At 68.7% G+C, this 53,207-nt stretch carries 65 protein-coding genes and 2 pseudogenes (2 of these 67 cut by a window edge); 27 read left to right on the top strand and 40 right to left on the bottom strand.

Annotated features, from left to right (window positions below):
• The 11 genes from GQQ95_RS00445 to GQQ95_RS00500 form a co-directional block, all read right to left on the bottom strand.
• Positions 1-299: the start of a beta-galactosidase gene (locus tag GQQ95_RS00445; protein ID WP_157425672.1), read on the bottom strand. The gene continues 1,795 nt to the left of window position 1, outside the view; 299 of the gene's 2,094 nt are visible here — the first part of the coding sequence; it begins with the start codon at positions 297-299; its stop codon lies beyond the left edge, outside the window.
• Between the two features lie 399 nt (positions 300-698).
• A complete protein-coding gene (locus GQQ95_RS00450; RefSeq protein ID WP_157425673.1) occupies positions 699-1,940 on the bottom strand; it encodes an alpha-L-fucosidase in 1,242 nt (413 codons plus the stop codon).
• Entirely contained in the window at positions 1,937-2,632 is a 696-nt protein-coding gene (locus GQQ95_RS00455) for a hypothetical protein (protein ID WP_157425674.1), read from the bottom strand. The genes GQQ95_RS00450 and GQQ95_RS00455 overlap by 4 nt, the downstream gene beginning before the upstream one ends.
• Positions 2,633-2,639: 7 nt before the next feature.
• Entirely contained in the window at positions 2,640-3,557 is a 918-nt protein-coding gene (locus tag GQQ95_RS00460) for a carbohydrate ABC transporter permease (protein ID WP_157425675.1), read from the bottom strand.
• On the bottom strand, positions 3,554-4,462 hold the full coding sequence (locus tag GQQ95_RS00465; protein ID WP_246205154.1) for a carbohydrate ABC transporter permease: 909 nt from the start codon (positions 4,460-4,462) through the stop codon (positions 3,554-3,556). The genes GQQ95_RS00460 and GQQ95_RS00465 overlap by 4 nt, the downstream gene beginning before the upstream one ends.
• Before the next feature lie 169 nt (positions 4,463-4,631).
• On the bottom strand, positions 4,632-5,945 hold the full coding sequence (locus tag GQQ95_RS00470) for an ABC transporter substrate-binding protein (protein ID WP_157425676.1): 1,314 nt from the start codon (positions 5,943-5,945) through the stop codon (positions 4,632-4,634).
• Positions 5,946-6,179: 234 nt separating this feature from the next.
• Positions 6,180-7,175: a family 43 glycosylhydrolase gene (locus GQQ95_RS00475; protein ID WP_157425677.1), complete on the bottom strand. Its 996-nt coding sequence runs from the start codon at positions 7,173-7,175 to the stop codon at positions 6,180-6,182.
• 7 nt (positions 7,176-7,182) lie between these two features.
• Positions 7,183-8,316 carry a Gfo/Idh/MocA family protein gene (locus tag GQQ95_RS00480; RefSeq protein ID WP_157425678.1) on the bottom strand — a complete coding sequence of 378 codons (1,134 nt, stop codon included), beginning with the start codon at positions 8,314-8,316 and terminating at the stop codon, positions 7,183-7,185.
• Positions 8,313-9,071, bottom strand: coding sequence for a cupin domain-containing protein (locus tag GQQ95_RS00485; RefSeq protein ID WP_157425679.1), 759 nt, complete (start codon positions 9,069-9,071; stop codon positions 8,313-8,315). The genes GQQ95_RS00480 and GQQ95_RS00485 overlap by 4 nt, the downstream gene beginning before the upstream one ends.
• A complete protein-coding gene (locus tag GQQ95_RS00490) occupies positions 9,068-10,057 on the bottom strand; it encodes a DUF6807 domain-containing protein (RefSeq protein WP_157425680.1) in 990 nt (329 codons plus the stop codon). The genes GQQ95_RS00485 and GQQ95_RS00490 overlap by 4 nt, the downstream gene beginning before the upstream one ends.
• A 229-nt stretch (positions 10,058-10,286) precedes the next feature.
• Complete coding sequence (locus GQQ95_RS00500; RefSeq protein WP_157425682.1) at positions 10,287-10,586, bottom strand: hypothetical protein; 300 nt, start codon at positions 10,584-10,586, stop codon at positions 10,287-10,289.
• Between the two features lie 139 nt (positions 10,587-10,725).
• On the opposite strand from GQQ95_RS00500, the gene GQQ95_RS19265 reads away from it, so the two are divergent.
• From GQQ95_RS19265 to GQQ95_RS00515, 4 genes are all read left to right on the top strand, one after another.
• Positions 10,726-10,950, top strand: a complete 225-nt coding sequence (locus GQQ95_RS19265; RefSeq protein ID WP_170296915.1) for a hypothetical protein — start codon at positions 10,726-10,728, stop codon at positions 10,948-10,950.
• The gene (locus GQQ95_RS00505) at positions 10,947-11,591 is read left to right on the top strand and encodes a Pr6Pr family membrane protein (RefSeq protein ID WP_246205116.1); all 645 of its coding nucleotides are present in this window, start codon (positions 10,947-10,949) and stop codon (positions 11,589-11,591) included. Before GQQ95_RS19265 ends, GQQ95_RS00505 begins: the two co-directional genes overlap by 4 nt.
• Positions 11,592-11,712: 121 nt before the next feature.
• The gene (locus GQQ95_RS00510; protein ID WP_157425683.1) at positions 11,713-11,919 is read left to right on the top strand and encodes a hypothetical protein; all 207 of its coding nucleotides are present in this window, start codon (positions 11,713-11,715) and stop codon (positions 11,917-11,919) included.
• 65 nt (positions 11,920-11,984) lie between these two features.
• Positions 11,985-12,896: an alpha/beta fold hydrolase gene (locus tag GQQ95_RS00515; protein ID WP_212275198.1), complete on the top strand. Its 912-nt coding sequence runs from the start codon at positions 11,985-11,987 to the stop codon at positions 12,894-12,896.
• 202 nt (positions 12,897-13,098) lie between these two features.
• On the opposite strand, the gene GQQ95_RS00520 is transcribed toward GQQ95_RS00515, so the two are convergent.
• Both GQQ95_RS00520 and GQQ95_RS00525 read right to left on the bottom strand, forming a co-directional pair.
• Positions 13,099-13,626, bottom strand: coding sequence for a GNAT family N-acetyltransferase (locus tag GQQ95_RS00520; protein WP_246205117.1), 528 nt, complete (start codon positions 13,624-13,626; stop codon positions 13,099-13,101).
• A gap of 497 nt (positions 13,627-14,123) precedes the next feature.
• Positions 14,124-14,573, bottom strand: a pseudogene (locus GQQ95_RS00525) (serine hydrolase); the annotation flags it as partial.
• Positions 14,574-14,935: 362 nt separating this feature from the next.
• Here GQQ95_RS00525 and GQQ95_RS00530 point away from each other — a divergent pair.
• From GQQ95_RS00530 to GQQ95_RS00540, 3 genes are read left to right on the top strand one after another with little or no spacing between them, the layout of a single operon-like run.
• Positions 14,936-15,301: a DUF1048 domain-containing protein gene (locus GQQ95_RS00530; protein WP_157425684.1), complete on the top strand. Its 366-nt coding sequence runs from the start codon at positions 14,936-14,938 to the stop codon at positions 15,299-15,301.
• 29 nt (positions 15,302-15,330) lie between these two features.
• Positions 15,331-16,149, top strand: coding sequence for an ABC transporter ATP-binding protein (locus GQQ95_RS00535; protein WP_157425685.1), 819 nt, complete (start codon positions 15,331-15,333; stop codon positions 16,147-16,149).
• The gene (locus GQQ95_RS00540) at positions 16,146-16,910 is read left to right on the top strand and encodes an ABC transporter permease (protein WP_157425686.1); all 765 of its coding nucleotides are present in this window, start codon (positions 16,146-16,148) and stop codon (positions 16,908-16,910) included. Before GQQ95_RS00535 ends, GQQ95_RS00540 begins: the two co-directional genes overlap by 4 nt.
• Positions 16,911-17,010: 100 nt before the next feature.
• On the opposite strand, the gene GQQ95_RS00545 is transcribed toward GQQ95_RS00540, so the two are convergent.
• A complete protein-coding gene (locus GQQ95_RS00545) occupies positions 17,011-17,559 on the bottom strand; it encodes a tetratricopeptide repeat protein (protein WP_157425687.1) in 549 nt (182 codons plus the stop codon).
• Between the two features lie 184 nt (positions 17,560-17,743).
• On the opposite strand from GQQ95_RS00545, the gene GQQ95_RS00550 reads away from it, so the two are divergent.
• Positions 17,744-18,385 (top strand): HNH endonuclease, encoded by a 642-nt coding sequence (locus GQQ95_RS00550; protein ID WP_157425688.1) that lies wholly within the window; start codon positions 17,744-17,746, stop codon positions 18,383-18,385.
• A 41-nt stretch (positions 18,386-18,426) separates the two neighbouring features.
• On the opposite strand, the gene GQQ95_RS00555 is transcribed toward GQQ95_RS00550, so the two are convergent.
• The 3 genes from GQQ95_RS00555 to GQQ95_RS00565 form a co-directional block, all read right to left on the bottom strand.
• Entirely contained in the window at positions 18,427-19,167 is a 741-nt protein-coding gene (locus GQQ95_RS00555; RefSeq protein ID WP_157425689.1) for an endonuclease/exonuclease/phosphatase family protein, read from the bottom strand.
• A gap of 652 nt (positions 19,168-19,819) precedes the next feature.
• Positions 19,820-20,005, bottom strand: a complete 186-nt coding sequence (locus GQQ95_RS00560) for a hypothetical protein (protein ID WP_157425690.1) — start codon at positions 20,003-20,005, stop codon at positions 19,820-19,822.
• Positions 20,006-20,726: 721 nt separating this feature from the next.
• Positions 20,727-21,083: a nuclear transport factor 2 family protein gene (locus tag GQQ95_RS00565; RefSeq protein WP_157425691.1), complete on the bottom strand. Its 357-nt coding sequence runs from the start codon at positions 21,081-21,083 to the stop codon at positions 20,727-20,729.
• A gap of 86 nt (positions 21,084-21,169) precedes the next feature.
• On the opposite strand from GQQ95_RS00565, the gene GQQ95_RS00570 reads away from it, so the two are divergent.
• The gene (locus GQQ95_RS00570; RefSeq protein WP_157425692.1) at positions 21,170-21,478 is read left to right on the top strand and encodes a hypothetical protein; all 309 of its coding nucleotides are present in this window, start codon (positions 21,170-21,172) and stop codon (positions 21,476-21,478) included.
• A gap of 448 nt (positions 21,479-21,926) precedes the next feature.
• Here GQQ95_RS00570 and GQQ95_RS00575 read toward each other — a convergent pair whose 3' ends face one another.
• From GQQ95_RS00575 to GQQ95_RS00610, 8 genes are all read right to left on the bottom strand, one after another.
• Entirely contained in the window at positions 21,927-22,403 is a 477-nt protein-coding gene (locus GQQ95_RS00575; RefSeq protein WP_246205118.1) for a P-loop nucleotide/nucleoside kinase family protein, read from the bottom strand.
• A 185-nt stretch (positions 22,404-22,588) separates the two neighbouring features.
• Positions 22,589-23,521, bottom strand: coding sequence for an EamA family transporter (locus GQQ95_RS00580; RefSeq protein ID WP_157425693.1), 933 nt, complete (start codon positions 23,519-23,521; stop codon positions 22,589-22,591).
• A gap of 540 nt (positions 23,522-24,061) precedes the next feature.
• Positions 24,062-25,360, bottom strand: a complete 1,299-nt coding sequence (locus GQQ95_RS00585; protein WP_157425694.1) for an LCP family protein — start codon at positions 25,358-25,360, stop codon at positions 24,062-24,064.
• A 140-nt stretch (positions 25,361-25,500) separates the two neighbouring features.
• Positions 25,501-25,950: an SRPBCC family protein gene (locus GQQ95_RS00590; RefSeq protein ID WP_157425695.1), complete on the bottom strand. Its 450-nt coding sequence runs from the start codon at positions 25,948-25,950 to the stop codon at positions 25,501-25,503.
• Complete coding sequence (locus GQQ95_RS00595; RefSeq protein WP_157425696.1) at positions 25,950-26,105, bottom strand: DUF6196 family protein; 156 nt, start codon at positions 26,103-26,105, stop codon at positions 25,950-25,952. The genes GQQ95_RS00590 and GQQ95_RS00595 overlap by 1 nt, the downstream gene beginning before the upstream one ends.
• 147 nt (positions 26,106-26,252) lie before the next feature.
• The gene (locus GQQ95_RS00600) at positions 26,253-26,735 is read right to left on the bottom strand and encodes a cupin domain-containing protein (RefSeq protein ID WP_157425697.1); all 483 of its coding nucleotides are present in this window, start codon (positions 26,733-26,735) and stop codon (positions 26,253-26,255) included.
• A gap of 96 nt (positions 26,736-26,831) precedes the next feature.
• Entirely contained in the window at positions 26,832-27,785 is a 954-nt protein-coding gene (locus tag GQQ95_RS00605) for a GNAT family N-acetyltransferase (protein WP_157425698.1), read from the bottom strand.
• Positions 27,782-28,399 carry a dihydrofolate reductase family protein gene (locus GQQ95_RS00610; protein ID WP_157425699.1) on the bottom strand — a complete coding sequence of 206 codons (618 nt, stop codon included), beginning with the start codon at positions 28,397-28,399 and terminating at the stop codon, positions 27,782-27,784. Before GQQ95_RS00610 ends, GQQ95_RS00605 begins: the two co-directional genes overlap by 4 nt.
• 378 nt (positions 28,400-28,777) lie before the next feature.
• Between GQQ95_RS00610 and GQQ95_RS00615 the strand changes: the two genes are divergently transcribed.
• Entirely contained in the window at positions 28,778-29,716 is a 939-nt protein-coding gene (locus GQQ95_RS00615; protein ID WP_157425700.1) for an aldo/keto reductase, read from the top strand.
• A 34-nt stretch (positions 29,717-29,750) separates the two neighbouring features.
• On the opposite strand, the gene GQQ95_RS00620 is transcribed toward GQQ95_RS00615, so the two are convergent.
• Entirely contained in the window at positions 29,751-30,131 is a 381-nt protein-coding gene (locus GQQ95_RS00620; protein WP_157425701.1) for a MerR family transcriptional regulator, read from the bottom strand.
• A gap of 130 nt (positions 30,132-30,261) precedes the next feature.
• Complete coding sequence (locus GQQ95_RS00625) at positions 30,262-30,615, bottom strand: nuclear transport factor 2 family protein (protein ID WP_157425702.1); 354 nt, start codon at positions 30,613-30,615, stop codon at positions 30,262-30,264.
• Between the two features lie 134 nt (positions 30,616-30,749).
• On the opposite strand from GQQ95_RS00625, the gene GQQ95_RS00630 reads away from it, so the two are divergent.
• Together GQQ95_RS00630 and GQQ95_RS00635 are read left to right on the top strand one after the other, a co-directional pair.
• Entirely contained in the window at positions 30,750-31,541 is a 792-nt protein-coding gene (locus tag GQQ95_RS00630) for a helix-turn-helix domain-containing protein (RefSeq protein ID WP_157425703.1), read from the top strand.
• A gap of 331 nt (positions 31,542-31,872) precedes the next feature.
• Positions 31,873-32,520: a LysE family translocator gene (locus GQQ95_RS00635; RefSeq protein WP_157425704.1), complete on the top strand. Its 648-nt coding sequence runs from the start codon at positions 31,873-31,875 to the stop codon at positions 32,518-32,520.
• Positions 32,521-32,577: 57 nt separating this feature from the next.
• Here the strand turns inward: GQQ95_RS00635 and GQQ95_RS00640 are convergent, their stop codons facing one another.
• The 6 genes from GQQ95_RS00640 to GQQ95_RS00665 form a co-directional block, all read right to left on the bottom strand.
• On the bottom strand, positions 32,578-32,838 hold the full coding sequence (locus GQQ95_RS00640) for a GNAT family N-acetyltransferase (RefSeq protein ID WP_157426110.1): 261 nt from the start codon (positions 32,836-32,838) through the stop codon (positions 32,578-32,580).
• A 28-nt stretch (positions 32,839-32,866) separates the two neighbouring features.
• Positions 32,867-33,424, bottom strand: coding sequence for a DUF7010 family protein (locus tag GQQ95_RS00645; protein ID WP_157425705.1), 558 nt, complete (start codon positions 33,422-33,424; stop codon positions 32,867-32,869).
• A 210-nt stretch (positions 33,425-33,634) separates the two neighbouring features.
• Positions 33,635-34,213: a DUF998 domain-containing protein gene (locus tag GQQ95_RS00650; protein ID WP_170296916.1), complete on the bottom strand. Its 579-nt coding sequence runs from the start codon at positions 34,211-34,213 to the stop codon at positions 33,635-33,637.
• Between the two features lie 421 nt (positions 34,214-34,634).
• A complete protein-coding gene (locus tag GQQ95_RS00655; protein WP_157425707.1) occupies positions 34,635-35,027 on the bottom strand; it encodes a DUF1801 domain-containing protein in 393 nt (130 codons plus the stop codon).
• A gap of 20 nt (positions 35,028-35,047) precedes the next feature.
• Positions 35,048-35,299, bottom strand: coding sequence for a hypothetical protein (locus GQQ95_RS00660; RefSeq protein WP_157425708.1), 252 nt, complete (start codon positions 35,297-35,299; stop codon positions 35,048-35,050).
• The gene (locus GQQ95_RS00665; protein ID WP_157425709.1) at positions 35,296-35,784 is read right to left on the bottom strand and encodes a DUF6463 family protein; all 489 of its coding nucleotides are present in this window, start codon (positions 35,782-35,784) and stop codon (positions 35,296-35,298) included. The genes GQQ95_RS00660 and GQQ95_RS00665 overlap by 4 nt, the downstream gene beginning before the upstream one ends.
• Positions 35,785-35,960: 176 nt before the next feature.
• Between GQQ95_RS00665 and GQQ95_RS00670 the strand changes: the two genes are divergently transcribed.
• The 3 genes from GQQ95_RS00670 to GQQ95_RS00680 are packed head-to-tail and all read left to right on the top strand — an operon-like array spanning position 35,961 to position 37,416.
• The gene (locus GQQ95_RS00670; protein WP_157425710.1) at positions 35,961-36,296 is read left to right on the top strand and encodes an ArsR/SmtB family transcription factor; all 336 of its coding nucleotides are present in this window, start codon (positions 35,961-35,963) and stop codon (positions 36,294-36,296) included.
• Position 36,297: 1 nt separating this feature from the next.
• Positions 36,298-36,945: a dihydrofolate reductase family protein gene (locus tag GQQ95_RS00675; protein ID WP_157425711.1), complete on the top strand. Its 648-nt coding sequence runs from the start codon at positions 36,298-36,300 to the stop codon at positions 36,943-36,945.
• A gap of 9 nt (positions 36,946-36,954) precedes the next feature.
• On the top strand, positions 36,955-37,416 hold the full coding sequence (locus GQQ95_RS00680; RefSeq protein WP_157425712.1) for an SRPBCC domain-containing protein: 462 nt from the start codon (positions 36,955-36,957) through the stop codon (positions 37,414-37,416).
• 71 nt (positions 37,417-37,487) lie between these two features.
• Here GQQ95_RS00680 and GQQ95_RS00685 read toward each other — a convergent pair whose 3' ends face one another.
• Positions 37,488-37,961, bottom strand: coding sequence for a winged helix-turn-helix transcriptional regulator (locus tag GQQ95_RS00685; protein WP_157425713.1), 474 nt, complete (start codon positions 37,959-37,961; stop codon positions 37,488-37,490).
• A 102-nt stretch (positions 37,962-38,063) separates the two neighbouring features.
• On the opposite strand from GQQ95_RS00685, the gene GQQ95_RS00690 reads away from it, so the two are divergent.
• From GQQ95_RS00690 to GQQ95_RS00710, 5 genes are all read left to right on the top strand, one after another.
• Positions 38,064-38,558, top strand: a complete 495-nt coding sequence (locus GQQ95_RS00690) for an SRPBCC family protein (RefSeq protein WP_157425714.1) — start codon at positions 38,064-38,066, stop codon at positions 38,556-38,558.
• 72 nt (positions 38,559-38,630) lie between these two features.
• A complete protein-coding gene (locus GQQ95_RS00695) occupies positions 38,631-39,143 on the top strand; it encodes a hypothetical protein (protein WP_212275200.1) in 513 nt (170 codons plus the stop codon).
• 104 nt (positions 39,144-39,247) lie between these two features.
• Positions 39,248-40,087, top strand: coding sequence for a helix-turn-helix domain-containing protein (locus tag GQQ95_RS00700; protein ID WP_212275202.1), 840 nt, complete (start codon positions 39,248-39,250; stop codon positions 40,085-40,087).
• A 63-nt stretch (positions 40,088-40,150) separates the two neighbouring features.
• Positions 40,151-40,732 (top strand): dihydrofolate reductase family protein, encoded by a 582-nt coding sequence (locus GQQ95_RS00705; protein ID WP_157425715.1) that lies wholly within the window; start codon positions 40,151-40,153, stop codon positions 40,730-40,732.
• Between the two features lie 175 nt (positions 40,733-40,907).
• A complete protein-coding gene (locus GQQ95_RS00710) occupies positions 40,908-41,387 on the top strand; it encodes a hypothetical protein (RefSeq protein WP_157425716.1) in 480 nt (159 codons plus the stop codon).
• A gap of 106 nt (positions 41,388-41,493) precedes the next feature.
• On the opposite strand, the gene GQQ95_RS00715 is transcribed toward GQQ95_RS00710, so the two are convergent.
• The gene (locus tag GQQ95_RS00715) at positions 41,494-42,642 is read right to left on the bottom strand and encodes a class I SAM-dependent methyltransferase (protein WP_157425717.1); all 1,149 of its coding nucleotides are present in this window, start codon (positions 42,640-42,642) and stop codon (positions 41,494-41,496) included.
• A gap of 260 nt (positions 42,643-42,902) precedes the next feature.
• Here GQQ95_RS00715 and GQQ95_RS19740 point away from each other — a divergent pair, with 260 nt between their 5' ends.
• A complete protein-coding gene (locus GQQ95_RS19740) occupies positions 42,903-43,631 on the top strand; it encodes a TetR/AcrR family transcriptional regulator (protein WP_157425718.1) in 729 nt (242 codons plus the stop codon).
• Positions 43,607-44,335, top strand: a pseudogene (locus GQQ95_RS00725) (NADPH-dependent F420 reductase); the annotation flags it as partial. The gene GQQ95_RS19740 and the pseudogene GQQ95_RS00725, both read left to right, overlap by 25 nt.
• 111 nt (positions 44,336-44,446) lie before the next feature.
• Here GQQ95_RS00725 and GQQ95_RS00730 read toward each other — a convergent pair.
• The gene (locus tag GQQ95_RS00730; RefSeq protein WP_170296917.1) at positions 44,447-44,782 is read right to left on the bottom strand and encodes a hypothetical protein; all 336 of its coding nucleotides are present in this window, start codon (positions 44,780-44,782) and stop codon (positions 44,447-44,449) included.
• Positions 44,783-45,072: 290 nt separating this feature from the next.
• Between GQQ95_RS00730 and GQQ95_RS00735 the strand changes: the two genes are divergently transcribed.
• Positions 45,073-45,663, top strand: a complete 591-nt coding sequence (locus GQQ95_RS00735; RefSeq protein WP_157425721.1) for a thymidine kinase — start codon at positions 45,073-45,075, stop codon at positions 45,661-45,663.
• 30 nt (positions 45,664-45,693) lie between these two features.
• On the opposite strand, the gene GQQ95_RS00740 is transcribed toward GQQ95_RS00735, so the two are convergent.
• From GQQ95_RS00740 to GQQ95_RS00755, 4 genes are all read right to left on the bottom strand, one after another.
• Positions 45,694-46,170 carry a DUF1990 domain-containing protein gene (locus GQQ95_RS00740; protein ID WP_157425722.1) on the bottom strand — a complete coding sequence of 159 codons (477 nt, stop codon included), beginning with the start codon at positions 46,168-46,170 and terminating at the stop codon, positions 45,694-45,696.
• A complete protein-coding gene (locus tag GQQ95_RS00745; RefSeq protein WP_157425723.1) occupies positions 46,167-46,628 on the bottom strand; it encodes an SRPBCC family protein in 462 nt (153 codons plus the stop codon). The genes GQQ95_RS00740 and GQQ95_RS00745 overlap by 4 nt, the downstream gene beginning before the upstream one ends.
• A gap of 76 nt (positions 46,629-46,704) precedes the next feature.
• Positions 46,705-47,868: a M24 family metallopeptidase gene (locus tag GQQ95_RS00750; protein WP_212275204.1), complete on the bottom strand. Its 1,164-nt coding sequence runs from the start codon at positions 47,866-47,868 to the stop codon at positions 46,705-46,707.
• Positions 47,865-48,887, bottom strand: a complete 1,023-nt coding sequence (locus GQQ95_RS00755) for a LacI family DNA-binding transcriptional regulator (protein WP_157425724.1) — start codon at positions 48,885-48,887, stop codon at positions 47,865-47,867. Before GQQ95_RS00755 ends, GQQ95_RS00750 begins: the two co-directional genes overlap by 4 nt.
• A 182-nt stretch (positions 48,888-49,069) precedes the next feature.
• On the opposite strand from GQQ95_RS00755, the gene GQQ95_RS00760 reads away from it, so the two are divergent.
• The 4 genes in view from GQQ95_RS00760 to GQQ95_RS00775 are tightly spaced (at most 25 nt apart) and all read left to right on the top strand, a layout consistent with a single transcriptional unit that may run on beyond the window.
• Positions 49,070-50,107, top strand: a complete 1,038-nt coding sequence (locus GQQ95_RS00760) for an NAD-dependent epimerase/dehydratase family protein (protein ID WP_157425725.1) — start codon at positions 49,070-49,072, stop codon at positions 50,105-50,107.
• Positions 50,104-51,135, top strand: coding sequence for a 5-dehydro-4-deoxyglucarate dehydratase (locus tag GQQ95_RS00765; RefSeq protein WP_212275206.1), 1,032 nt, complete (start codon positions 50,104-50,106; stop codon positions 51,133-51,135). The genes GQQ95_RS00760 and GQQ95_RS00765 overlap by 4 nt, the downstream gene beginning before the upstream one ends.
• Positions 51,132-52,196, top strand: a complete 1,065-nt coding sequence (locus tag GQQ95_RS00770; RefSeq protein ID WP_157425726.1) for a mandelate racemase/muconate lactonizing enzyme family protein — start codon at positions 51,132-51,134, stop codon at positions 52,194-52,196. The genes GQQ95_RS00765 and GQQ95_RS00770 overlap by 4 nt, the downstream gene beginning before the upstream one ends.
• A 25-nt stretch (positions 52,197-52,221) precedes the next feature.
• Positions 52,222-53,207 carry the 5' portion of an aldehyde dehydrogenase (NADP(+)) gene (locus GQQ95_RS00775; protein ID WP_281352020.1) on the top strand. It continues 550 nt past the right edge of the window, so only the first 986 of its 1,536 coding nucleotides appear in the window; it begins with the start codon at positions 52,222-52,224; its stop codon lies beyond the right edge, outside the window.

Genomic DNA, 53,207 nt, shown 5'->3' on the forward strand with positions numbered 1-53,207 from the left:
GGCCAGTACGTGGCCCCGTTCTCGTCCTGCGGCAGCAGTTCGGGGTACGCGGCGCTCGCCCACGGCGGCGGCGAGGCGGTCGCCGTGGCCAGGTCGACGGCGATGCCGCCCTCGTGCAGCAGGTCGATCACGCGGTCGAGCCAGCCGAAGTCGAACTCGCCCTCGCGCGGCTGGAGGCGCGCCCACGAGAAGATGCCGAGGCTGACCGTCGTGACCCCGGCCTCGCGCATGCGCGCCACGTCATCGGGCCAGATCTCCTCGGGCCACTGCTCGGGGTTGTAGTCGGCGCCGTAGTGCACGTGGTTCCTCCGTCACTGGTGGGAAAGCGTATTCCAAGTCTACGGGACGACCGCCCCGGTGCCGCGATGTCGCTCTCGGCGGTCGGGCCCAGGCGACGAGCCGGCACGCGTCCAGCGCCCGGATGCCACCCACCCTGCCACGCCGACCGGCGCGATGTCGCACGGGGCGAGCTGATGCGGGGCCGACGCGCCGCGTGGCGCGATGTCGCACGGTGCGAGCTCATGCGGGGCCGACGCGCCGGGTGGCGCGATGTCGCACGGCGCGAGTTGATGCGGGCGCGACACGGCGGGTGGCGCGCGCGAGTGGTCGCGAATGGTCGCCATCCGCGCGGAATGCCGACCGATTGCGACCTCTCGCCGGCGTGTCGCGCGAGCAGCCCCACCACCCCCTGCCACCCGCTACTCGGGCAGCGCCACCACGGTCACCGGCCGCCCGTCCGCGCTGCGAGCGGATGCCGCGGGCCCGTCGACGACGACCACGATGCGCTCCCCGGCCGCCCACGCGCGCCACCACGCGGCATCCGTCACCTCGAGCGCCTCGAGCTCGTCGGGGCCGAGCATGCGACGCCCGATCGTGTGCGGCTTGACCGACGTCATCCAGCCGGCGACGCCCTCGAGCGTGCGGCGCTGCACGGGCGGGATCTCGCCGGATGCGGTCGGCCCGACGTTCAGCAGCAGGCGCCCGCCGCGCGAGACCACGTCGGCGTAGAGGCGTGCGAGCTCGCGAGGCGACAGGGTCAGCGACTCGTCTTCAGCGCGGTTGTAGCCGAACGAGAAGCCGAGGCCGCGGCAGTGCTCCCATCCGGCGCCGGACTCGTGGTCGGCGTCGTGTGCGTACTCGCTCGTGGCGTAGTCGCCGACGGGCGCGCCCCAGCGATCGTTGACGACGCCGTCGGGCACCGCTGCGCGGTACGCGTCGAGCAGCGCCTCGATCGAGTGCGGGCCGGGTGACTTGCCGGCGTCGGGCCAGTCGATGTCGTTCCAGATCAGGTCGGGCGCGTACCGGTCGACGAGGTCGGCGACCTGCGCGAACGCGTAGGCGTTGTACGCGGCATCCTTGGGTCGCTGCCGCTCGATGTCCTCGCTCGAGCGGTGCGGCGGATGCCCCGCGAAGGCCCAGTCGAGCCCGCCGGAGTAGTACACGCCGAAGCGCAGGCCCTCGGCGCGCACGGCGTCGGCGAGCGGGCCGATGAGGTCGCGGCGCGGGCCGCGCGCCACGGTCGTGAGGTCGCCGGCTGCGGGGGCGTCCCAGAGCGCGATGCCGTCGTGGTGCTTCGTCGTGGGCACGACGTAGTCGGCGCCCACGTCACGGAACAACCGCGCCCAGTCGGCCGGGTCGTAGGCCTCGGCACGCCACTCGTCGAGGAACGCCTCGTACGGCCTTCCGCCGTGCTCGCGGGCATGGTGCAGCGCGGCGGGCGAGCCCTCGATGCGGGTGGTGTTCGCGTACCATTCCGCGTAGGCGTTGTGCGCGAACCACTCGTCGTCGGGCACCGTGCCGAGCGCGCCCGTCGGCTCGGCCCAGGCCGGTACCGAATAGGCGCCCCAGTGCACGAAGATGCCGAGGCTCGCCTCCCGCGCCCATTCAGGAAGCGGGCGGGTGGGCGACGATGCCTCGACCAGCGCGCGCTCGCTGCTCACGCGCGTGGATCCCCGCGCTCGATCTCCACGTCGGCTTCGCCGTGACCGCGCCGAGGGCGCTCGGGCACCGCGACGATCGCGAGCGCGATGCAGCCGAGCGCCGGGATCACGAGCGGGAACAGCTGCCACGTCACGACGCCCGCGAAGCCCGCGGTCGCCAGCAGGTACGCGGCACCGGCCGGGTCGGCGCGCAGCGCACCCGGCACGGCCTTCAGCGCCGCGAGCCACCCCGACTCGGGGCTCCACAGGCCGGATGCCGTGAACAGCGCGAGCGCGAGGGCGGCGAGCCCGGCCCAGCCGACGACCGCGATGAGCGGTCCGCCGGGCAGGGCGCCGGAGCCGGCGAGGTCGATGTCGAGCACGAGCACGAGGGCGACGACGACGGATGCCGCGCCGATCGCCGTCCCGCCGAGGAGCGCCGAGCGCACGTCGCGCCAGAACCACCCGAGCGACGAGTCGTCGGCGGTGAGGAACCGCCGCAGGTGCCGCACTCCGGCGGCGAGCGCCGCCGGGAGCGTGATGATCGGCACCGACACGACCGCGATCAGCACGCCGATGACGAGCACCTCGCCGAGCAGGCCGAACGCGCTCTTCGCCCCGGGGAACCGGGCCCGCCCGGCCGCGTCGTCGCGCGTGGGACCGCTGCCCGTCGCCGCGGCGTGACGGGCGGCCCGGTCGGTTGCTCGCGACATCCGGGACCTAGCCCTTCAGGCCCTGGGTCGCGACGCCGTCGACCAGGAACCGCTGGAAGACGATGAAGAAGATCAGGATCGGCAGCAGCGCCAGGAACGACACGGCCATGGTCGCCCCGTAGTCGGACGTCGAGGTCTGGTCGTTGTAGAGCTTCAGCGCGATCGGGAGCGGGTACTCCTCTGGCGTGTTGATGTAGAGCAGTGGCCCGAGGAAGTCGTTCCACGTCCAGATGAACGTGAAGATCGCCGAGGTGATCAGGGCCGGCTTGATGAGCGGGAGGATGATCGAGAAGAAGATGCGGAGGTGTCCGGCACCGTCGATGCGCGCCGCCTCGTCCATGTCGCGCGGGATGTTGCGGATGAACTGCACGATCAGGAACACGAAGAACGCCTCGGTCGCGAGGAACTTCGGCAGGATCAGCGGCCAGTACGTGTCGACCAGCTCGAGCTTGTTGAACATGATGTACTGCGGAATGATGATGACGTGGAACGGCAGGAGCAGCGTTCCGATCATCGCCGCGAACAGCAGCCCGACGCCGCGGAACTTGATGCGGGCGAACGCGTACGCCGCGAGGGCCGATGAGAACAGCGTGCCGATCACGGCCATCACCGCGATGAACAGCGAGTTCGCGAAGAACCGCCAGAGCGGGGTTCCGGCGATGCCCTCGACGACCTTGACGTAGTTGTCGACCGTCGGGTTCTCGGGCATCAGGCCGGGGTTCTGGCCGAACTCGCTCGACGGCTTGAAGGTCGCGAACAGCATCCACACGAGCGGGTAGAGCACGATCGCGGTGAGCGCGAGCAGCGCGACCATCCAGATGACGGTGTTGACGGTCTTGCGCTTGATGCGGCGCCGACGCGGCTGGGCGGGCTGATCGGTGGAGATCTCGAGGAACTCGGCCCTGGGGACTTCGATCGTGCTCATCGGTTCTCTCCTGCGTAGTGCACCCAGCGCGTGGACGTCTTGAAGAGGATGAAGGCGATGATCGCGACCACGATCACCAGCACCCAGGCCATCGCCGACGCGTACCCCATCTGCAGGTCGGCGAAGCCGCGCTTGTAGAGGTAGACGGTGTAGAAGTTGGTCATGCCGGCGGGGCCGCCGGAGCCGTTCGAGATGATGTACGCCGAGGCGAAGATCTGGAACGCGTTGATCAGCTCGAGCAGCAGGTTGAAGAAGATGACGCTCGAGAGCATCGGGATGGTGACCGAGCGGAACTTGCGCACCGGGCCGGCACCGTCCATCTCGGCGGCCTCGTAGAGTTCCTGCGGGATCTGCTTGAGCCCGGCCAGGAAGATCACCATCGGGGCGCCGAACTGCCAGACGGCGAGCAGGATCATCATCGGCACGACGAGGGCGACGTTGCCGACCCATCCGCCGAGGTCGATGCCGAAGAAGCTCAGGCTGTTGTCGACGGGGCCGTCGGTGGAGAACATGGCCCGCCACACGATCGCGACGGAGACCGAGGCGCCGATGAGCGACGGGGCGTAGAACGAGGAGCGGAAGAAGCCCGACCCCTTGTTGCGGTAGTTCAGCAGCATCGCGATGCCGAGCGCCGCGGCGAGCTTGATCGGCGTGCCGACGAGCACGTAGACCAGGGTGATCTGCACCGACTGCATGAACTGCGGGTCGTCGGTGAACATGCGCACGAAGTTGTCGAACCCGACCCACTCGGGGTCCTTGAACAGGTTGTACTTCGTGAACGCCAGGTAGAGGGAGTACAGCATCGGGCCGAGCGTGAGGCCGAGGAACCCGATGAGCCACGGCACGAGGAACCCGTACCCGGCGACCGACTCGCGCCTCGCGGCGCGGCGTCTGCCCGGACTCATCGAGGGCCCGCCGCGTTCGGCGCGGCGCAGCTCTCGGCGCATGGCCTTCGCGTCGGCTCCCGCCGTCACGATGGACTGGGTGGTGGTCACGTGGAACTCCGATCTTCCCGAGATGGGAACTCCGGGCGGGGTCTGCCTTCCCCGCCCGGAGTCGCGGCGCGAGCGCCGACTACTGGTTCAGGACGACGTCCATCTCGCTGAAGAACTGCGAGACCGCGTCATCGACCGTGAGCGTGCCGTAGCCGAGCTCCTGGCCGATCAGGCGGAACTTCTCCTCGAGGGTGCCGTAGCCGACGATCGGCACGGGCGGGGCGTCGCCGAGACGGTCGGCGATGGAGGCCTCGTAGTCGGCGATCTGCTGGCTCAGCGGGTCGAGGTCCGCGCCCTCGAGCGCGGTCGTCGACGCCGGGAGGCCGCGGTTGGTGCCGAACGCGGCACCCGACTCGGGGCTGTTGACGAGGAAGTTCACGAGCGTCGCCGCAGCCTCGGGGTGCTCGGTCTTCGCCGAGATCGAGTGCAGCATGGAGGGCTTGAGGTAGAGGTCCTTGGCGCCCTCCTCCGTCACGGGGGGCTCGAACAGGCCGAGCTCGGTGAAGTCGGTGCCCAGGTTGCCGAGGTAGCCGGCGCCGAAGTTGTCCCACGTCAGCTCGCTCGCGGTGAGCGCCGAGTCGAAGCCCGAGAGAGGGTAGATCTCCTCGAGCCGCTGCTGGCCGATGACGCTGCCATCGGTGCGGACGGCGTCGCCCTGCTCCCAGAACGCGGCGAGGTCCTCTTCGGTGAAGTTGGGCTCGCCGTCCTCGGTGAAGAGGTCTTCACCCTTGGCGCGCTGCTGCACCTCGAAGTTCTGGATGCGACCGGTCCAGTCGGTGCCGCCCCAGAGCTCGACGCCGGCTGCGGTCGCCGCGTCGGTGACCTCCTTCATCCAGGCGTCGTAGTCCTCCCAGTCGCCGCCGGCGAACTCCTCGACGCCGACCTGTTCGAGCAGCTTGGGGTTGGTGTACATGCCCCAGGCGTTCGTGGAGGTCGGGATGCCGGTGGTCTCGTCGCCGACCACGCCGATGTCGAGGATGTTCTGCGCGAGCGGCTCGGTGTCGATGACGTTGCCGAGGTAGGGCTCGAGGTCGAGCAGGAGCCCGTTCTCGGAGTACTGCCGCAGGTAGGAGTAGTCGAACTGCATGACGTCGGGCAGGCCGCCGCCGGCCGCCTCGGTCTGCCGCTTCTCCCAGTACTCGGGGAAGCCGAGGAACGAGGTGTTCACCGTGATGTTCGGGTACTCCTCGTTGAAGGACGCGATGGCCGCGTCGTAGAGCTCGGCGCGCACGTCGTTGCCCCAGAACGCGAGGTCGAGGGTGACCTTCTCGTCGGGGTCGTAGGTGGCTGCCGTCTCGGCGCCGCCGCCGGAGCACCCAGTGAGCACGAGCGCTGCGCTCGCGGTCAATGCCGCTGCGGCGAGCGCCGTGCGTCGCGTACGAATGTTGAACATCGTTGTCCTCCCGGAAACGTCAGTGTCTGCCTGGTGCCTGCAGCGCTCGCCATTGCCTTGCCTGCGGGAAAGCGCTTGCCCAAATGTAACCGAGCGATGCCGGGCGGTCAACCGAAATCGCAAAATCGTTTCAATTCGTGATCATCCACGGATGCCGCGACCGGCGCCATTCCACGAGAAACCCAGATCAGCGCAAGATCGGGGGTCGAAACTGGGGTGTCCTGCGAGTCTCGCTCAGGCCTCGGGCAGGGCCGAGACCGGCGCGTCGCGGTCGCATACCAGCCTGCCATGCTCCACACGCAGCTCCGCCGCGAAGATCGCGCTCAGTCGCGCGTCGGATGCCTCGGAGGTACCGAGCTCGCTGCCGTCCCAGTGCGGATGCGTGAAGTAGTAGAGCACTCCGCGGTCGCCGTCGACCACCACGTCGCCGTGCCGGCCGAACGTCGCGTCGCCGCGACGACGACCCGGCTCGCCGAGGATCACATCGTCGGGACCGCCCTGCCTGCGCCAGGTCCGCGCGTCCCGCGAACGGTGCACGCCCATGCCGCGCCACTCGTCGACGAGCATCCACCACCAGCCGCCGAGCTCGAACACGTTCGGGCCCTCGTGCGGACGACCGCCGATGACGCGTCCCTCGACCCGCCACGACGCGAGGTCCTCGCTGACGGCGGACCAGGTCGAAGAGTCGTCGGCCTCGTCCTTGACCCAGAGTCGCCACCGGTCGTCGGGGGAACGCGCGACGCAGGCGTCGATGACCCGGTCGGAACCGAACGGCACGTCGCCGACGCGGCGCCAGCCGACGAGGTCGTCGCTCACGTACTCGACGATGCGTCGGGGGTGGTCCCAGTCGGCGAACACGCCGTCGATGACCGTGAGGTACATGCGGTAGCGCTCGCCGTCGTCGATCACCTCGGGCGCCCAGTGCGTCTCGCGCACCGCGGCGGCATCCGCCTCGAGTCCGTCGACCGTGCCCGCGTACCGCCAGTCGAGTCCGTCGCGCGATCGGGCGACGCCGATGCGGGTGCCGTGCACCCAGGCGACGCCGGGCTCGTCGACCGTGGCGCGGCGCTGGGTGAAGAACATCCACCACTCCCCCGTGTCGCGGTGGCGGATCACGGTCGGATCCGTCGCGCCGTCGTGGACGGGGTCGTGGAAGATCGCGTCGTCGATGGCCGGTCCTCCGCGATCGCCGTCGACGGATGCCGCGAGCCCGCGTCCCGGGTCGGCCATTCGCCCGTCAGGCCCGGCGCAGGTCGGCGACGGGGCTCTCGAGGCTGCGGCGGTGCGCGGCATCCGCCCGGAGCGTCTCGGGGGTGACGACCGCACCCGACGTGGCCGAGGAGTAGATGGCGGTGACGATCTCGAACGACGTGGCGACCTCGGTCGCCGTCGCCGGCAGCGGCTCGCCCGAGCGCAGGGCCGCGTAGATGTCACGGACGAGGGGGTCGTGTCCGCTGCCCTCCTCGACCTCGGGCAGCGCCCAGGCCGCCTGCACCTCGGGTGCGACGTCTGGCGCGGGCGTGATGCGCCAGTGCTCGTGGGCGTGCCCGTAGAGGTGGTCGACGGTGATCGTCGCGAGCTCGGTGTCGATGCGGATCGAACTCGTCTGGCGGGGTGACAGCGCACTCGTGACGACGGACGCGACGACGCCGCCCTCGAACGTGACGACCGCGGTGGAGACGTCCTCCATCTGGGTCTCGCGGTCGAGGCGCCAGAGCTGGCCCTGCACGCTCGTCCAGTCACCGAGGAGCCACGCGAGCAGGTCGATCTGGTGGATGGCGAGGCCGAGCGTCGGCCCACCGCCCTCGGTGGCCCACTTGCCGCGCCACGGCACTGCGAAGTAGGCGGGGTCGCGGTACCAGAGCGTGTTGCAGTTCGCCACGAGCGGGCGACCCAGCGCTCCCGAGTGCAGCAGTTCGCGCACGTGTGCGGCCGCGGAGCCGGTGCGCTGCTGGAAGACGACCGCGAGGCGGCGATCGTTGCGCGTCGCGGCATCCGTCATCGCGTCCAGCTCGTCGAGGCTCAGCGCCGCGGGCTTCTCGCAGACGACGTGCAGGCCGGCGTCGAGCGCGGCGATCGCCTGCTCGGCGTGCACCCCCGGCGGCGTGAGCACGTGCAGCACGTCGAGGTCGCCGCGGGCGAGCAGGTCGGTCAGGGATGCCTCGACCTCCGGCACGTCCCAGCGCTCGGCGAAGCGGCGGGCGTGCTCGGGGTCGCGGTCGGTCACCGCCACCAGCTCGGCGTCCGGAGTCGCGGCGAGGGCCGCCGCGTGGGCGTCGGCGATCGCGCCGGTGCCGATCAGGGCCGCGCGGAACGGTGCGGTCGCCGTGCGCTCGACGGGGCGGCGCTCGGCGTTCGGGGTCTCGGTCATCGGGTTCCTTCCGCGGGGCGGGATTCGAGGTCGTAGCGGCCGAGGACGCCGCACATGCCGAGGCTCGACGGCTCGGGCCGCGCGCTCGACACGCGTGCGGCGGCGAGCCCGGGATCGCGCCCGGCCAGCAGTGCATCGAGGCGTGCCCCGGTCGCCGCGGCGTCGGCGAGCGCGCCGCGCCGCCACCGCGCGCGCCAGTCGTCCGCCCTCGGCGCGACGAGGGCGACCGCCCTGGCGTACAGCCGCTCGAGGCGGTCGTGGTCGAGGCGGTCGGGGCTCGGCACTCCGCCGTCGAAGAGGTCGAGGAAGCCGCGCACGGCGAGGTCGCGACGGGCCATGGCTGCGGCGAGGCGCTCGGCGGCCGGCACGTCGGGGCCGGGAAGGGCGGCGGCGGCGGCGTACGCGTCCGAGCTGGCGAGCACGTCGTCCGGGAACGTCATCACGGCATCGCCCGCCTCGGGCAGCCCCGCGTTCGACATGATCACACGCACGTCCAGCCCGCCGCCGTTCACGGCCCGGTGGATCACGCCCGGCTCGAACCACACGAGCGCCCCCGGCTCGAGCGGATGCTGCGCGAAGCCCGACGCGTCGACCGTCTGCAGGAGGCCCGCGCCGGCGACGACGAGATACGCCTCGCTCGACACGGTGTGCAGGTGCGGGGTTCCGCCGGCGAGGCCGTCGGGCGCGGCATCCGCGTACGCCTCGAGGCGGCTCACCGAGGTCGAGCCGGGGAACGATCTCCGCGCGGTGTTCATGCGGTGCCGAGCACCGTGTCGAGTGCCGCAGCGCCGCGGGCGGCGAGCCGCTGCGCCCGCTCGGGGTCGCTCGCCCCGTCGGCGATGACCACGCCGTAGCGGAGCTCGAGCGTCGCGCCGGACTCGACGACGTGCTCCTCGCTGAAGAACGGCGCCGGGCAGAGGCAGGCGAAGTCCTCGGATCGGGCGAACCACTGCGGCGGGTGCTGCACGTTGGCCGCGTGGTCGACCATGACCACGGTCGAGGCCGTGCCGGTTCCGTCATGGAGGCCGCTGAATCCCATCCAGGGCGCTCGGATGCCGCGCAGCTCGTCGCCGCCCGCGACGCCCGGGGCCAGCACGGTGCCGTTCGTGAAGGAGCGCGGTCCGCGCCAGAAGAGGCCACCGTAGCCGGCGTTCTCGCGTCCGCGGGTGGTGGGCGAGCCGATCGGGATCGCCCGCCCGCTCACGTTGCGGAGCCGGGTCTCGAAGGCGAGGAGCCAGGCGTCGGGCCCAGTCTCGGCGCCGCGGTCGCCCGCGTCGTCGCCGTCGCCGTCGCCGTCGCCGTCGCCGTCGTTCGCGAGCATCGTCGCCGCGATCGTGCGCTCCTCCTCGAAGACGGCCTGGCCACCCTCGGTCACCCAGTCGAGACGTTCGGTCCGGCGAGCGCCGGTCGCGGCATCCGACCGCTCGTCGAAGTCGCGATGGCGCTGCTCGCCGTTGTTCGGCAGTTGCACGTAGCCCTCGCCGCGCACGAAGGTCGGACCGCCCCAGAAGTTCTCGTCGTCGACCACCGGCAGCGACCACGCGATGCCCTTGTGCCAGACGTGGTCGTGGGGGCGGAAGAGCGAGACGACCTCGCCGCCGAGCGTGCGGATCGGGCTGAAGTACGGGCGCGGCGACTCGAGGCGCACGTCGGTCGGCCGGAACACGTACTCGGCGAGCACGGCATCGCCCCCGCGGATCAGCAGGCGGTCGTCGGCCTCGTCGATGCGGATGTCGGGCATCGGTCTCCTTCGGTCGTCGTCGATCCGGGTGGCGCTCGGCGCGCAGCGCGCCGGGAAAGCGTTATCCAAGCGTACACGGGGTGCCCGTCCCGCTCCAGCCCGAAGCGGGGCGTTCCGTCAGGCTCCTGCGCCTTCGGCGCTCCTGCGCCGCGGCGGCGACGGCACCCCGGCCGGTCCTGCCCTCACTGATGCGGCTGCCCGGCCCCTTCTCCTGCGACCGCCGCTCTTGTCACTCCTGCTCCTGCCGCCCCTGCTGCTCCTGCCGCCCCCGGCCGAGCGCGAATCCGAGCGCGCCGGCGAGCGCGACGAATCCGAGCGCCGCGGCCGCCGCACCGATCAGCACCGGCGTGGTGACCATGACTCCCCCGCCCGGCGGGAACACCGCGCCGGCCAGCGGCTGGTACGCGAACCAGCCGATCGTCGCCGTCGGCTGCGCGAAGCCGGCGACGAGCATCGTCACGACCCCGCCGACGACGAGCACGGCGGCGATGACCAGCACGATCACGAGGAGACGAGGCGTCCGTTGCACCCTCGCAGCGTATCGTTCGGCGCCTCGTCGCGGCCGCGACATCCGCCGGTCGCCCCTCGTCGAGGGCGCCTGCCCGAAACGGCGCATCCGCTCGAACCGTGGGGTCCGGCGGAACGATCACAGCCGCTACCCTGTGGCCATGACCGCACCTGCCGCACGTCGCCCCTGGCTCGCGTTCACGCTCGTCGGTGCCGTCGCCGTGCTGACCGGTGTCCTGTCGGCGCTCGTCTTCGGTCGGCCCACGCTCATCGCGATCGTGGCCGTTCCCGTGCTGCTCCTGCTGAGCGTGCTCTGGGTCTTCGGCCGCGGGCTCGAGCGCTCACCCGAGCGCTCATCCGAGCGCTCGTCCGAGCACTCGCCGTGAGCGCACGCGGAGTCGGCGCGGTTCGTCTTGGCGGCGGCATGCTCTGCATCGCCATCCTCGGCTACGCGTATGCGCTGCGCATCGCCGTCGGCGACACGAGCGCGTTCGACTACTTCGGCTACTTCACCAACCAGACGAGCCTGCTCACGAGCATCGTGCTCCTCTTCGCCGGCGTCATCGGCATCGCCGGCCGCACGGCGCCCCGCGGGCTGCCGGGGGCACGGGCCATCGCCACGACCTGCCTCCTGGTCGTCGCCGTCGTCTACAACGTGCTGGTGCCGGGCACCGGCTCGGCGCCCGTCTGGGTGAGCGCGTTCCTGCATGTCGTGTTCCCCGTCGCCGTGGCGCTCGACTGGCTCCTCGTCGGCGACCGCCCGGCCCTTCCCTGGCAGCGGCTCTGGATCGTCCTGCCGTACCCCGTCCTGTGGGTCGCGGTCGTCCTCTTCCGTGGCGTCACGGACGGATGGGTCCCGTACGGCTTCCTGCTGCTCGAGCGTGGGCTCATCTCCCTCGCCGCCCATGTGGCCGGCCTCCTCGCGGCTCTCCTCGCCGCCGGAGCCCTCGTCTGGGCGGCGAGCAGGCTGACGCCGTTCCCCGCACCCTCACCTTCATCCGCATCCGACCGGTCGATGTCCGGCTGACCCCCCGCCCGCGCACGGATGCCGCAGCCGACGCCCTGGCAACCTTCCACCCGCGGCCATTCCAGCCTTCGACGCGCAGAGAACCCGTGCGTCGCCGTCACGCCGACGCTAGGTTCGATCCATGTACGCAACCGACTTCAGCGCCTACGGCGTGATCTGGCTGGTCTTCGCCCTCGCCCTGCTGACGGCACTCGTCTGCCTGATCGTGTTCCTCATCTCGGCGACGAAGGCCTTCTCCGCCACCGCCAGGTACCGCCGCGTCCAGACGGAACTCCTACTCGCGGATGCCGCGGCTGGCGGCCCGGCGGGCGACGACCTCAGGGCGTAGGCGCTGGGCCGCGGCATCCGTCATCGGCTGACCGCGGTGTCGCACGTTGGTCATAGGTTGGACGCGTGAGCGGGTTCGAGACGGTTCGCGGATCGCAGGTCGAGATCGCGTACGAGCGGCACGGCGACGCCGAGGGGTGGCCAGTCGTGCTGCTCCACGGATTCCCGTACGACCCGCGATGCTACGACGAGGTCGCCGCGCGGCTCGCAGCCTCCGGCGCTGACGTCGTCGTCCCGTACCTGCGAGGCTACGGTCCGTCGACCTACCTCGCTCCCGACGTTCCGCGCTCGGGTCAGCAGGCGGCGCTGGCCGGCGATCTGTGCGATCTCATCACCGGCCTCGCACTCGATCGGCCGATCGTCGCGGGGTTCGACTGGGGTGGCCGCGCGGCGTGCGTGGCCTCGATGCTCCGGCCCGACCTCGTGTCGGGGCTCGTCACGGTGGGCGGATACAACGTCCACGACATCGCCGCGATGGCGACCGTCCCCGACGAGCCCGTCGAGGAACGTCGCAACTGGTACCAGTGGTACTTCCACAGCGAGCGAGGTCGGGCCGGTCTCGACCGCAACAGACGGGCGCTGGCTCGCCAACTCTGGGACGAGTGGTCGCCGACCTGGAGCGAGCCGCCCGGAGTGTTCGAATCGACGGCCGGCTCGTTCGACAACCCCGACTTCGTCGCCACCGTCGTGCACTTTTACCGGCACCGCTACGGTCTCGTGCCCGGTGATCCCGTACATGAGACCGACGAGGCGCTCATCGCACGGCAACCGCCGATCGCAGTGCCATCCTCGACGCGACAGCCGACCCGCTCGAGGCGCCGTCGACCACCGCGACGCACGAGCAGCACTTCACTTCCCTGGTCGAACACCGGCTCGTCGATGCCGGTCACGACGTGCCGCAGGAGGCCCCCGAGCCCTTCGCCGACGCGATCATCGCGCTCCATGCTCGACGCGGCTGACGCCGGCGGGCTGCGATGACGCGCTCCTGGAGGTGCGATGTCGGCCACTCCGTCATCGATGCTCCGACCGGGAGGCAGCGGGTCCGGTTCGCGTTGCAGTAGGCGTGCCCCTGCGGGCGTTTTCACCGGGCCGGCTAAACGGACACTTCGAACGCAGCGCCTGCGTCGCGCCCGGCGAGGTGAGCTGGCGTCCGCTGTGGGACCGGCTTACGCGCTCCGACCTACGTCGATGTGCTGTGCTCGGGTTGGGCGTGCGTGGAGGCTGCTCGCCGACCGGGCCGCTCCTTGCGAAGGTAGACGAGATCGACTCCCTCGCGAAGGGCTTCCCGCCGCGTCAGAAGATAGCCCTCTCGCTGATATAGCCGGACGTTCGCTTCGCTGAGGTGACCGGTGAACAACTCGAAGGCCTGCGCATCGCTGGCCTCCTCAGCAGCCCTGAGTAGCCGCGTCCCCAGGCCGCGTCCTTGCATATCCGGTGCGACGGTGAGCCGACCGATGTGTGCGACACCGGACTCTACCGTCCACCGCACAGCCCCGACCAGTCTCGCGCCGAGACGCATGCCGATGGAGAACCCTTTGAGCTCCTGTTCGACTTGCGTCAAGGATTGAGTCAAGGCGGGCAGGAACGGATCGCCGTAGATCTGCGCTTCGGTCGCGTACGCCGCCCGCTGCAACGTCATCACCTCACCCGCCGCGGCAGGGGTGAGCTTCACGAGATCTAACGGTTGCTCTTGCTCGACATGCGTCAACGTGCACTTCCCTTCCGGATTGGATCACTGCACGGCGATTATCTCTGGTTCGTGAACCGCCGCGCAGCTGGCGATCGTGCTGCACCAGGCCTGCTACCGCCACCGCGCAGCCACCGCCACGCGGCCTCGAACGGAGGCACAACCGACTTGTAACGCGCTGTCTGCTGCCTCCATCTCGCCCTTCTCTCAGTGTCGTGTCGATGAGGCGGCTATGCCCGGGGGTTCGTACGCGCTGACGATCGCGTCGATCGCAGTCCACCAGCGCGCTACAGGGCGCCAGCTGTCGATGCGGCGAGTCAGCCTGCGCCGCCTGCGATGCACCCCACAACAGCACCACCAATCAAGACCGCACCGGGGTGTTCCAAATGACGGCGCATCACCGATGCGGCCGACGCGAAGCACCGAACGACTCGTCTCACTGCTGCTCTGAGCTCTGACGCCCTGAGCCCGGACGCCGCGCCCGTCGTTCGAGGTGACGGGCGCGGCGGCGCGACGAGTCAGGCGACCGGCGTGCCGAACGCGCTCGCGACCAGCGCGCCGAGCGCCGCGGGGAATGCCTGCGCGGGGTCCATGTCCTCGTCGCCCATCGTGATGCCGGCGGTGAGCACCTTGATCCCGTCGGGGCTGCCGATCATCAGCGCGCCGAACCCGCCCGGGGCGCCACCGTTGTGGTGGATGATCGTTCCCGCTTCCGGAACCAGGTCCTGCACGAAGACGCCGAGGCCGTAGCCGGCGAGCGGCTCGGGTGTGGTCATTTCGTCGAGGAGGCGCGCAGGCAGGATGCGGCCGCCGAGCAGTGTCGAGAAGAAGACGGCGAGGTCGGCGGTCGTCGAGATCATCCCGCCGGAGGCGTGCAGCAGCGACGGTTTCCACCGCGTGACATCGACGATCGTGAAGCCTTCGCCGTCTGCGAAGCGTGCGTATCCGTGCGCGTGGGGGCTCGGGCAGGTCGGGTGAGTCCATCGGCATGAAGGTTCCGGTGAGCCCGAGCGGCGCGAGGATGCCCGCCACTCGTCGCGTCGTTGAGTGGAGAGGAGGGAGCGGGATGCTCCCTACGTGCGGCGCTGCCCGCGGATTACGCAACGTCCGGCAGTGGAAAACGGCTCACGACCCAAGTGGTGGATTTCGTGCTGGACCGTCATAGCGCTCAGTAGTTCTCCGGCGTGGGCAACCTGCTCGACTCGGCACAGAAATCTGCTATTCAGTGTTGCTATCTACCGGTACTCATGCTTACTATGTACCAGTACTCAGCATCACCAAGTACTACACCCCGAGACACCGACGCACCGACCGAATCAGGAGAGTAATCATGGCCACGAACTGGATCGAAGCCCTCACTGGGACCCTTGAGCAGAAGAAGCAGTACAAGCAGTACAAGGCCCGCATTGCCGCACTTCCCGCACCTTACGCCGGCGCCGCCAAGGCACTCGACCGCTACCTCATGTACACGGGCGGCGTCACCGACGGACAGACCCTGATGACGGTGCTCGGCGACTCTGCGAACCTGTGGGAGCGTGGCGCGGCCAACCGCACTCCGGTGCGCGAGCTTGTCGGCGATGACCCCGTCAAGTTCGCGGACTCCCTCGTCGCGGGGTACTCGGGCAAGCAGTGGATCGACAATGAGCGCCGCCGCTTCACCGAGGCGATCGACGCCGCCATCGACAACCGGGCGTGAACGCGCCGAGAAAGAACGGAGAAACGGACATGACCGCCACGCGAACCTCCGAACCGGCGATCCGGGTGAGGGGCATCGAGAAGTCCTTCAAGGACCTGCACGTGCTCCGCGGCGTCGACTTCGACGTGAAGGCGGGAAGCATCTTCGCCCTCCTCGGCTCGAACGGCGCGGGCAAGACCACCGTGGTCCGTATCCTGTCGACGCTGTTGAAGGCCGACGCGGGCACCGCGACGGTCTCCGGGTTCGATGTCGCCGCGAAGCCGAACGACGTCCGCGAGTCGATCAGCCTGACCGGGCAGTTCGCCGCGGTCGACGAGGTGCTGACCGGCCGTGAGAACCTCGTGCTCGTGGCGAAGCTGCGGCATCTGAAGGACCCGGGCGCGATCGCCGACGAGCTGCTCGACCGCTTCTCGCTCACCGAGGCCGGCGGCCGCAAGGCGGGCACGTACTCGGGCGGCATGCGCCGCCGGCTCGACATCTCGATGAGCCTGATCGGCAACCCGCCGATCATCTTCCTCGACGAGCCGACCACTGGACTCGACCCGCAGGCGCGCATCGACGTGTGGCAGACGGTCAAGAAGCTCGCCGAGGGCGGCACGACCGTGCTGCTCACCACGCAGTACCTCGATGAGGCCGAGCAGCTCGCCGACCGCATCGCGATCCTGCACAAGGGCACCATCATCCAGAACGGCACCCTCGCCGAACTCAAGCAGCTCCTCCCGGCCGCCAAGGTCGAGTACGTCGAGAAGCAGCCCTCCCTCGAGGACGTCTTCCTCGCGCTGGTCGGAGAGACCGGCGAGACGGATGCCGCGGCCGAGACCGAAACCGCAGGAAAGGAACTCCGATGACCAGCCACGTCCTCGGCGACACGCGGGTCCTCACGGGCCGGTCGCTGACCCACATCCTCCGCAGTCCCGACACGATCATCACCACCGCGGTCACCCCGATCGCCCTGATGCTCCTGTTCGTGTACGTGCTCGGCGGGGCGATCAACACCGGAACCGACGAGTCGTACATCAACTACATGCTCCCGGGCATCCTGCTGATCACGGTCGCGTCGGGTATCGCGTACACGGCCTACCGCCTGTTCCTCGACATGCAGGGCGGCATCTTCGAGCGGTTCCAGTCGATGCCGATCGCGAGGTCGAGCGTCCTCTGGGCGCACGTGCTCACGTCGCTGGTCGCGAACCTCGTCTCGGTGGCGATCGTCATCGGGGTCGCGTTCATCATGGGGTTCCGCACCGGGGCGTCCGCGGGTGCCTGGCTCGGCGTCGCCGGCATCCTGGCGCTCTTCACCCTGGCCCTGACCTGGCTCGCCGTGGTCGCCGGCCTCTCGGCGAAGACGGTCGACGGCGCGAGCGCGTTCAGCTACCCGCTGATCTTCCTCCCGTTCATCAGCTCGGCGTTCGTGCCCACCGACACGATGCCCGCCCCGGTCGCCTGGTTCGCCGAGAACCAGCCGGTCACCTCGATCGTCGACACCATGCGCGCCCTGTTCGCGCAGGAGCCCGTCGGCGACGAGATCTGGATCGCCCTCGCGTGGCTCGTCGCCATCCTGGTCGGCGCCTACATCTGGTCCGTCGCGATCTACCGCCGCAAGCTCAGCTGAGCGACCAGCCCTTCAAACGAACGATGCCGTCGTCACCTCAGAGTGCGGACGGCATCTTTCGTGTCCTCAGTTAGCGACCTCACGGCGGCTTCGAGGTCGATCATATGCGACCTCCCAGCGCTTGCTTCGTCGTTCCTTCAGGCCCGGGCGCGATCTCATCGGAGCCGTTGACGCCGGCAGTCAGCGCGGCTGCATAGAAGGCGACGGCGTGTCCATACATGGGGAGCGTCGGCGCGAGCGCTTCTAGCGCGACGCGAAGTGCTTCGTCGTGCCTCCCTAGGTCACGGAGGCTGAGTGCGAGAAACGCTTGCGCTGCCGCGCCAACCGCGCCGTCAGGTTCTGCGTGCTGGAGGATAGCTTCCGCTGCTCGTGTGTCGCCGATATTGCGGAGCGAGCTCGCCAGCTGGATCTGGGCTTGGGTCTTCCGAGAGCCACCTAAGCCTGCCGCTAGGGCGGCGCGATACAGCGGAATCGCTTCAGACTCACGTCCGACGAAGTCCTGCGCGGACGCGCGTTCGAACAAGGCTGCGGGATCGCCCGGGTCGCGTTCGGCGGCCAGCGCTTCGACTTCAGCGATGGTCGCTGCCTCGTCCTCCTCATTCGCTGTAGACCAAAACATCGCGACGCGCTCGTCCCAAGAATTGTCCATACCCCTATCCTGATCCGTCCAGGTGGGAATCGCGGCCTACAATCTCCCCGCTCGCGACTCGCCCGCCCGGCAGAGGATCCGCCTACGCGACATCGGCTGTCGCAGGAGCGGACCCTCGAATTCACGACCAAGCAGCGGGTCAGGAACCAGATACTCACCGCCTTTGGCCGATAGGTTCGGAGTCATGGTGGACATCGTCACGTTCGACGCCGCCGACGTGGAACGGTATGCCGGCATCCTCACCGGGGCCGTTGCCGCCGTCGCTGGCGGAGACCTGGTCTCGGCGGCGGCGGCGTTGCAACCGATCGCCGGCGAAGTTTGGATGGGCCGACTCACCGCGGCGGGGAAGGTTGGGAACCGTGAGGCTGTGGCCGGCGTCCGCCCGCGGAATGAGTCGCTTCGAGCGCAAGTGTTCATCCGCGACGGGTTCCGCTGCACGTATTGCGGCGGACGGGCAGTACCGCGTTGCATCCTCGTCGCGGTTCATGACCTATTCCCGGACGCGGTTGGGTACGACGTGCACTACAAGCGAGGGAAGATACACCCGGTGTTCTGGGCGCTCGCGCCAGAAGCCGATCACGTGGTCGCGCACAGCCGTGGTGGGCCGAACGTGCTCGGGAACCTGACTACGCTCCATGCTGCATGCAACACGCGTAAGTCCGATTTGCTGATCGACGACATGCCACCTGTCGGGTTCGCCCGGGCGGGTGACGACTGGGACGGCCTCACATCCTTCTATCCGGCCCTCGTGGCGGCGGGCGCGGGAGTCACCCGTCCCGCCTATCACCGCGAGTGGGTGCGCCGGTACGCGAGGCTGATGACGTAGGCGGGTCCCTGGGTGAGGCGCGAGCAAGACTTGGCCCCTATTCAGACGTTGCGCGGCAGATCTGGGTTCGACCTGAACTCGTCACTGAGCTCCAGGATCAACGCGGCGTGGTCGGTTGCTCTTTCTGCGAGCGGTGTCTGGTCGTAGAAAGCGTTCAGCACGTCGTCGAGAAGGGAGGGATGGACGTAGACATGGTCTACCCGGAACCCGTTGCCCGCGGTGCTGAACCAGGAGTACTCCCGTTCGTCAGGATGCGAAAGCCGCCAGGGGTCGACGTAGCCAGTCGCTTCGAGCGCGGCGAGTCGATCGGCGCCGTCGAACCCGGCTCCTGCCGGGGATTTGTCCAAGGTGTTCGTGCCTGTGTTCCAGTCGCCTATCAACACCCCTGCATTGAGATGGCCGCTGGCGGCCGCCGAGATGACGGCATCCCAGTAGGGCAGCTTGAGCTTCCTTTGGGGGAGGTAGACCCCGACGAGGCTCAACCCATTTGTTGCCACCGCCCATAGCCGATGCGAATCCAAGTCGGGATCTAAGTCCTGAGCCAACGACCATGAGCGGTCGATCACCGAACGCGAGGCTATAGCGATCCCATTGGACGAGCCCGGTGGCAGTGAGGTCGTTGTCTGATATCCGAGCGAATGCAGCCCGTCGATGAGAGCTACGCCAGGAGTTCGGAACTCGGTGAGCACGAGGACGTCTGCGTCGATCCTCGCGATCTGCTCGAGCAGCGAACGGACGCACGGTCCGCCACCGTGCCGTAAGTTCAGGGTCGCGATCCGCATTCACTCGATTCCTTCCTCATGGAGGAGAGCGGTCATCACTCAGGTGCGAGCCTAGTCAGGCGATCCGCGGCAAGCTCGGGGGCGCAGTCATCACCCCAGCTGCGCAGTTGCCCGCAGGCGGATCGGCTTTCGGCTCACTCTCACTCTTCGATTCGGCCCAGCTTGGCTGCGGCGGTGAGCACATGCCGGGGCGATCGGCCTGCGCAAACACGTCTCGATAAACGAGATCCTCGTGCGGCCCACGCATCAAGTGCACGCCTGGAATGCCTCCCGTCGAGCGACATGAAGGCTCGCGTGGGGCGCCGCAGCGGTGCCCAACAGTTAGGGAAGCATCCCGCCCAGGCCCCCGGAGGCAAGATCCACCATGCGGATCTTCGCGCAGCGCGCACACTCCTCATACGGAGCGACATCCGGTTCACGATGCACCACCCACCGATGCACGCCGAGCCGGCACCTGAACGGCGTCCGACCCATAATTACACCCTCAATCTGGGAACCGTGAATCTGAGGCGAAGGCTACTCCACCCGCACACGGACAGCCACCGACCCCAATGGATCACCGCGGATCGCGATGGACCGCGAGCACGAGCCACCCGATGACGAGTTGCGAACAGACAAGAGGAAAGAAGGGGGCGAGAGCTGCATCCGGCCGTCAAACGCTGCCGGCGCCGGGGCCGGCCTGTTCCCGCTTCTCCTGTTCGATCCGCGCCTGCTCTTGGGCAGTGCGCTCAGCGGCGGGATCCTCCGAGGGGGCGCGGGAGCGTCCCGCGTTCCTGACCAGCAATACGACGATCGCAGCGAGTATCACGAGCCCGACGATCCACAACAGCGGATCCATGACGCACCTCCTCGTGCCCGACGCCGTCGACGTCGACGATCCATACACTATCCCCGACACGTCGGTGCCGCTATGAACTCCTCCGGGTACGGTTCCGGCTCGACCGGGACCGCACCTCGCCGGCTTACCTCTGGGCCCGCCCGATACCTGCAAGCAGGTCGGGCGCGTGTGCCGTCGGTGCACGGACGCTCGTGAGCGGATCCACCGTCGGATGACCGCAAGCGGATCCTGTCGCAATCCTGCGCCGCCCGCGCCCGATCGGAGTACGATGTGCATCGTCTCCCCTGACGACGCGGACGGGAGGGGATCACATGACTGGGAAAACGTGGCGGTGCCGTCTGGGCATGCACAAGTGGGTCGTGCATCATCAGGAAGAGACCGGAGCGCGGTTCTTCGAGTGCGCTCGATGCGGGAAGGATCGCTCGCCCGACGGCCAGCTCCCGCCTATCGGCATGTGATCCGAGGCAACCGCCAGATTCAGCGGTAACCGATCATGTCTTCATCGCCCATTGCGTTGACGGGGCGGCTCTCGTCGTAGCCTCAGTGTCGAGCCGCGGACCCTGCTCGCCTTCCTCATCGCGGTTGCCAAGCATCGTCCACGGACTGCGAGGATTCGCCTCGAAATACTCGAGCCGCGACCCGGCACGATGCGTCAGAGCTCATTGCCTCAAGGGTCGGCAGACGGCCGCAAGCGGATCCAGATGCGGGCACCGACGAGTGCTCAACCCAGGATGGTGACTGATCCGCCCGCGACCTGCCAGCGTCCGTCGATGATGCGCCAGTCGCGGGTCCATCGCAGGCTGACGTCGACCCATCGGCCGTCATTCCACACCGTTGCCGCGGCAGTCGTCTCGGTGGCGCCGGCCCTCGCGACCTCGGTCGTGCGCCGGTGGGTCTCCTGGATGCTCGCGAAGCGGGTTGCGCCGCTCCGATGCGCCTCCAGGTCGGCCGCTTTACCGATCACCTTCCCGTCTGGACCGGCGAACACGAGGTCGTCGACGTCGCTGGCCCGCATGGCCGCCTGGATCGCATCTTCGGCCTGGTCGAGCGTGCGTCCGGCGTCGTCCCGTGTTGACATGGCCCCACGCTACGACGTCTTCCCCCTCCCGCGCCCGCTGCCGGATCGGCGGGCCGCCGTGTCCTGCCTGCCAGTACGCTCACGTCATGGACAATGCCACGCGCGAAGCACTAGGCGATGTGGCTGCGCTTGCCTTGCTGGTTCTACGAGGGCTGCTGCTCTGGATCCTCATCCCGCTGGGCTTCGTGCTGTGGCTGGTCATCTTTGGCTGGAGTGCACGCGTCGGCCTCGGCACCTTTCTCGGATGGCTAGACCTAAATCTCACCGCAGCCCTACAACGGGCGCTGGGCCTGCCGGTACGCGGGAAGGGCTCGAAGAGGAGCGCCGAGTTCGTTCCGATGCGCCTCATGCAGTCCGTGAAGCACCGCATCCACATCGTCCGTGACCCGTTCTAGGCCCGAACAGCGCGAGCCGGCGACGACACCGTCGGGCGCCCTCTCGGTGGGGGTTCGGTCGAGTTGTGTTCAGCCTGCGATAAGTCGGCGACCCGCGTCGATTATCAGCCCAACGGACAGGACCACCAAGAATCCGGAAACCAGCGCAAAGGTCCCGGTCGTCGAACTCCGAGCGCTCGTCTCGCCGACGCGGCGCGGCAGTCTCTCGAGTCGTTCCTGAGTCTCGCGCGCGCGTGTTGCGCGCGTGAAGAAGAGCCACAGCCCGAGTGCGACGCCCGCAAATCCGGCGAAGAGTTCAATGAACGTGTTGATCGGTTCCAAACGGTTCAGCTCCGCACCTTGGTGTGAACAGTGAGTCGTCCGGTGCAGCAGAGCCCCGCGAAGCGAGCCGGACGCATGAGCGAGCCTCTCACGCCACCTGCCGCAGGGCTAGCCGTAAGCCGATCCGCTATTGCGGCCCGGCTGCTCCGAGTACGGTTAGCGGACCTTCGTCGGCGGTGGGAGGCTCGAAGTGGTCGAAATACTCGGCAGCGAGGTCCACAGCGAGTGCATAGTCGTCCGCGTGCTCATGGCCGCGTGCTTGCATCCGTTCAAGCGCAATTGCTCGTGGGGTCGCGAGATAGATGGTCTCCGGTACCACTCCGAGTGGTCGCAGCAGGTCACGATACGCGAGGCGGGATCGTCTTGACCAGAACGAGAAGTCGAGGACGACATCGGCACCGGCTTCGACCAGTGCGACGAGGCGGTCTCGCAGTTCTCGCTCGATCTCCTCGTGCACGTCGGTCGGAAGAGGCATCACGTGGATCCCACGTCGCCAGGCTTCCCGGTCGAACGAGAGTCGGGTCATGCCCTTCGCTTCGAGTTCTCTGGCGACGGTCGATTTTCCGGATCCCGCCGGCCCGCACATCAGAACGACCCTGCTCACCGTCCCGACTCTAGCTCCCCGACCGAAAGCGGATCGTTCCACGGGCGTCCGGGCAATCAAGGCACTGGCGCTGCGGCGCCGGAGCGCACTCTCACCTCCGCAACAGTGGAGAGGCGATCGAGTATGCCTCTGCAGTGCAAGCACGCAGCGAAATGCGCGCCGTCGCGGGCCCGCACGGTCCTCGTTCATGCAGGGCGTCTTGACGGTGGCGGCTGCAAGACGAGGATGGCGACCGCCGTGATGACGAGCGCGGCAGCGACCACTGTCTGCGCGGTGAGTGTTTCGCCAAGGATCGCCCAGCCGAGGGCAACGGCAACGAGCGGGTTCACGAACGCATAGGTTCCAACGAGGCGGGATGATGCGTGTGCGAGGAGCCAGGTGTATGCGCTGTACGCGAGCAGGCTTCCGAAGACGATGAGGTACGCCACGGCGATCCACGATGATGCCGTGATCTCCGCGAGGTCTACACGGGAGAGCTCTCCGCTGACCGACCCGATCAGAACGAGGACGAGTCCTGCGGCGATCATCTGGATGGCGCTGCCGAGCAATGGTTGCGCGGGTTGTGTCGCATGCCTGCTGTAGATCGATCCGAGGCCCCAACTCAGAGCGCCGGCGAGAGTGGCCAGCATAGGAATCAGGGCGGGTACTGCGCCGTCGAAGGGGTCGACCAAGACCACGACACCTGCAACTCCCGTGGCGAGGCCGATGACAACGGGGGTGGTGATGCGTTCTCGATCGAAGACGGCCGCGCCGACGACGATCCAGATCGGGATCGTCGCGAGCAGGAGCGCCGCAAGACCGGACGAGATGTACTGCTCCGCCCAGCTGACGACACCCGTGCCGGCCGCGGGAAGCAGGAGGCCGATGATGATGCCGGAGCGCCACTGACGAGGCGTCGGCGGCGTCCAGCCGCGCTGCGGATGTCGTCGGCGCTGCAGCGCGCACCAGGCATACAGCAACGCCCCGGCGATCAGGAACCGCACGCCGCTCATGAGCAGCGGAGGGATTGCCGCGATCGCGACCTTGATCGCAACGTAGGTCGAACCCCACACCAGGTAGACGACTGCGAGCGCCGCGACCAACCGCACACGGTCGGACAGTCCGAACTTGCTAGCCACGATGCATCCGCCCGCCCAGTCTTGCCGTAGGACCGGATTTCTGGATCCCGACCGCGGTGTTCTGCTGTGCCGTGAACGCCTCTCCGGCCGGGACGGAGCGGTCACCGAGGAGCGCGAACATGATCCGGCCACGCGCGGGGTCCCCGAGTGCCCCCGACGTGTCCGATGGGCGTTTGGACGGATCTCGCGATGAAGCAGTAGTCGGCGACTCGATGGTGCAACTCCTCCGCTAGCTGGGCGTCACTCTCGGCTGTGATGGCGACGGTGGGGTGGAGAGTGACGTTGTCGAACTGACCGGCGCCGTTGAATTCTTCGATCATGAGGCCGGTTGGATGGTCTTCGTACGCCACGTAGTTATGGTCGGTCATGGTCGGTCTCCTTGTGGAGTGTGACGAGCGCGTCTCGTGTGGCGAGGATGTGCGTGTTGGCGGCGTCACGCCAGGCATCCGCATCCCCTCACGGACGCCGTCGAGCATGACGCGGTGCTCATGGTCGCATCATCGACTCGCTGCACGGTTCTTCGATAAGCCGGCTGCGCGTTCATTCGGAAAGGCCCTGCGTACAGGTGGCTTGTGATGCGACTTGCCCTTTCAGTCCCTCCATGACGGGCGGTGCCGGTTCGTTGGATTCGACCGGAGCCGGAGCCGCGGGCACCGTCGTGGCGGGCGATTCGGGCACCGGCTCGGGCGCCGGCTCGGGTGCTGGCTCGGCAGGCGCTGGGGCGACTCCGGAGCCGAGCGAGTCGCTGCCGAGGGTGAAGGGTTGGTCGGACACGATCGCGGCGATGAGTTGTTCGGCGTGGTCTGCGAGCGGAACGACTTTTCCCGGGAACTCCGCGTCGCCGGTTGTTCCGGGGTATTGCACGAAGACGATCTGGTCGAGTGGGATGTCTTTCATCGACATCGCGAGCGAGGCCATGGTGATGGGGTTGGCCAACGAGGTCGAGAGCACCATGTGGTCGACAGCGACGCGGGCCAATCCGATGACCTTTGCCGGATCCGTCAGCGTCGCTTCGGACTGGACCCGCCGGATCAGCGAGGACAGGAAGGCCTGTTGGTTGGAGATGCGTGCGAGGTCGCTTCCATCACCGATGCCGTGTCTGGTGCGCAGGAACGCCAGCGCCGCGTGACCCTGAAGCGAGCTCGTCCCGGCAGGCAGGATCAGACCCGCCTCAGGGTCATCGATCGGTTCCGTCAAGCACACCTCAACGCCCCCCACTGCATCGCTCATCGCGATGACGCCGCTGAAAGCCACCGACGCCGCGTACTCGAAGGGTTCGCCGGTGAGCGACGAGATGGTTTGGGCGACGCACCCGAGCCCGCCGCGACCGTAGGCATCGTTCAGGGGCTGTGCTGACATCGCATCGAAGGTTTCGCCGGTCGCTGGGTCGACGCACTCGGGATGCGGAACGATCAGGTCGCGAGGAAAGCTGACGGCGGTTGCGCGGGAGTGGTCGTCGCTGACGTGGAGCCATATGTTGACGTCGTTGAGCGTTGCGCCTCCCCGGTCACCGTACGCGTCACCCTGGTCGGCGGAATTGTCGGCGCCGACGACCAACATGTCGAAGCCGCCATCGACGCTCCCCAGACCCACCGACGGGAGGCTTTCCGTTGAGGTGCCGATGTCGACGGCGTTCGACGACACCGACCCCAATGACTCAGCGGCGAAATAGAGGGCAACCGCGGTCGTCGCGACGGAACAGCACGCCAGCGCAGCTCCGCTGAGCTTGAACAGAGCTCGAGTTGTCGACGATCGAGGCTTGAGCTTGCCATGCCGGACGGAGTCGCCGTCTTTGACGTCGATGGTCCTTCGGTGCTTGATGACCTGTGAGAGGGTCATCGCGTGGCCCTGTCCGAGCTCCTCGGCGCCGATTCGGTCGGCCGCCCGCAGGCGTGTGGCGGCATTGCTTGACGCGTCCCTTCCGTAGGTGACTTTCCGGCGGCTCCTACGACCGACGGGTGCGACAGCTCGTCAGTCAGTCAGGCAGATGCCCGTTCGATCATCGTTCTGAAGCGGTTGAGGTTCTCCTCCATGCCGCGAGCGAAGAGCCGCGGAGCCAGCGAGCCGGCGAACCGGGCAGGGCCGGTCAGCCCTTCCGTGGAGATCTGCCCGTGCAGCGCGATCGTGGTGCCCGCATCCGAGGGGGTGAGTGTGTAGCGGTAGCTGAACGGTGTCGGCCCCTCCACGCTGGTCAGAGTGAATACGCGATCCGGCTCCAGTTCGGTCACGTCGACGATGTTGATGACCGGCCCGCCGGGAAGGTTTCGGTGGATACGGAAGCGAGAGCCGCGCGAGATCGGCGGTGCAGTGAGCTCCGTGACGACGGTAACCGCGGAGTACCACTCGGGCATCCGGGTCACGTCGGAAAGTGCAGCGAAGACGTGACGGACCGAGCCGTTGACGTCGCACTGAATGTCGAATGATCCCATCAGCGCGGCACGCCTGGCGTCAGGGCCGGAGGTTCCGCGAGGGCTGACTCAGTGAACGACCAAACCCCTTCGAGCGCGACGAGGTCGGCTGCAGCGATGACCCGGTGGAGTCGCTGCTCTGTTTGTTCGATGGTTTCTTGGCTCACGCTCACCATGAGGTTCTCCTCGTCTTCTGACGTGCTTGGTCTGCTGCCTGCACGAGTGCGTCTCGTGTGGCGGGATGCTGACTGGCTAGCGTCGCGCGCCGTGCTCGGAGGGTGAGCGTGGCCGGCCGGTCGTGCCGGTCGGCCACGCCTTGCCGGTCAGGCGCGGGCGCGCCAGACCGGGCTGTCGACGTAGTGGTTGTCGAAGCGGTCGGAGGTCGCCTGCAGTTCGGGCAGCGTGATCTCGCCGAGGTGGAACTGCTGCAGCATCCGGTAGTAGGCGAAGCGCTCCTGGCCCGGGGTGTAGATCGCGAGCATGTCGGCAGTGCTTCCCGGGGTGGGCGCGAACGCGTGCGCGGTGCCCGAGTCGATGAAGACGAGGTCGCCCGCCGTGAGCGTGTGCACCTCGTCGTCGATGAGCACGTCGAGCGAGCCGTCGATGACGAAGATCGTCTCGGTGGCGTTCTCGTGCCGATGTGCCGGCGCTCCGGGCGAGCCGAGGGCGAGGTGGGCACGGTTGATCGTCGTCGCGCCGGCGGTGTGCTCCCCGTCGGCCAGCAGCGTGATGGAGCTCGTCGGGCCGTCGGCGAGAGTCTCGGCCGTGGCGGCTCGAACGATCGTGTGGGTGGTTGAGGTGTGCATGTGGTGCTGCCTTTCATTCGTGATCTGGATATCGGACGTATTGAAGTGAACGACGCGAACCGAGTAGCCGCGGGGTCCGCCGGATTCCGCGGCGACTCAGGGCCGGGCGAGCGGCCATTCCATGTTGATGAGCCGCTGGAATGTGTCGTAGCCGGCGCGTGCGAACGCGTTCGCCATGGGCACGTTGCCGACATCAGTCGAGGCGCGGATGTGGGGCGCGTCCGCTTCGGCGAGAACGCGTGTGCCCTCGGTGAGGATGCCGTCGATGTAGCCGTTGCCGCGATACTCGGGCAGTACGCCGACGTACGCGATGATGTGGTGGTACGAGTTACGTGCTGGGAAGACGAAGCCAACGGCGCCGCCCGCGCTATCGAGGGCGACTCGCCACCACTGCCGAGGCGTCAGGTATTGCGCGAACTCCTCGTCGAATTGGGTGAGTGCGACCTCGCGCGGTGAGCGGTGGCTCAGCTCACCGCGGCTGTGCGCATCGAGCGTGCCGGTGAGCGCGCGCGTCGTCAGGTCGAGCACCTCGTGCTCATCTTCGAAGGCGCGGAAGCTCAGACGGCGATCCACGGCCGGGATTCGGGTCGTCGGCTCCCACTCCAAGCGCAGCCGTTCGACGACGAATCGGGCGCCGGATGCCTCGAGCAGGGCCATGATCGTCTCGGTCGCGCGGCGCTCGGCCGGGCGATCGCGCCAGTCGGCCGGCAGGTACCGGGCGAACTCGGGTGGAGTCGCCTGGCCCGCGATCACCTCACCGCGGGCGGCGCCGAGCAGGGCAGCTCCGACCGCGCGCTGCTCGTCGTCGGAGAGCGCGTCGTCGAGGTCGAAGATGTCGAACTGCGTGGCATCCGTCGCACCTTTCGGGCTCCAGAGCGCGAGTCGACCGAGCAGGTGGCCCTCGTGAATCGCGAGCCAGGTCCACTCGAGGCGACGGCGCCCCAGCTCGAGATCGTCGGCGATCTCGTCGTTCAGCGCATACGGGATGCGATTGAAGAGCTCGATCTCATGCGTGCCGCCGAGATGGCGGATGTCGAAGGCGATGCTCATGCGTCGGCCGCCGATGCCCCGATCGGTGCCGCGGCATCCGTTCGGATCCTGGAGTACCACTCGACGACGTTGCCGCCCTCGAACGAGCGCACCTCGTCGAGTGCGAACGCGGTTGGGCTGAACTCGGGACCGAAGGCGGGCCGGCCCGCGCCGGCGACCACCGGGTAGCGCTTGATCACGAGCCGGTCGATCTCGTCGAGCAACTGGCCCGCGAGAACGCCGCCGCCCGCGAGGTACATGTCGAACGGCGAGTCCTCCTCCTTCAGGGCCCGCACCGCGGCGATCGGGTCGCTCGCCACCATCGTGACCGCCGGATCGAGCTGTTCGAGACCGCGCGAGACGACGAACTGGCGCAGGTGCGCGTACGGCGAGGTGATGCCGAGCTGGAGCCCTGGTTCGTAGGTGCGGCGACCCATGACGATGGTGTCGAAGCGCGTGAGCGGGGCATCCGCGATGCCGAGCTGTGCCCGTGCGTGGCTGGGCAGGGCATCGCCGTAGTCGCCGACCATCCAAGCCATGTAGTCGTCGGAGCCGGGGAAGAAGTCGACCTCGTCGTCGGGGCCGGCGATGAAGCCGTCGATGGAGAGGGAGATGTAGTACGTGAGGTTTCGCATGGGTCCTTCGTGTCGGAGCGGGATTCAACCACTATACCCATAGTGGTTTGGGCGTCAAGAGCGTGGGGTTCGTGATGGCGAGGAACGTCGAGCGACGGCACCGGCTGCTGGATGCGGCGGTCGAGGTGATCGCGGTCGAGGGCGGGCGCGGGCTCACCTTTGGCGCGGTCGACCGGGAGGCGGCCGTTCCTTCCGGCACGCATCCAACTACTTCGCGTCGCGGGACCAGCTGCTGGCCGAGCTCGCCGAGCACGTCTTCGTCCGGCTCGCGCCCGATCGCGCCGCGCCGCGGTGGGTTTGACTCACGCTGCCAGAGTCATCGGGTGCTATGAACTCGCGACTTGACCTGGAGCGCGCTCCAGAAAAGAGACTGACGTCATGACCACACCAAAGATGGCACTCGGGACGATGTACTTCGGCACCACAGTGGATGAACGGGCCGCGTTCTCGATCCTCGATCGGTACGCCGACCTGGGCGGATCGTTCATCGACACGTCGGACAACTACAGCTTCTGGACCTCCGAGACCGGCTTCGGTGGCCAGAGCGAGGCGCTGCTGGGCCGCTGGCTGGCGTCAAACCCCGGAGTCCGCGTCCGCCTCAGTACCAAGGTCGGCGCGCAGCCCACCCGGCTCGGCGGATTTCCCGACCACGTCGAGGGGCTGCGCGAGGACGCCGTGCGCGAAGCCATGGCGAAGAGCCTGGACCGGCTGGGCGTTGACGGCGTGGACCTGTATTGGGCGCATGTCGAGGACCCGACCGTTCCCGTGCAGGCCCTGGTCGAGACGTTCGGCGGCCTGGTCAGCGAAGGCCTGACCTCTCGCTGGGGCGTGTCCAACCACCCGTCCTGGCTACTCGAACGGATCCGCGCCACCGCCGAACACGCCGGCCTCCCGCAACCGAGCGCCTACCAGGAGCGCTACTCCTACATTCAGCCCGCGGGGGGCATGGACGTGGCCGGCCAGCCGATCCCGCTCGGGATGCTGGCACCGGACGGCCTCGACTTCCTGCAACGCAACCCTTCGTTCGACGGGTGGGTCTACACGGCCACCCTCCAGGGCCGGTACGACCGCAAGGACCGCCCACTCGAGATCGAGTACCAACATCCCGGCACCGAACGCCGGCTCGCAGCGCTCGCACGGGTCGCCGATTCGCGCGGACTCCAACCCGGCCAGGTCGTGCTCGCATGGTTGGCCTCCGGAAGCCCGGCGTTGACGCCGATCGTCGGCGTCAGCAGTGTCGAACAGGTCGAGCAGGCTGTCGAAGGAGCATCCACCGTTCTCACCCACGACGAGCTGTCGGCGCTGGACACCGCATAGGGGACGCCGGCCCAGCGCCGGTTCCGCAGCCGGGTCACGCCATGGCATCGCCCATCCGACGGAGTTCCCCGCGGTACCAGGCTGCCTTCTCCTCAACTCGCGCGAGGAACACCTCGAACTCGGCGATCCGCGTACGAATGGAGACTGCGTGCGTCTCAAGCAAGGCGAGCCGCTCCGGCATCGTGGTGTCGTTGCGGCTCAACTCGCCATACTGACGCAGCTGCTCGATCGACATGCCGGTGTCCCGCAGGCAACGCAGGAACCCGAGCATCCAGAGGTCGGATTCGCTGTATACGCGCCGGCCACTGGCGTTGCGCTCGATGCGCGGCAGGATGCCTTCTCGCTCGTAGTACCGCAGCGTATCGATGCTGAACCCGGACTGCGCGACTGCCTCCGCCGGCGTGTAGGTCGTCATCACCAGACCCTAACAGCCTGCCTGGAGCGGCTCCAGGCAGGCATCGTCGGTCCGGACCAAAAAAATGGAGAGAGCGAGGCCGGCCTTCGGGTCCTCTACGTCGCACAGACTCGAGGGACCACGAGAGGCCTCAGCCCGGAACCCGGTCGAGGAAGCCGAGCACCTGGTCGATGCGTCCAGCATCGTCGGTCGTGACGACGTCGAATCCGATGACCACAGGTTCAGCGTTGGCCGGCCCGAGCCCCCACTGGAACCGGACCTGACGGTGGTGCGCGTCGGGTTCACCGACGAGCGAGAAGACGAAGCCAGGGAACTGTCCCCGCACGGCCGCGATCGTGGCCCCGACCGCGTCGCGGCCTACAGCTTCGGCGAGGGGATCGATGTACGAAGCGGTTTCAGCCCAGTGCTCACCGAGCAATTGCGAGCGGGTTGCATCATCGCCAGCATTCCAGGTGGCGAGATAGCTTTCGAGAACGGTGTTCATCGGGCGTTCCTTCCGGTGAGTTGCACGGCCTCGTGCCGCGGCGTTGAAGCCCATCGTCCGCGTTCGCAGGGCTGCAAGTCGATTACCTCCGACGTCATCGGCATGAAGCACGAGCGTCGCTAGAGTCGGGAACCATGACCGCCACACAGGACGCCGACATCGGAAGCCTGCTCCGCGGGTGGCGAGAGCGCCGCCGACTCAGCCAGCTCGACCTGGCGTCACGAGCAGAGGTCTCCACACGGCACCTCAGCTTCGTCGAAACCGGGAAATCCAACCCCACCCGCGAGATGATCCACCGGCTCGCGACGCACCTCGACGTACCGCTGCGGGAGCGAAATCACTTGCTGCTGTCGGCGGGCTTTGCCCCGCAGCATCCCGAACGTCGTCTCGACGCACCTGAGCTTCTCGCGGTGAGCGCGGCGCTGGGTCAAATCCTCGACGCGCATCTGCCGAACCCCGCCCTCGTGCTCGACCGGTGGTGGGACGTAATCGATCGCAATTCGGCCACCGACCTCCTGCTCGAGGGTTGTTCCGCTCACCTGCTCGACCCCCCGGTCAATGCCGTGCGGCTTTCTCTGCATCCCGAGGGACTCGCTCCACGCATCCGCAACCTCGGCCAATGGCGCTCGCATCTCATCGGTCAGGTCACGGCTCGAGCTCAGCGCACGGGCGACGCGCGTCTTCGCGCTCTCGCCGACGAAGTGACTGCGTACCCGGGCGACGCGGCCGGTACGCCCGGCGCCGGCGATGTCGTGGTCCCACTCAACCTCACTACGCAACGAGGCGACCTGAGCTTCTTCAGCATCTCGGCCGCAGTCGAATCGGCCCTCGACGTGACCGTCGACGAACTTCGTATCGAGACCTTCTACCCGGCCGACGAAGCGACCACCCGACACCTCAACCGGGAGGGCACCGGGAGAACGTAGCGGCGGCGGGGCGCGCGTTCTTTCCATGACCGTTTGCAGGCCGGCACGCACGTCGATAGTGACGGCCCAGGGCGGCCCACCTGTCGCACCGGCTTCGGCGTCTGAGCGCCGTTGAGCTCAAGTTCGACGGATGGAGCCTTCCTCGCAGAAAAAGTGACCGAGTCCTCAAGGCATCTCTTCCATCCGCGACCTGCCCGTGAGCGGATCCACCCGCCGGCAGGCAGCCAATGTGATGGTCGGGTACGCCGCTGCCGCTCGGGCGAGCTCGTGGCAGACTCTGAAGGACTTCGCATCGATGAGGATGCCCATCTGATCTCGCGAAGGAAAGTTCATGATCTCGTTGGCTGCCGCTTCCGGTATCGCGCTCGTCGAGCTGGGGTTGGCGCTCACCCCAGGCCCGAACATGATGTACCTCGTCTCGCGCAGCATCAGTCAAGGGTGGCGTGCAGGCATGACCTCCCTCGCTGGTACCGCGCTCGGATTCGTCGTCTACATGGCAATGGCGAATCTCGGGCTCGCGGCGGTGTTCTTCGTGGTCCCGTGGCTGTTCATCGCGCTGAAGGTCGTGGGCGCCCTCTACCTTCTCTGGCTGGCCTACAAGACCCTCCGCCCCGGCGGCAGGTCACTGTTCGAGACGAGTGCGCTTCCTCGAGACTCCACGGGCAAGCTCTTCCGCATGGGGCTGGTCACGAACCTGCTCAATCCCAAGGTCGCGATCCTGTATCTGGCGCTGATCCCGCAGTTCATCGATCCGGGTGCCGGGAGCGTGGTCGCCCAGGGGTTCCAACTCGGCGCGATACAGATCTTGGTCGGCGTGACGGTGAATGCGGCAATCATCCTCGCTGCAGGGTCAATCGCGGTCTTCCTTCAGGGCAAGCCCGCGTGGATGCGTTGGCAGAAGTGGGCCACCGGCACGCTCCTCGGCGCCATCGGGATCAAGCTGGCGATCGACGCGCCCACGCCCGCGGCATCCAGCTAGCGGCACCGAGAAGGGCAAAGGCGACGGCTACTGGAGATCTGCCCGCAGACCTATCCATCAGTGCGATGCGCTCCCGTTCGACAACTGGGGCGTGAATCGCAGCACGTTCGTGTCCCTGCCGACGAACCCGACCGCTTCGTAGAGCCGCAGTGTTGACTCGCGCGAGGGGCGTGACGTGAGATCGAGTGTCCGGAGTTCGCGCTCCGTCGCGAGTTCCCTCAGCGGCTCGAGCAGCAGTCGCGCGATGCCCCTGCCTCGCATCGATTCGTCGACCACGACGTCTTCGACGTGCCCGCGCCAACCGGTGGGTAGCGGCAGGGTGACCGACTGTCAGCGTGCCGCATGATCATCCGTCGGCGGGCTGGGGCTCGTGAGCGATGTCCCTAGCCCGAAACAGCAACACGGCGAAGACGAGGAAGATGCCGGCGCCGATCCATCCGCTGACTGCGCCGAGGTTGGGCAGCAAGAACAGGGTGATCGCGCCGAGCGCAACGAGCGCACCTGCAAGAACTGCGAACAACGTCATGCCGTAGAGCGAGATGAACACAAGGTAATGCGCGCCGACGATGATGAGCGAGGCCGGGAAGAAGAGGAGCGGCTCGTACGTGCCGAGCACGATCGCAACGAGGAGTCCGAGCGGCACGGTGAACGCGGATTGCATCGCCAAAGCGGCAGAGGGATGACCCTTCGGGAGCGCAACGGGGCCACCTATGAACTTCAGGACGAGCGCTGCCGACGGGAAGATCAACATGCCACCGAAGAACAGCACAGCCATGCCGGCGGCAGGTGAAACCCAGGAGAAGACCGCAGCCGCGACGGCCCAGATGATCGAGGAGACGAGCGGCCCAGAGAAGCCGCCACGGTAGGTACGCCTCACGTCGGCTTGGGCTTGCAGAACGTCCACGTCGGTCCTCATCCATTCGGGCCGAGTCACCTACGGCAGATGCGTCAACGCTCATCAGAACGCGCCCGACCAATCATGGCGTAATGCCGCGCCGCCGCTCTCGCGGTCATGGGCCGCACCTCCTGCATGGATCGGTATCCGGGCGTGTCGCTGGGCCGATGATGTCGCGGGAAGGGCGGCAATGTCAGGCTGGAAGGCGGCGCTCCTACGTCACACGGCGGACAGCACACTGAGAGCGGCCAGGACCACCCATGCCAGGTAGGCGAGGAGGCAGAACCTGTCCGGCCATCCGATTCGGATCTGAGGCGAGCCGCCCTGCCCGTGGGCTGGGGCTACGGCGATGAGGAACCACACCAGGCCGGCGAACGGAACAACGGAGGCGATCGCCAGTGTCCAGCCGAGCGCGGTCGCCACCCCGACCCCCGCGAGCAGCGCGGCAGGGGGGAAGCCGGCGAGCAACACTGCGCCGAGCATCGTGTGCGCCTTGCCCACGGAGGTGGCCTGAGCGCGCGGAGTCATGATCGGATCGGCGTCGATGAACGCGGCACCGAGCGCGCCGATCGCGACGGCGGCCAGGCTGATGGTCCACGCGCCGCCGAACGGCCACAACGCGACACCCGTCGCAGCAAGGCAGATGGCCATCGTGACGAAGGCGACGCGCATCACCCACCCGTATCGCCCCAGGGAGTATTCGCTGATCATCCGCCAGGAAGGGTCGTATTCGGGCTTGAGTACGTGAAGGAGCGCGATCAGCCCCGCCGTGATCCCGCCCGCGACGAGCGCCGTCACAGATGCGATGGCAGCGACACTCAACCGGCCTTACCTCCAGCGACCACGGACATCCTCCTGCTCGGCACTCTATCCGCGAAGAGCTCGCGGCTCCGGGGCGCAAGTGCGGGTTGAAGCACCCGGCATGGTGCCACTTGGCGGCGGCAGGAGGCCCCACATTTGTTGGGGCCGACACAATCGAGAGCGCCTCTCAATCTTGGCGGAGGGGTCCCTCGCAGTCTTGACCGACCATGCGTGAACCTGGTGGCGCGACCTGAGGTCGTCGAACACCTCATCGGGAACGGCATCGCGAATGCATGCACGACGTCTCTGCCCATTCGTACCGGGCCATCAGCGCAGCGGCTGGAGGTCGCCCAGTTGCAGGATTGCTTCGTTGGCTGCGACGGCACGTTGCCGGGCGATCCGAGCGGACCCGAATCCGCTATCTCTCGGTCAACCAGGCTCGGATGACCGCGATGACCGCGCGGCTTCTCTCGGCGAGCTCACTGGTGGCCGGCAAAGCAAGACTGGCTCGAATGTTGGAGTGCCATGCGAGCAGCCCCTCGGGATCGCCCGCGAACGACGGAGCGGCGTCTTTGTCTTCAGCGCGCTGGGTGCCGAAGTGAAGAATGAGCCGTACTGGTCCTTTGCCTGCGGCGTTGATCGTGAGCCGGTCCATGCCGTGCAGCGTGTAATTGGGCGAGTTCCACTTGATGATCTCGATGAGTGCGGGTTCAGCCTCCCGTATGAGCGAACGCATGGATTCGACATCGGCGCGGCGCTCTGGTGTCTGCGCAGCGAGGAACTCGTCGACGGTGACGAACGCAGCAGGCATGCCGCGATGCTAGCGCCGTCTTACGAGTACGCGGCGAAGGCTCCGCTGGCGAAGCGGTTCCTTCCTTCGAACGTGACGTTCACGACCGCGAATGCGAGCAGCGCCAGCGCCAGCGCCAGTACGCCAGTACGCCAGTACGCCAGTACGCCAGTACGCCAGTACGCCAGTAGCGGCAGTACGCCAAGCACAGCCGTGACTCTTGTGCTCGTCGACGCGGACCTCGGAGCGAGGCACTCGGGGCCCGAACTCACCTCGGGGTGGACGGCGATCATGCCTGCGTCCTTCCAGGATGTGATCGGTACTCGTGAAGCGGGCGCTCCGACGCCGACGGGCCCGCCGTCTCGACCGGCTCCCCACTCGGGACCGGTGCGGCGGAAGCTCGGCGAGAGTTCCGGCGGGCCGACTGCACGATCGCGATGACCGCCACCACGCCGACGAGCAAGAACCCGGACACCGGCGCCGTTCCGACACCGATGAGCGCGATCAGCAGCAGCCCGATACTGACCGACCATGGCATTCGCCCGACGTGCTCGAGAGCAGTGATCGCGAAGCCCGCCACCAAGCCGAAGAACCCGGTCATCAAGAACCAGAGCGCTACTTCGAGGTCGCTCGTGATGGCTCCGAACCAGCCACTGGCCAACGCCTCGGCCAACGCCGGGGCCGAAGCAACGACTCCCACCGCGGTGTGCAGTACGCAAACGATGACAAGCGCCGGTCCCGCGATCGCTCGTCCCTTCTTGACTCCTGGTCTCGTCATGCAGGTCAGTCTGGGCGTCGGCGACGCCTTGGCGCCTCATCCGCTCGGACGACCCTCGCGAAAGACGCTCAGCCGCCGCTCGCGTTCCGACGAAAAGTCCCTCGCAGAACGCGCCCCGACGGATCACCTCGTAATCGCGGTTGACGTGCCGCGGCTGATTGGGAATAGTTAGCCATATGCCTAACTATTCTGCCGAGGTGGACGCGGTGCTTCGCGCACTCGCGGATCCCACTCGGCGGACGGTCGTCGAGCGGCTCGCGAAGTCACCGGCGGTCGTGTCCGACCTCCTGGCCCTGTTCTCGATGACCTTGCCGTCCCTGCTCCAGCACCTGCGGATCCTCGAGGACGCCCGCGTGATCTCCTCGAGCAAGCAGGGACGCGTTCGCACCGTGAACCTGCGACCGGGCGCGCTCGACGTCCTCCATCTCTGGCTCGGCGAGCAACGGACATCCGCCGAACGCCAGGCCGATCGCCTCGGCATCCACCTGACCCGCGCAATCAAGGAGACCTAGCATGACCCGAGTTCGCATCGACCTGTTCTCGTCGCTCGACGGTTTCACCGCCGCCCCCGATCCCTCGGCCGACAATCCGATGGGCGCGGATTGGGGGCCGCTCACCGCGGCATACGCGGCCACGCGCACCTTCCGTCAGAAGGTGTTCGGCGACCTGAGCGGCGCGGGAACGACCGGCGTCGACGAGTCGTATGCCTCGGCGTTCTTCACCGGAGTGGGGGCCGAGATCATGGGCGCGGCCATGTTCGGCCTGCACGCGTATCCCGACGACCCGGATTGGAAGGGGTGGTGGGGCGACCGGCCGCCGTTCGGCTGCCCGGTCTACGTGCTCACGAACTCCGCCCCCCGCCCGTCGATCGAGATGGACGGCGGCACGACCTTCCATTTCCGCAGCGGATCGATCGAGGACGTGCTCGCCGAGGCGGCCACCGCCGCCGGCGGGCTCGACGTCCGGGTCGGGGGCGGCGTTCGCACCGCACGCGAGTTCCTGGGTGCCGGCCTCGTCGACGACCTGCACGTCGGCATCGCGCCGATCGTGCTCGACCGGGGCAACCGCGTGTGGGAGGACCTCCGGGGCCTCGAGCACACCCACCGGGTGACGACGGAGGTCGCCGAGAGCGGCACGATCCATGTCACGTTCACGCGATAGGGCGCGCCGATGACGATCGAGCGCCGACTCGCGCATGCCGGGTTCACGCTGTCGCGCGACTATCCCGTTCCCGTGGAGAAGGTCTGGCAGGCCTTCGCCGACGAGCAGCAGAAGCGCACTTGGTTCGGCGACGCTGACACGTTCGAGTCCCGCGAGTGGGCGTTCGACTTCCGGGTCGGCGGACGCGACGTCGACGAGGCGAAGTTCCACGACGGGCCACTGTCGCGGTACGAGGCCGTCTACACCGACATCGTCGAGCACGTGCGCATCGTCACCACCTACGACATGTGGCTCGACGGCGCACACATGTCGACATCCGTCGCGTCCTTCGAATTCGAGCAGGTTCCCGAGGGCACCCGGTTCACGCATGCCGAGCACGGGGTCTTCCTCGACGAGTTCTGGGCCGACGGCGCGGGCCGCGAAGAGGGCACGCGAGGCATCCTCGAAGCCCTCGGCAGGCACCTCCGTTAGCAACACGCCCGCCGGTACTCACGCAGGCCCGACGTACCGAGAGGGATGGCGCTCCCCGTGATGCGTCGCCGTCACACGTCCGCGCGCGCCCTGGCGCTCAGCCGCGCGAACGCGCTCTCCGCGCCTCCGAGGAGCGAACCACCCTCGCGCACCGCCTGCTGCCACGCGTCGAGCACGTCGTCGCGGTCCATCGCCATGACCGCCTCCCACGGATCGCCCTCCTCCATGGGAACGCCGCCCATGCCCCATCGCGCCGCCTCGTACAGGAGCAGGATCGCCGCGATGCCGCGCTCCGTCGCCGAGTAGGTGACCTTGCGGGCGTCCGTCTCACTCGGGGTGCGCACGATGATTCCACTGCGCTCGAGTCTGGCCAGTCGGTCGGCGAGCACGCTCGGACCGATGCGCTCCTCGGACCGGAGGAACTCCCCGAAGGTGTGCTTGCCGAGTGTGAGCAGGTCGCGCATGATCAGCAGCGACCAACTGTCACCGAAGGTCTCCACGGTGAAGTTGGTGGGGCAGGTCGACCGACCTTCAGCTCGCTTCATGCGTCGAGTCTACGGCATTGACTTCGATCATCGAAGTGATATATGCTTCGATCATCGAAGTGAAACGGATGCCGCGACGCGGCCTGCAGCGGAGGAGCCACGATGAACGACACGACCCAGCACGAAACGCACCACCTCGTCGTGAGCCGCGACATCCCCGCCCCCATCGAGGCGGCCTGGACGTCGTGGACCGAACCCGACCGCGTGCTTCGCTGGTGGGGCCCGAACGGCTTCACCTGCACGGTCGCTGAGCTCGACGTACGCGTCGGCGGCACGTCCCTCGTCTGCATGAGCGCCCCCGACTGGGGATTCCCGGCGCTGTACAGCACCTGGGCGTACACGCTCGTCGATGCACCGCACCGCCTCGAGTTCATCCACAACATCGCCGACGAGCACGGCGCCACGATCGACCCCGCGACCATCGGGGCCGCCGGGATACCGCGCGATGTGCGGCACGTCATCACATTCGAGCCGATCGGCGACGACAGGACTCGACTCACCGTCACCGAACTCGGCTACATCGACCCCGAGCAGCTCGCGCTCTCGAAGCAGGGCCTCGAGGAGTCCCTCGACAAGCTCGTCGCGACGTACGTGTGAGCCAAGCACCGCCCGGCCGACGAACCGACGGCATTCCGAGGTGATCGCCCGGGAGGCACCTAGATTTGGCCTATGGGGCGCATCTCTCTGAAGCCGGCGGTGCTGATCGCCATCGGTGGCATCCTGCTGACTGCTGCGTATGCCGGGCTGGGCGCGTTGCAGATCCTGGTCCTCAATCCGTTGGCAGCTGCGCCGGGTCTGGCGCTCCATGAGATTCACGCGGCGCTGGAAGCGGCAGGCGAATCGGTGTCCCCGCTTCCCGTCGTCATCTTCGTCGGCTCCGGCCTCCTCCTGAGCCTCGGAGTCTGGCTGTACTCAACGGCCTCGTCGAGCGCGTCGCCACAGGTTGCAGCCGTCCTTGTACTGTTGATCCTCGCGTTCGGCGCCCCCGCCTACTTCGCAGCCTCGTTCGCAGGAGGCATGGCGCTCGCGGATGCGTTCGCCATCTCCGGCGGCGACCACTCCCCCTGGTCGAACCTGCTGTACCTCACCAGCTCTGCGGCGTTCGTGTCGGCCATCGCCCTCCCGGTCGTCCTCGCACTTCGGAGTCGCCGGGTCTCGCTGAGCCCGCGACCATCGACCTGAACGCTGAGGGATCCTTCACCGACCACGAGCTGGGTGAGCGACACCACCGCACACGACAGTCGTGCCGTGCCGCCTGCAGATGGGCCGTCGGCGATGATGTCAGGGTGGAGTATGTGTCGAGGGTGCCCGGTCCGCCGCTCGACGGGCTGATCGTCGACCTCTACTCCTTGGAGGGCGCCCCGCCATACTCCCGGTTGCTGCTGCCGGCGGCGCCCGCACCGTTGCTCATCTTCAACCTCGGGGCTCCGTTTCTCATCCGCGCAGGCACCGAGAGCGAAGCCGTCGAATACGCGGACGGCTGCGCGGTCGCCACTCCCACGCGTGCGTGGGAGTTCGGCTACCCGACCCCGACCCGGTCCGTGGGCGTCCACTTCAGGCCGTGGGGACTGGCACCGTTCCTTCCGATGCCGGCGGCCGAGTTGTGCGACCGACCGGCTTCCGTGGAGCAGATCTGGGGCCAGCCCGCGGTCGCTGAGTTGCGACATCGACTGACGCTGGCGGATGCACCGCAGGAAAGGCTGCTGTTGCTCGAGGAGGAACTGCTGCGCCGGCTGCGCACGATCGACGGCTTGGACATCGTCCGCCACCTGAGCAGTGCCATCGCAGAGACCCGCGGAACAGTGCCGATCAGCGACCTCGGCGTGGCGGCCCGCGCCAGCAGCACGTACATGGCGAAGCGGTTCAAGGAGGTCATCGGCGTCACGCCGAAGCGACTCGCGCGCAGCTACCGATTCACCGCCACCGTGTTGGCGCTCAACGTAGCTGCACCGATCGACTGGGGCGACGTCGCCGCAGGCGCAGGCTACTTCGACCAGGCCCACTTCGTCCACGAGTTCCGGGAGTACACCGGCCTCACGCCGACCCGGTATGTCGAAGCCCGGCAACGCTTCCTCCGCGAACATCCCGACCACGCGCTGGATGGCTGGCCGCTGCCGGTCGATTGATTTCTTACAAGCGCGTCCACGCACGACACACGAGACTTGGGACTCCGGACGGAGGAGGAACCCATGGGGAACGTGGTCATGAACGCGTCGGTGTCGGTGGATGGCTTCATCGCGGCTGAGAACGACGACCCCGGTCCACTGTTCGAATGGTTGGTCAGCGGTGACGTGCCGTTGGACGACAGCGGCGTCCTGAACGTGTCGCAAGCGTCCTACGACCACATCCGGCCGTACTGGGACCAGATCGGGGTGACCTTCGCCGGCCGCCACGTCTTCGACATCACGGACGGCTGGGACGGGACGCCTCCGAGCGGCATCGACCACGTCGTGGTCGTGACGCACCAGCCGCCGCCCGAGGGCTGGAACCCCAACGCGCCATTCCATTTCGTCGACGGCGTTGAGGCGGCGGTGACCAAGGCGAAGGAGCTCGCGGGTGGCCGCACTGTCGAGGTCGCTGCCGGCGACATCGGCGGCCAGGTGTTCGCCGCAGGCCTGGTCGACGAGGTGCGCATGGACCTCGTACCCGTCCTGCTCGGATCCGGCAAACGATACTTCGGCTCCGTCGACTCGCAGCACCTGCTGGAAGATCCTGACATCGTGGTCCAGGGCAACCGGGTGCTTCACCTGCGCTATCGGATGCGCCGTTGACCGATGTGTCACCGGCACTCAGTCGGACCTTCTCCGGGCCGACGTGCGTTCGCCAGTGACGATGCGATGCGGTCAACCCGCTCCCTCGTACGAACAGCGAGCCACGACGCTGTCGCGGAGGTAGCGTTGGGCTCTGGAGTGAGATCTCTCCGGATTGGCTCGAGGAGGCGCATCGATGGGTTCCCAGGTCTGGAAGTTGCCGGTTGCCGGGCTGCTCATCGTCGCGCTGAGCGGATGCACCGCAGACGACGGTCCCGGAGAGGCGACGGCGTCGGACGGCGGCGGCATCGAGATGGCCGTCTCGCAGACCTGTGCATCCGGGTCCGCACCCGAATGCGTCTCGGTGAATGGCGAGTACGTGATGGTCCGCGAGGCTGACTTCGTTCGTGCCGGCGTCGAAACGGCAGAAGCCGTATCGGATGGCAGCACCAGCGCGATCGACGTGAAGTTCGACGAGGACGGAGCAGGCGTCTTCCAGAAGCTGACCGCTGAGGCAGCAAAGTCTGCAGGCACCGCACGCTTGGTGATCAAGGCAGGCGATGAGGTGGTCTCGGCCGTCACCGTGGTCGAACCGATGCAGGGCGATACCGCCGTGATCGCCCTCCCTCCGGGCGTGAACCCCGACGAGTTGGCCGGCATCATCCGCGGCTCGTAGGCGGACATCGGCAGGCCGATCCTGATATGCACTGCTACGGATCGCGCCCGGGCATACGTCGGGGGCATCGGGTCCCGATGTGCTCCTCAGGCTGAGGGAAGGCGCCTTACCGCTCGAGAAGGTAGAACCGGAAGGCGGCGAACCCATCGATCGGCAGGATGCTGACGGCTGAGAAGCCTGCTTCGATTGCGTAGCGTTCGAGGGTTGCGTGTCGCATGACGGTACCGGTCGCGACGGAGTCCGGGGTCGACATCGAGTCAGGGAGGCAGATCAGCAGGCTGTACCCGTACATCGCCCGCTCGGTGGCGTCGCCGGGGGGCGAGAACGTCTCGGCGACGGCTTCATCCATGACCACGACCACACCGTCGGATCGGACGGCGCGCCTGATCGAGGAGAGCACGGCGACGGGGTCCGGCATGTCGTGCAGTGCTTCGAAGACGAACGCGGCGTCGTAGCGGTCGTGCCCCTCGTCGGCGAGCTGCTCGCCTCGGAGCTCGGAGAATGTCACGTTCTCGAGCCCCGCGGCATGTTCGTGTGCCGCCTCGATGGCGGGGGCATCGATGTCGAACCCGTCGACGATCGCATCCGGGTATGCACGGGCCAGACCGATCGTCGACCAGCCGTGCCCACACGCGACGTCGGCGATCCCGGCATCAGGTCGCGACAACACATCGTGCACGCGCGGGACGGAGGCGAGCGCTTTCGCAAGCACATTCTCGAACCACGGGCGGTTGATATCGCCCTGAGCATCGCGCACGGCAGCGCCGAACGCCGACCAGGGGATGCCTCGACCCGACCGGTAGGCGTCCGTGAGGTCGGGCATACGCAGCGCGACCGCGGCGAACATGTCCGCCAGCGGCGCGGAATACCCGAGAGAGGCGCGGTCGGTGAGCACCTCCGCCTGTGCGGCCGGCAGACGGAACCCCGGGCCGACGCCGTCGCCGCCGCGCTCGACGTCGACGTCGAGGATGCCAGCAGTCGCCTGCTGCTCGAGCCATTCCCGCGCGTACCGACGATCGATGCCGGTCCGCGCGGCGAGTTCAGCCGCGGTGGCCGGCGCACCCCGGAGCGCATCGTAGAGCCCGAAATCGGAGCCGATATGGATGGAAAGCGTCTCCATCGCGCCGAGGAACCTGTCGAACACCCACCCCGCGAACTCCTCGACCGCCTGCTCATCGGCCTTCTCGCTGTCGCGATCCACCACGTCGTCCACCGCGGACCCCCCGGTTGATATGACGGCATCAACCAGCGACATGCTAGAACTCGCACTCCCCATCCACCAGGCTGTCGGTGCCCACGCTCATGGATTCGGAATATCAACCGGTCGGCAGCCTTCGACTTCAGACGCGACGAAGGATCCCGCAACGGTTGTTCGAGCACAACCGTCGAGCGGCCCATCGAGCGAGACGCGCGCACGACGGTTGACCGCTCGAATTGACGTGTCGATCAAACGGACATAGTCTCCGGTAAGTGAACAGGAGATACTCTCCGCTTAATCTCGAGGGAGTCGGTGTCGTGACGAAGTCGACGAGCGGCGCGCGTGCGCCACGGGCCGATGCTCAGCGCAACCGGGACCACATCCTCGACGTCGCGGAGCAGTACTTCTCCGCGCACGGAGCCACGGGCTCCCTCGACGCCATCGCGAAGCAGGCCGGCGTGGGAGCGGGCACCCTGTACCGGCATTTCCCGACACGGGAAGCCCTGCTCGCCGCGTTGCTGGCCGCCCGCGATGACGAGCTCGTGGCTCGGCGTGATCAGCTCCGAAGCGGATCACTGAACCCGGCCGACGCTCTCGGCGGCTGGCTCGACGCGATCAAGGCGTGGGCCGGCGCATTCGACGGACTCCCCGGTCCGCTTCGCGCGGCCACCATGACCGACTCATCTCCACTGTCGTTGACCTGTGAGGGATTCATCACGACGACGGAGGAGTTCCTGCACGCCGCGCAACGCGACGGAAGTGCGCGCAGCGATGTCCGGGCTCGGGATCTCTTCCTCTCCGCGCTGGCCGCGAGCTGGATCGAGGGCGCGGCTCTCGCCGACGACGGATCCGCCGCGGCCCTCTCCGATCTGACCCGGCATGGATGGGCGAGCACGCCCTCCAGAACCAGTGACACCACCGACACCACCGACACCACCGACACCACCGACACCACCGACACCACCGACACCACCGACACCACCGACACCACCGATCATCGAATCACCGGCCACGACGGCGAACGCACACGAGGGAAGAGCACATGAATCGCATCGGAATCATCGGCAGCGGAGACATCGGGAGCGCGATCGCCCGCCTGGCTGTCGCAGCCGACCACGAGGTCCTCATCGCCAATTCGCGAGGACCCGAGTCGCTGACGAAGCTGATCGACGAACTGGGCCCGCTCGCACGGGCCGGCGATGCTCGGGCTGCAGCCGAGTTCGGCGACATCCTGGTCCTCGCGGTGCCGCTGGGCGCCTACCCGACGCTTCCCGCTGACGCTCTCGTCGGGAAGACGATCCTCTCCACGGGCAACTACTACCCGGGCCGCGACGGCCGCATCGAGCCACTCGACCGTCTCGAGAGCGCGACCGCCGAGTACGAGCAGTCGCTCCTTCCCGGCAGCGTCATCGTCAAGGCCTTCAACAACATCCTGTTCCACCACATCCCCAACCTCGCCGATTCCCAGCCCCGGACGGCGCTGCCGGTCGCCGGAGACGACCGCGAGGCGAAGTCACGCGTCTCGAAGCTCGTGAACGCCCTCGGCTTCGATGCCGTCGACGCCGGGACGCTTGCCGAGTCCTGGGGCTTCGAGCCCGAGTCCGGCGCGTACACCCCGATCTACGCGGCAGACCTCGAGGGCTTCGCTCGGAGCTACCTCGACGACCCGGGTGCCCCCGTCACCGTCGACCGCCTCCGCGAGCTCCTCGCCGCGTCGCACCGCCCGGACGTGGCCGGCCGCCAGTTCTGACGAGCTGGCGCACCAGCGGCCCGCGGCAGAACGCGGCTTGGATTCACGGCACGAGACCGGGTACGCGGGTCCGGATCCGTTCCCGGGGCGGCCTGGCGGCGGGTGGACACCCTACTTCTTGTCGCCCTTGCCCTCCTTGCCGCCTTCGCCCTTCCCGTCCTCGCCCTTCCCGTTCTTGCCCTTCTTGTTCTCTTCACCACCGCCGGGCGCCGGGCCGCCGCCGGTCTCCGGGGCGCCGCCGTCACCCTGGTTCTGGAGTTCGGTGAGTTGCTGCTGGAGGCGAGCTTGTTCCTCGAGGAGTCGGGCGCGCGCGGCTTCATCGGCGGCGGCCTGGATCGCGGCCTCGAGATCCACGCGGACGAGCTCCATGGCGCTCCGGATGTTCCGGTATCGCTCGTCGTCGAGCTTGCCGTCGGCACGTGCCTCGGACACGTCGCCGGCCAGCACGTCAAGAGTCGTGACCGCCCGCTGCCAGTCTCCGGTTGCGCTCGCCCGGCTCACTGCGAGGACATGACCGCGCAGGACCGCTTCGGTCTCCTCGTCGTACGCAGGCGCGCATGAACTGAGGATGGCGACGGCGGCGACCGCCGCCGCGAACGCCAGCGCTCCCCGACGCATCGCCCCACCTCCACTTGCCACGCTAGGTCGCCGAATCGCATCCGTCTCGGGCTTGACAGCAGCGGGTGGGGCGCTCGCACGCCCCCACAGGCAGGGCGGACTGACCTAGGCTCTGACTCATGCCCAGGATCCCGAACGGCCGGCTCCAGGTGGTCTGCGGGCCGATGTTCGCCGGCAAGTCCGAGGAGCTCCTGCGGCGCGTGCGCCGGGCGCAACTCGCCGGGCTCGCCGTCGAGGTCGTCAACCACGCGCTCGACCAGCGGCACGCCTCGGGCCGTGTGGCCTCGCACTCGGGGCTCAGCATCGCGTCCCGATCGGCGCCCGACGTCGAGTCGTTGGTGGAGCTCGTCGGCGGACGCGAGTTGGACCTGCTGGCAATCGACGAGGCCCAGTTCTTCGGGCCGGAGCTGGTGGAGGCTGTGGGCGGGCTGGCCCTCACCGGGATGTCGGTGATCGTCGCCGGTCTCTGCGTGACGTTCGACGGCCGCCCCTTCGAACCCCTCCCGTCGCTCATGGCGCTCGCCGAGGACGTGACGAAGCTGACAGCCGTGTGCGCAGTCTGCGGGCAGGATGCCGCGTTCCATCAGCGCGTCGTCACCTCAGACGTCGCGGACGCTCGTATCGCGACCGCCGAGCACGTGGGCGGCATCGAGTCGTACCAGGCACGCTGTCGGCAGCACTTCGAGGAACCGGGCCCTCGCGCCGCGTGACGCGTCGACGTCCGACGTTCCCGCCTCGGCTCAACGGAGCGACCGCAGGTACCGTCGCCGGGCGATGACCTGCGCGACGCGAAGCACCGGATAGAGCGCTCGCCAGGGCTGCTGCGGTGCGGCACTCGTCAGGGACCGGATGGTGAGCACCACGTCGTCGCCGTCACGGTGGACGATGAACGCCTCCTCACCGGAGACGGGGTGGCCGGGGAGCGTCCGATACGAGAATCCCACCCGCGAGGGTTCGGACACGACGTCGACCACCTCGACCGGTTCCCGCACCGTGCGTCCCATGACCCGCGCGGTGATGATCAGCTGCACACCGGATGCCGCGGGCCGAGCGTCCTCGACGCGGAATCCGCTCCTGGTCTTCACCTTCCAGTTCAGGATGTCGCGCGCAGCGCGCTCCCAGACACCGTCGCCGCGTCCGATCGTCCTCGACACCTCGCTCCGCCGAAACGAGCGGGAGGTCGTCGCGCGCCAGTCCGCCCTCCGAGGATCGGTCACGCCGCGGCATCCGTCGGGCCGAGCGAGTCGAGCAGGAAGCGATTGCGGCGAGTGATCAGCCGGCGCAGGTACGGGACGAGCACGGCGCGCTCGGCGAGCGGGCCGAAGACGGGTGAGGCGATCGTCAATGTGTCCACGACGACGGTCCGGCCACTCTCGCGGGTGAACACGTGCTCGTGGTGGAACGAGCGGAACGGCCCGGTGACCTGCTCGTCGACGAACCGGTGCGGCCGGTCGAGGCTCGTGATGCGGGAGGTCATCGTGAACCAGACGCCGAAGTGCCGCGCGCGCCACGTGACCGTCTCCCCCAGCCCGATCGACCCGCTCGTCACGCCGCCGACCGCGCGTTCGCCCGTCTGCGACATCGAGTCGACGTGCGCATCGATGCTGAGGCTGGCATCGAAGAGCTGCTCAACGGGCAGGTCGGTGCGCGTGATGATGCTGAAGGTGCTGGCCACCCGTCGATCATCGCAGGAGCGCAGCGCCCGGCCGGCGCCCGGTCGTCGACCGTCGGAGATCGCAGGGCTCCGCCGATCACTCGCGTTCGAGTTGGATCGGACGTGGCAGTCCGCCGACCCCGACCGTCGGCCACCGCGGATCGAACGTGAGCACCTCGGTGCCACCCGCGGTGACGAGCACGGTGTCCTCGACCTTCGCGCCCGGCGCGCTCGGGTTCCAGGCGAACGCCTGCCCTTCGTGCACGAGATCGGCGATCCCGGGCACCGCGCGTGGGTCCCGACCGGCGTAGCCCGCGGCGCCGCCCTGATGGTGCCGCCGCCACTCGTCGGCCTGGAAGCCGTGGCGCCCGTACGCGGCCACGCCGGCCGTGAAGACCTCGCCGAGGGTCGCGCCGGGCCGCGTCGCGGCGAGTACCTCGGCCTCGACGTCGAGGATGCGGCGCATCGCGTCGTCCTCGTCCGCACGGCACCCCGCGGGGCCGCCCGAACCGAACCGTACCCATCGCGTCGCATTGGCGATGAGCCCGTGCCGCCGCCCGCAGACGACGAGCATCGCGCGGTCGCCGAGCGGCGCCTCGGTGGGCAGCGGATGCCGGTGCGCGAGCCTCGACCGCCCGGAGACGAGCGTCACGAGGGGGTCGATGCCCCGCGCGGAGAGGTCACCGGCGAGACGGCCGGCGAGGTGCCGCTCGCTCATCATCGGATCTGCGGCGGTCGCGGCATCCGTCAGCACCTCCGCGACCTCGCGGCAGAGCGCCCGATAGCGGTCGAGCTCACCGGGCAGCAGGCTCGCCCTCGCCGCGCGGAGCTCGGCGGCGACGTCGGACTCGTCGAGCTCTGCGACCTCGGCGGTCGCGAGCGGTTGGTGCCACGGGACGCGCACCACGTCGAGCCGCTCACGGGATGCGAGCTCCTCGCCGAGCAGGCGGTCGGCCTCGTTCGCGAACACGCGCAGTTCGTCGCCGTCGCGCCGCACGACGACGGCCGCGACCGGATCCCCGGCGAACGAGACGTGCGTGCGAGCCCCGTCGAGGTACCACGACACGGCGGTGTGGGAGCGGAGCACGATCGAGGCCGCCCCGCGCTGCCCGAGCAGGTCGAGCACCCGGGCACGCTTGGCGGCACGATCGGCGACGGATGCCGCGAGCGCGGTCGGATCGGGGGCATCCGTCTCGGCAGCGGTCGCGGCATCCGAGGGCTCCGTCGCGACGTCCGGGGGCCCGGTCAGCTCCGTGGTCATGCGCGGACCGCCGCGATCGCCGCGGTGCTGCCGCGCACCTCGAGACGGGGACCGTAGAGCACCGAGTGCTCGACCGGTCCGCCCTCGATGAGCGTGCGCAGCCGGTGCCACACCTGCTCGCCGATCTCGCCGCGCGGCACCGACATGCTCGTGAGCCGAGGCGTCGCGAAGCCGGCCATCGGCACGTCGTCGAAGCCCGCGATCGAGAGGTCGCGCGGCACCTCGACGCCGAGCTCGTGCAGGCGCGTCATGAGGCCGAGCGCGACGAGGTCGTTGAAGGCGATGACGGCGGTGCATCCGTCGCGGTGGGCGGCGAGCACGGCGTCGGATGCCGCGTAGCCGTCGTCGAGCCGCGAGCCGCCCGGCACCTCGTCGATGCGCACGTCGGGGTGGGCGGCCAGCGCCTCGGCGACGCCGCGACGGCGCTCGGCATTGGACGCGCTCGTCGGCGGGCCGCTGACGTAGGCGATGCGGCGATGCCCGAGGTCATGCAGGTGATCGACGAGGTCGCGGATGCCGCGCACGTAGTCGACGCCGACCACGGGGACCTCCGCGCCCGGCAGCGGCCGGTTCACGATCACGACCGGGGAGACCTGCTCGACGAGGGCCCTCAGCTCGGCCTCCGGCATGCGCGGCGCGCAGAGCACGAGCGCGTCGCAGCGCTGTCGCGCCTCGAGGGCGATCTCCTGCTCGTCGTCGACGTTCTCGGCGGTGTCGGCGACGAGCACGCGGTAGCCGTCACGGGCGGCGGCGAGGCTCAGTCCCTTGAGGATGCCCTGGAAGAGCGGGTTCTCGAGGTCGGGGACGACCATCGCGACGGTGTTGTTGCGGCCGTTCACGAGGCTGCGGGCCGTGGGGCTCGGCCGGTAGCCGAGTTCGGCGATTGATGCCCGCACCCGCTGCACGATCTCGGGATCGACGCTGGCCCGCCCGTTCAGCACCCGGGAGACGGATGCCTGCGAGACGCCGGCATGCGCGGCGACGTCGGCGATCGTGGTCGCCCTGCTGCGCTGGCCCATGTGGTTCCTCCCTGTGCGGACGCTCTCGCGGTCGCGGTCGACGACCGCGGTGCGGGGCATCCGGTCAGCGGGGCACCATGCGAGAAACCGGTTCCCCGAACCGGCTCCGGAGTTGTCGGCGGCCTCGGTCGTGACCTATGGTAGCGACCAGAAAGCGGTTTCCCAACTAGCGAAGGAGCGACATGCGGGTCATCGTCACCGGATCCGCCGGACGGCTCGGGCGCAGCGTCGCCGCCGGGCTCGCGGCATCCGGCCACCAGGTCATCGGGGCCGACCGCGTCGTCGCCGGTCTCGACGGCGTCGAGGAGCGCACGGTCGACCTCATCGACGCGCTCGCCACCCGGACGCTGCTCGACGAGGTGCGGCCCGACGCGGTCGTGCACCTCGCCGGCATCGCCGTGCCGTTCAGCGCCCCCGAGCGCCGCATCCTCATGACGAACACCGCCCTCGTGCACACCGTGCTCGCGGCCGCGGTCGACGCCGGTGTCGAACGCGTGCTCGCCGCGAGCAGCCCGACCGTGCTCGGCTACAGCTCACCCGACTGGCGCGCCGAGCGCGTCCCGCTCGACGAGACCACCCCGGCGCAGCCCGCCAACGCCTACGCCCTCTCGAAGCTCGTGATCGAGGAGACGGTGCGGATGTTCGCGCGCACCCCCCCCGGCGCGTTCGGATTCTTCCGGCCTTGCTACGTGATCTCGCCCGAGGAGTGGGCCGGCGCCCCGACCCAGCAGGGGCACACCCTCGAGCAGCGCCTGCTCGATCCGTCGCTGGCTGCCGTCAGCCTCTTCAACTACCTCGATGCGCGGGATGCCGCGGCCTTCGTGGGCGCCTGGCTGGCCGCGCCCGCCGCGGTCGTCGACGGCGAGGGGTTCTTCGTCGGCGCGGCCGACGCGCTCGCGGTGCAGCCGATCGCAGCCCTCTGGCGCGAGTTCGCCCCGGCACTCGGCGAGGCCGCCGATTCGCTGGGTGACGGCCGACCCGTGTTCGCCGTGGAGAAGGCCGAGCGCCTGCTCGGCTGGCGCCCGGAGCGCGGCTGGCGCACCGAGCTCGAGCCGACGGCGCTCGAGCACGTGCTCGCGGCATCCGGCACTCGGCTCGATGCAGGCGCGCTCGGCGGAGGCGCACACGACGCAGACAGGCTCGAAGCAGACCCGCTCGAAGCAGACCCGGTCGACGCAGACCGACGTGAATCCGACCGACTCGAAACGAGGGCCCGATGACGACCACCACCGCAGGCATGCCGGCCGCACCCGAGTTCGACGGCGTGCTGTTCTTCCCGGTCACGCCGTTCGGAGCCGACGGCGCTCCCGACCACGACCTGCTCGCCGAGCACGTCGCCTCGCGACTGCCGTTCGGCCCCGGCGGCGTGTTCCCCGCGTGCGGCACCGGCGAGTTCCACGCCCTCTCGGCCGGCGAGGCGATCGACGTCGTGCGCACCACGGTCGACACCGTCGCCGGGCGCGTGCCCGTCATCGCCGGCGCCGGCGGCCCGCTCGGCCACGCGATCGAGCTCGCACGCGGCGCAGAGGCCGCGGGTGCCGACGGCCTCCTGCTCCTCCCGCCGTACCTCGTGTCGGGCACCACCACGGGCCTCGTCGCGTGGGTCGAGGCGGTCGCCGCGGCATCCGACCTGCCCGTCATCGTGTACCACCGCGGCACCGCGCGCTACACGGCCGAGGCCATCACGCGGCTCGCCGCGAACCCGAAGGTCGTCGGCTTCAAGGACGGCACCGGGGACATCGGCCTCGCCCAGGAGATCGTGCTCGCCGCCGCGGCGACGGGCCGCGACTTCGCGTTCTTCAACGGCCTGCTCACCGCTGAGCTCAGCCAGGGCGCCTACCGGGGCATCGGCATCCCGCTGTACTCGTCGGCGGCATTCGCGATGATCCCCGAGCTGGCCGCGCTGCACTACCGCGCCTACACCGACGGCGACGAGGCCACGCGCCTCCGCCTGCTCGCCGAGTTCTACCGGCCGCTCGTCGCCCTGCGCGACGAGACGCCCGGCTTCGGCGTCTCGCTCATCAAGGCGGGCCTGCGCCTGCGCGGCCTGCCGGTCGGCTCGGTGCGGCCGCCGCTCGTCGACCCGACGCCCGAGCAGGAGGCGCGCCTCGGCGCGATCCTCGATCGCGGGCTCGAACTCGCCGACGAGCTCGGATCCGGCGGCTCCGGCAGCGTCTCCGAAGCGGATGCCGCGGCGAGCGCCGCCCCGAACGCGCAGGCCCGCGCCGAGGCGGTGCCGGCCAGGTGACCGCGTCGATCGCGAGCCTCACGACCCGGCGCATCCGCGTTCCGCTCAGCCGGCCGTGGGGCCCCGACGTGCGCGACCTCTCGCTCGTCGAGGTGGTCGTGGAAGACGCGGACGGCGCGCAGGGACGCGGCTTCTCGTGGACGCCGTCGATCGGCGCCGCCGCCGTCGAGGCGCACCTCGCGAACGACATCACCGCGTTCGCCGTGGGGCGTGACGCAGACGCGGCGACCCTGTGGCATCCGCTCTGGGTGCACCTGCACGAGGGCGGCAGCGGCGGCATCACGACGATCGCGATGGCCGGCCTCGACCTCGCCCTCTGGGACCTCGCCGCACGTCGCGCCGGACTCGGAATCACCGACCACCTCGGCCGCCGGCACGAGACCGCGACCGTCTACGGGAGCGGCGTGAACCTGCACTACCCGCTGCCCGAACTCGTCGCCCAGGCCGAGCGTTGGGTCGCGGCCGGCTTCGAGGCGGTCAAGGTCAAGGTCGGCAGTCCCGACCTCGCCGACGACGTGGCCCGCATCCGCTCGGTGCGCGAGGTGCTCGGACCCGACCGCGGACTCATGATCGACGCGAACCAGCGCTGGAACCTCGAGCAGGCCGAGCGCGCCGTCGGCGAACTGTCGGCGTTCGACCTCACCTGGATCGAGGAGCCCCTGCGCGCCGACGACCTCGCCGGGCACGTCGCCCTCCGCGAGCGCATCGACGTGCCGATCGCGCTCGGCGAGAACCTGCACACCCGCTACCGCTTCGCCGAGTTCATCGATGCGGGCGCCGTCGACCTCGTGCAGCCGAACATCGTGCGCGTCGGCGGCATCACGCCGTTCCTCGAGATCGCCTCGCTCGCGGCATCGCGAGGCGTCGACCTCGCGCCGCACCTGCTGCTCGAGCTCTCGGCCCAGCTCGCGCTCGCGCTGCCGGGCGAGCACCTGGTCGAGGCCGTCGAGGACGCCTCGTTCGAGGCGCTCGGCGCGCTCGCATCCCCCTCGCCGGTCGAGGTCGACGGCAGCCTCGTGCGCACCACGGGGCAGCCCGGCCTCGGACTGCACTTCGCCTGACCTTTCGCACTGCGGATGCCGCGGCATCCGCCCGTTCCACGGAGGAAGCATGACCACCGAAACCACCGCCATCGCCGAGACCGGCGTCGACGAGGCCGCCGCCGCCGCCAGGAGCGCCTTCGCCACGACGGTCGCCTCGACCGCCGCCGAGCGGGCCGCGTGGCTCACCGCGGTCGCCGACGCCCTCGACGCCGCACGCGACGAACTCGTGCCGCTCGCCGACGAGGAGTCGCACCTCGGAACCGCCAGGCTCACGGGCGAGCTGGCCCGCACCACGTCGCAGCTGCGCCTCTTCGCGCGGGCGGTCGTCGAGGGCTCGTACCTCGAGGCGACCATCGACCACCCCGACGCCACGACGATCCCGCCGACGCCCGACCTGCGCCGCATGCTTCGTCCGCTCGGGCCGGTGGCCGTGTTCGGCGCCTCCAACTTCCCGTTCGCGTTCTCGGTCGCGGGCGGCGACACGGCCTCGGCGCTCGCCACCGGATGCCCCGTCGTGGTCAAGGGCCACTCCGCGCATCCGCGCCTGTCGCGTCGCACGGCCGAGGTCGTGGCCGGCGCTCTCGCCGCCGCAGACGCTCCCGACGGGACCTTCGGCCACGTCGAGGGCCGAGCCGCCGGCATCGCGCTCGTGCAGCACCCCGAGATCCGCGCGGTCGGCTTCACCGGCTCACTGCACGGCGGTCGCGCACTCTTCGACCTCGCGTCGTCCCGACCCGACCCCATCCCGTTCTACGGCGAGCTCAGCGCCGTGAACCCCGTACTCGTCACCCCCGCGGCCGTCGAGGCGCGGGCCGCCGAGCTCGCCGCCGGCCTCGCCGCGTCGTTCACGCTCGGCGTCGGGCAGTTCTGCACGAACCCCGGCGTCGTCTTCGTGCCGGCGGGCTCCGGGTTCGCCGAGCTCGTCGCGGCCGAGGTCGGCGAGGCCACGGCACCGGATGCCGCGGCGCCGATGCTCACCGACGGCATCGCCTCCGCCTTCGCCGACGGCGTCGCCGCGCTGGCCGGGCA

Source organism: Agromyces salentinus (assembly GCF_009749395.1).
Taxonomy (GTDB): Bacteria; Actinomycetota; Actinomycetes; order Actinomycetales; family Microbacteriaceae; genus Agromyces; species Agromyces salentinus.

What these genes read in the sequence shown, in the direction of transcription:
- GQQ95_RS00635 (WP_157425704.1), top strand. Translation starts at nt 31,873, where the DNA reads ATGATCTCGTTGGCTGCCGCTTCCGGTATCGCGCTCGTCGAGCTGGGG.
- GQQ95_RS00595 (WP_157425696.1), bottom strand. Translation starts at nt 26,105, where the DNA reads ATGGTGAGCGTGAGCCAAGAAACCATCGAACAAACAGAGCAGCGACTC.
- GQQ95_RS00540 (WP_157425686.1), top strand. Translation starts at nt 16,146, where the DNA reads ATGACCAGCCACGTCCTCGGCGACACGCGGGTCCTCACGGGCCGGTCG.
- GQQ95_RS00470 (WP_157425676.1), bottom strand. Translation starts at nt 5,945, where the DNA reads ATGTTCAACATTCGTACGCGACGCACGGCGCTCGCCGCAGCGGCATTG.
- GQQ95_RS00455 (WP_157425674.1), bottom strand. Translation starts at nt 2,632, where the DNA reads ATGTCGCGAGCAACCGACCGGGCCGCCCGTCACGCCGCGGCGACGGGC.
- GQQ95_RS00755 (WP_157425724.1), bottom strand. Translation starts at nt 48,887, where the DNA reads ATGGGCCAGCGCAGCAGGGCGACCACGATCGCCGACGTCGCCGCGCAT.
- GQQ95_RS00555 (WP_157425689.1), bottom strand. Translation starts at nt 19,167, where the DNA reads ATGCGGATCGCGACCCTGAACTTACGGCACGGTGGCGGACCGTGCGTC.
- GQQ95_RS00560 (WP_157425690.1), bottom strand. Translation starts at nt 20,005, where the DNA reads ATGGATCCGCTGTTGTGGATCGTCGGGCTCGTGATACTCGCTGCGATC.
- GQQ95_RS00545 (WP_157425687.1), bottom strand. Translation starts at nt 17,559, where the DNA reads ATGGACAATTCTTGGGACGAGCGCGTCGCGATGTTTTGGTCTACAGCG.
- GQQ95_RS00485 (WP_157425679.1), bottom strand. Translation starts at nt 9,071, where the DNA reads ATGAACACCGCGCGGAGATCGTTCCCCGGCTCGACCTCGGTGAGCCGC.
- GQQ95_RS00695 (WP_212275200.1), top strand. Translation starts at nt 38,631, where the DNA reads ATGGGGCGCATCTCTCTGAAGCCGGCGGTGCTGATCGCCATCGGTGGC.
- GQQ95_RS00620 (WP_157425701.1), bottom strand. Translation starts at nt 30,131, where the DNA reads ATGACGACCTACACGCCGGCGGAGGCAGTCGCGCAGTCCGGGTTCAGC.
- GQQ95_RS00735 (WP_157425721.1), top strand. Translation starts at nt 45,073, where the DNA reads ATGCCCAGGATCCCGAACGGCCGGCTCCAGGTGGTCTGCGGGCCGATG.
- GQQ95_RS00690 (WP_157425714.1), top strand. Translation starts at nt 38,064, where the DNA reads ATGAACGACACGACCCAGCACGAAACGCACCACCTCGTCGTGAGCCGC.
- GQQ95_RS00670 (WP_157425710.1), top strand. Translation starts at nt 35,961, where the DNA reads ATGCCTAACTATTCTGCCGAGGTGGACGCGGTGCTTCGCGCACTCGCG.
- GQQ95_RS00660 (WP_157425708.1), bottom strand. Translation starts at nt 35,299, where the DNA reads ATGATCGCCGTCCACCCCGAGGTGAGTTCGGGCCCCGAGTGCCTCGCT.
- GQQ95_RS00465 (WP_246205154.1), bottom strand. Translation starts at nt 4,462, where the DNA reads ATGAGTCCGGGCAGACGCCGCGCCGCGAGGCGCGAGTCGGTCGCCGGG.
- GQQ95_RS00550 (WP_157425688.1), top strand. Translation starts at nt 17,744, where the DNA reads ATGGTGGACATCGTCACGTTCGACGCCGCCGACGTGGAACGGTATGCC.
- GQQ95_RS00585 (WP_157425694.1), bottom strand. Translation starts at nt 25,360, where the DNA reads ATGACCCTCTCACAGGTCATCAAGCACCGAAGGACCATCGACGTCAAA.
- GQQ95_RS00685 (WP_157425713.1), bottom strand. Translation starts at nt 37,961, where the DNA reads ATGAAGCGAGCTGAAGGTCGGTCGACCTGCCCCACCAACTTCACCGTG.
- GQQ95_RS00565 (WP_157425691.1), bottom strand. Translation starts at nt 21,083, where the DNA reads ATGTCAACACGGGACGACGCCGGACGCACGCTCGACCAGGCCGAAGAT.
- GQQ95_RS00710 (WP_157425716.1), top strand. Translation starts at nt 40,908, where the DNA reads ATGGGTTCCCAGGTCTGGAAGTTGCCGGTTGCCGGGCTGCTCATCGTC.
- GQQ95_RS00590 (WP_157425695.1), bottom strand. Translation starts at nt 25,950, where the DNA reads ATGGGATCATTCGACATTCAGTGCGACGTCAACGGCTCGGTCCGTCAC.
- GQQ95_RS00605 (WP_157425698.1), bottom strand. Translation starts at nt 27,785, where the DNA reads ATGAGCATCGCCTTCGACATCCGCCATCTCGGCGGCACGCATGAGATC.
- GQQ95_RS19265 (WP_170296915.1), top strand. Translation starts at nt 10,726, where the DNA reads ATGACCGCACCTGCCGCACGTCGCCCCTGGCTCGCGTTCACGCTCGTC.
- GQQ95_RS00760 (WP_157425725.1), top strand. Translation starts at nt 49,070, where the DNA reads ATGCGGGTCATCGTCACCGGATCCGCCGGACGGCTCGGGCGCAGCGTC.
- GQQ95_RS00680 (WP_157425712.1), top strand. Translation starts at nt 36,955, where the DNA reads ATGACGATCGAGCGCCGACTCGCGCATGCCGGGTTCACGCTGTCGCGC.
- GQQ95_RS00600 (WP_157425697.1), bottom strand. Translation starts at nt 26,735, where the DNA reads ATGCACACCTCAACCACCCACACGATCGTTCGAGCCGCCACGGCCGAG.
- GQQ95_RS00655 (WP_157425707.1), bottom strand. Translation starts at nt 35,027, where the DNA reads ATGCCTGCTGCGTTCGTCACCGTCGACGAGTTCCTCGCTGCGCAGACA.
- GQQ95_RS00615 (WP_157425700.1), top strand. Translation starts at nt 28,778, where the DNA reads ATGACCACACCAAAGATGGCACTCGGGACGATGTACTTCGGCACCACA.
- GQQ95_RS00510 (WP_157425683.1), top strand. Translation starts at nt 11,713, where the DNA reads ATGTACGCAACCGACTTCAGCGCCTACGGCGTGATCTGGCTGGTCTTC.
- GQQ95_RS00490 (WP_157425680.1), bottom strand. Translation starts at nt 10,057, where the DNA reads ATGCCCGACATCCGCATCGACGAGGCCGACGACCGCCTGCTGATCCGC.
- GQQ95_RS00675 (WP_157425711.1), top strand. Translation starts at nt 36,298, where the DNA reads ATGACCCGAGTTCGCATCGACCTGTTCTCGTCGCTCGACGGTTTCACC.
- GQQ95_RS00625 (WP_157425702.1), bottom strand. Translation starts at nt 30,615, where the DNA reads ATGAACACCGTTCTCGAAAGCTATCTCGCCACCTGGAATGCTGGCGAT.
- GQQ95_RS00480 (WP_157425678.1), bottom strand. Translation starts at nt 8,316, where the DNA reads ATGACCGAGACCCCGAACGCCGAGCGCCGCCCCGTCGAGCGCACGGCG.
- GQQ95_RS00630 (WP_157425703.1), top strand. Translation starts at nt 30,750, where the DNA reads ATGACCGCCACACAGGACGCCGACATCGGAAGCCTGCTCCGCGGGTGG.
- GQQ95_RS00530 (WP_157425684.1), top strand. Translation starts at nt 14,936, where the DNA reads ATGGCCACGAACTGGATCGAAGCCCTCACTGGGACCCTTGAGCAGAAG.
- GQQ95_RS00475 (WP_157425677.1), bottom strand. Translation starts at nt 7,175, where the DNA reads ATGGCCGACCCGGGACGCGGGCTCGCGGCATCCGTCGACGGCGATCGC.
- GQQ95_RS00535 (WP_157425685.1), top strand. Translation starts at nt 15,331, where the DNA reads ATGACCGCCACGCGAACCTCCGAACCGGCGATCCGGGTGAGGGGCATC.
- GQQ95_RS00610 (WP_157425699.1), bottom strand. Translation starts at nt 28,399, where the DNA reads ATGCGAAACCTCACGTACTACATCTCCCTCTCCATCGACGGCTTCATC.
- GQQ95_RS00715 (WP_157425717.1), bottom strand. Translation starts at nt 42,642, where the DNA reads ATGTCGCTGGTTGATGCCGTCATATCAACCGGGGGGTCCGCGGTGGAC.
- GQQ95_RS00570 (WP_157425692.1), top strand. Translation starts at nt 21,170, where the DNA reads ATGGACAATGCCACGCGCGAAGCACTAGGCGATGTGGCTGCGCTTGCC.
- GQQ95_RS00750 (WP_212275204.1), bottom strand. Translation starts at nt 47,868, where the DNA reads ATGACCACGGAGCTGACCGGGCCCCCGGACGTCGCGACGGAGCCCTCG.
- GQQ95_RS00765 (WP_212275206.1), top strand. Translation starts at nt 50,104, where the DNA reads ATGACGACCACCACCGCAGGCATGCCGGCCGCACCCGAGTTCGACGGC.
- GQQ95_RS00705 (WP_157425715.1), top strand. Translation starts at nt 40,151, where the DNA reads ATGGGGAACGTGGTCATGAACGCGTCGGTGTCGGTGGATGGCTTCATC.
- GQQ95_RS00460 (WP_157425675.1), bottom strand. Translation starts at nt 3,557, where the DNA reads ATGAGCACGATCGAAGTCCCCAGGGCCGAGTTCCTCGAGATCTCCACC.
- GQQ95_RS00665 (WP_157425709.1), bottom strand. Translation starts at nt 35,784, where the DNA reads ATGACGAGACCAGGAGTCAAGAAGGGACGAGCGATCGCGGGACCGGCG.